Genomic DNA, 57,671 nt, shown 5'->3' with positions numbered 1-57,671 from the left:
AGAAACAAAAGTCCTGTCTATGAAAAATCGCTAAGGAGGATCGTCTATGAAGCGCAAGATTATTCACATTGACGAAGTGTTATGCACCGGTTGCGGCCGTTGCGCCGTTGCCTGCCATGAAAACGCCATCGCAATAGTGAACGGAAAGGCCCGTCTGCTGCGAGATGATTACTGTGACGGCCTCGGAAATTGTCTGCCCCACTGTCCGACAAACGCCATTACCGTTGAAGTCCGCGAAGCGGCAGCTTATGACGAAGCGGCCGTAAATGCCGGAAAGTTGACATCCTGTGCAGGCAGTCAGCCGCGAGCCCTGCCTCCTTCTCTCGCCAATAAAAACGCTGGCAAAAAAGAAGACGGCCCGCAGCCGTCTCAGTTGCGACAATGGCCGGTTCAACTGCGTCTCGTGCCTACAAATGCGCCGCATTTCCATAACGCCAATCTGCTCGTTGCCGCCGATTGTACAACATATGCTTACGCGTCCTTCCACCATGACTTTATCTGCGGCAAAGTCACACTGATAGGTTGTCCGAAATTGGATACCGTCGATTACAAAGAAAAGTTAACGGAAATTATCAGGGCAAACGCGATTCGTTCGCTGACTGTCGTTCGTATGGAAGTCCCTTGTTGCAGCGGCATTGCGCAGGCGGCAGCACAGGCATTACGGCAAAGCGGCAAGAATATCCCCTTCCAAATCGTAACGGTTTCTCTGGACGGAAAAGTACTTGCAGAAGCATAAACACACAAAAAAGACCGCAGCAGCGGTCTTTTTTGTGTTTACACGTTCCATTCTTCTTTCACTGTAGAAAGGCACATAAATGTCTGTGATGACGTAACCATCGGTATCTCGTTCAATTGCGCCATCAAAAACTGCTCCAACTCATCAGGCGTTTTAACCAGCACCTTCAATAAATAATCAAAAGCGCCGACAATGTGATGGCACTCCAGTACCTGCGGAAACGACAGTATTTTAGAACGAAATTCGTCGTCATTACCGTTCCGTTCAACATTCACCATAATAAACGCCGTCACATTGTAGCCTGTCTTACGCCGGCTGATCTTAGCGCCATATCCCTCGATAATCGAGTTGTGCTCCATCTTACGAATACGTTCGGCAACAGCAGGAATGGAAAGGCCGACTACTTTGCTGATTTCCGTAGCGGACGCTTTACCGTTCTTCTTTAAAATGCCTAAAATACTTTCATCAATATGATCCATCTTACCTACCATCCTCTATAATTTTTTGTTTCCACACTACTTATTATATTAAGATATTATAAAGGAAAAGTAAATATAAAAAATAATTAAAAAAATATTAATTTCTATCTTTTTTCTTTATTACCTTATTGTTCTAAATTAAAATCCCTATCCAAGTCCGAAAAATCTTTTTTGAACCCCTCTGTCATATAAACAGTCCCGTCCGTACCGGTGATCTCACATTCAACGCCTTCCATAGAGCGAATGAGCGCCATCCCTTTTTCCGGCCCGGCAATAAAGACGATCGTCGTCAACATGTCGCTGAGCATACCGGCATGAGGAATGTCGTTACGGACAATAATCGTGTCGCTCATGACACCGCTGCCGGCCGGACGGCCCGTTTGCGGGTCAAAAATATGATGGTAACGAATGCCGTCTTTTTCAAAAAAGCGTTCATAATCCCCGGAGGTGGACACATATGTATCCGAGACCGATACGATGCCCAGGTAGCGATCCGGTTCATCGGCGCGCGGATGCTTGATACCGATTTTCCAGGTTTTCCCCTTTGAGTTATGACCTGCGCCGTACATAGAACTGGCGCCTAAATTAATCAGCCCGTTCTTAATCTGATGTGCATCATATATTTTTCGAACTTCGTCAACGGCATATCCTTTGGCAATCCCGCCTAAATCAATGTACATGCCCTTTTTCGCCAGTTTTACACTGTTATCCTCGGGCCGGAGCAAGATATCGTGATAATTGACAAGGGCAAGAGCCGCTCGGATTTCCTCATCATCGGGAACACGCGCATGGTCGGTGCCAATTCCCCATAACTGCGAAATCGTTCCGATCGTAATATCCCAAGTTCCGTTCGTTTTTTCCAAATACGCTTTGGCAAAAGCAATCATCGTATATACAGCAGGATCAACCTGAACATAATCGAGTCCGGCATGCTGATTGATTTTGCTGACGTCGCTCTGCGGATTCTGGGCGCTGGCCAGACGATCTAATTCTTCTATCTTCGCATAACTTTCTTCCACAGCGTCCTTGGCTTCCTTACCGCTGGCCCGCAAGGAAATAGTCGTATCCATGGCAATCCCGCTTTTATCATAAGACTGCTCCGGACGCAAAGAGCATCCGGAGCAGTTTACGATAACCAGGAACGCTGCCATACCGATCAGTATAACGCGTCGCTTCCAGTTCATCTATTAACCTATTTTCTGTTCTGCCGTTTCAGATTTTGCAGCACTTACATAAGCGGCGATAGCACCTGTCGGACATTTAGGAACACACGTCGGCTCTTCACAAATGCGGCAAACTTCCGGATCGACGATAGCCAGATGATCGACGACCTTGACACCGCCTTCATGCGTGCAGTTGCGAACGCAGAGACCGCAGCCTATACAAGCGGCGGAACATGCTTTTTTAGCCACTGCGCCGGCATCTTTAGAGCTGCAGCTTACGCTGACTTTGGCACTAACAGGCAACAACTCAATGACATGATTCGGGCAGACACTGGCACATTTCCCACAGCCTGTGCAAAGTAACTTGTCGACCAGCGGAAGACCGTTTGTCCCCATGGTCATGGCATTGAACGGACAGCTGCGTACGCAGTTTCCGAACCCGAGGCAGCCGAATTTACAAGATTTGGGCCCCTGCTGAATCTGTTTGGCAGCGGCACAGTCATGAACACCTTTGTATTCATAAGCTAATTTGGCAATGCCGTTACCGCCGCGGCAACGAACATGGGCAAACTTTGCTTCCGAAGCTTCTGCAACCTTGCCCGTCAATTCGGCAACGATAGCGGCAACTTCCGCTTTGCCGGGCACACAAAGATTGGGCGCGACATCCGGATCATTGACTACAGCTTCCGCGTATTTGGCGCAACCGGCAAAACCGCAGGCCCCGCACTGCCCTTGCGGCAAGGCTTCCTTTACTTCACCGATAAGCGGATTTTCTTCCATAGCGAATTTCTTATCTGCCAAAGCGAGGACGAAGCCAAAAACGATACCGACGCCAACCATGATGACAACGGCCATGATCGAAATAAATAAAGTTTGATTCATAATATCTGTTCAGCTCCTTTACGCTTACAACATGCCTGAGAAGCCCAAAAATGCGAGGGATAACATACCGGCTACGATGAAAGCGATAGGGGTCCCTTTAAGGGCATCCGGTACATCTGCAAAGTCAAGTTTTTCACGAGCGCTGGCCATTAAAATCAGGGCCAAAGCAAACCCTATACCGGAACCGACGGCAAAAACGATATTTTCGATAAAGTTATAGTTATTCGTAACACTCAGTACAGGAACTGACAATACGATACAGTTGGTCGCAATCAGCATCAGGTAAATCCCCCACATATTATACAACGTAGGCGATTCCTTTTTGATGATAATTTCCAGAAGTTGTACGAAACTTGCGATCAAGACAACAAAAGTGATGGTACGCAAGAAAGTCAGATCAAAGGGAACTAAGATAAAGTTATAAACCAGCCAAGCAAGAATTGTGCTCAATGTAATGACAGAAGTTACGGCAAAGCCCATACCGATAGAAGCGTTGAGGTTCTTGGATACGCCGAAGAAAATACACAACCCTAAAAACTTGGTCAAGACGAAGTTGTTAATCAGTACTGCACCGATAAACAATGTAAAATAGGCGCCCATTATCCTTCACTTCCTTTCAGTTCTTTCAGCAGTTTTGCTTTTTCACGGGACTGGTTGTACATCTTGATACCGGCCATAAGGAAACCGATAAGCATAAAGGCTCCAGGCGGTAAGGCCATGATCAAAGCGGGCTGATAGGCAGGACCGAATAATTCAACGCCGGCAAAAGTGCCGTTGCCGATAATTTCGCGGATAACGGAAATAATAAACATGGCGATGGTAAACCCGACGCCCATGCCCATACCGTCAAGGAAGGAGACGACGATACCGTTTTTAGAAGCGATCGATTCTGCACGGGCAAGAATAATGGCGAAAACGACGACCAAATCGAGATATACGCCAAGGGCTTTATACAGATCAGGTGCAAAGGCCTGCAGGAACAATTGCACACAGGTAACAATCGTGGCAATACAGGTAATATATACAGGCACACGTACTTTTTTATTAATCGTCTTACGAATGATAGATACCACAACGTTATTGGAAGTAATAACGAACCATACGGTCAAGCCCATCGTCAAACCGTTGATAACGCTGGTAGTAACAGCCAAACCAGGACATAAGCTCAAGGCCAGAACGAAGTATGGGTTTTCTTCAATGACGCCTCTGCTGAATACTTTCCATAAGCTCATAATCAGTTACCTCCTAACTGTGCTGCTTTTTCGACAGCCTCTTTGACACCCAAAGTAACTGCACGGGAAGAAATCGTAGCACCCGTCATAGCCTGAATATGTTTCGTGTCGCTATGGTCTTTCGTAACTTCCAAGGCGTCGATTTTCTTTCCCTTGAACTGGCCGCGGAACGGATCTTTAGCCGCGCGGTCACCGAGACCCGGTGTTTCATTGGCTTCAAGCATCGTATAATCCATTACCGCACCGTCAGAGGAAACGGCCGTCAACATCTTGATCGGTCCGCCGTACCCTTTCGGTTCCGTCGGAATGATAAAAGCGACCTTCTGTCCGCCTTTTTGGGCAATGAACGTATCTTTTTCATTCGCTACCGGCACAAACGAATCAGCCGTCGGCACCAAAGCTTTCATCGACTCCTGTTTCATCTGTTCCGCTTTTACTTTCGCGATCGGCCCTGTAACAAAATATACGGCGCCGATGATACATCCTGATACCAAACAAGTCAGGATCAGGTTGAGAGCAATCTTGAAAATGCTGCTTCCTGTAGTTTCTGACATTTTAGTTCGCCCCCTTTGCCTTTACTGAACCAAAGATGCGTGGTTTTACCAAACGGTCAATCAACGGTGTAACGGCATTCATCAACAAGATGGAGTAGCAGACACCTTCAGGATAACCGCCGAGAAGACGAATAAGGACCGTGATCAGTCCTGCGCCGAGAGCAAAAATTATCTGGCCTTTCAAAGTAATGGGAGCCGTAACCATATCAGTCGACATAAAGAATGCACCGATGATCAGACCGCCGGCCATCATATGAAAAAGGGGATCGCCGGAGAAAAGGCCCGTGCCTAAGGTTACGCCGCCGAAAATCCACATCATAATACCGACGGTGGCAATCATGACAACGGGAGCCTGCCATTTGACATAGCCTTTATAAATGAGGAAAAGCCCGCCAAGTACCAAGAGAACAGTTGAAGTTTCCCCCATCGAACCGTTGCGGAATCCGAAGAATAAGCTTTGGTACATAGTAGCCGGATCGCCGCCGAACAATTGGAGCAGCGCATCGTGACCGCCATGTTTCAAAACATTGAGCGGCGTAGCGCCGGCAACGCCGTCCACGACAGTTCCGTTCACCTGTGTCCACGTCGTCATGGCAACAGGCCAGGAAACCATCAAGCCGGCACGGCCGACATGCGCCGGATTAAACAGGTTATACCCCAATCCGCCCATCGACTGTTTACAGACCACAATAGCCAGGAAAGAGCCGACGATGCACATCCACCACGGCAGAAGCGGCGATACGCACATGGCCAAAAGAAGGCCGGTAATAACGGCACTGCCGTCTTTGATCGTAATTTTTTTGTGCAATAATTTTTCCCACAAATATTCAAAGACAACAGCCGATACAATGGAAACAATGATATTGATTAAAGCGTTCATTCCAAAATAATATACGCCAAACGCGGCAGCCGGTACCAAAGCCGCTACAACGCTCCACATGATTTTGGAAATCGATTCATTACAACGGACATGCGGTGAAGATGATACAGTAAGTCTGACTTCCTGTGTGCCGCTCGCGCCCGCTCCGTTTGTCTGTCCTTTAATTTCTGGACTCATCTATTATCCCTTCTTCCGTTTATGACTTAGGCCTTGGCTTCCGCTTTGGCTTTTTCTGCTTGCTGCATAGCTTTCACTTGCGATTTCGCATTGCGGATATACTGTACGATGTTCCGTTTAGCCGGACAAGTAAATACGCAACTGCCGCATTCCACGCAATTCATGACACCGTATTCCATACATTTGTCCCACGCCTGGCAAGCAGAGAAGATACTTAATTGGCTGGGAATCAGCCCCATCGGACAGGCATCGACGCAACGTCCGCAACGAATGCAGGGATCTTCGACGCCAACCTGACATTTTTCAGGAGACAAAGCAACGATACCGGAAGCGCCTTTAGTGATGGGAACATCAAGCTGATATTGCGCCAATCCCATCATCGGGCCGCCGCCGATAACGCGATCCGGTTGCTTGGAAAAGCCGCCGCAGTAATCTAACGCATATTGGAACGGGGTCCCGATGCGAAGGAGCAGATTCTTCGGTTCGGCAATGCAATCTCCAGTCACCGTCGTAACACGTTCAATAAAGGGAATGCCATGACAAACGGCATCGGTAATAGCACAGACCGTGCCGACATTACTGACGACGCAGCCGACATTCATCGGCAAACCGCCCGGTTCGACTTCTCTTCCCGTAACGGCTTTAATCAGCATTTTTTCCGCGCCTTGCGGATATTTCGTCGGCAAAGCTTCAACGCTGACTTCAGGAATATCTTTAAAGGCTTCTTCCATAACCTTTACGGCGTCCATTTTATTATCTTCAATGCCGATGAACCCCTTGGTAACTCCTAACGCCTTCATGCAGATCTGCACGCCTGTAGCCAATTTATCCGCCCATTCGAGCATGGCACGATAATCGGCAGTTAAATACGGTTCACATTCGGCAGCGTTGACGATAAAGGTGTCAACAGGCTTATTCGGTGTCAATTTAACGTGCGCCGGGAACGTCGCACCGCCGCAACCAACAACACCGGCAGCCTTAATCAAGTCAATAATTTCCTTGCCGTCAAGCTGTTTCCAGTCATGTTCAGCAGGAAGACCTTCGACCCATTCGTCTTTTCCATCCGCTTTAATGACGACCGCCATACATGTAACCATCATGTTATGCGGCATAGGGGCTACCTTGACAACGTCACCGGAAGTCGAAGCGTGAATATCAGCGTGCAAAAATGCATCGCTGGTCCCTATGAGCTGCCCTTTCTTAACGTGGTCGCCAACCTTGACTGTCGGAGTACAAGGTGCACCAAAGTGCTGACTCATCGGGATGACTACTTGTTCCGGTACTGCCGGGGCTTCTATTGCTTTGTCCTTTGCATAGATTTTCCCATCGTCAGGATGGACCCCACCGATAAAGCTTTTCATCATCAAAAATCACCTCATTAATCTATTTAATGAAAATAATAAAAACAGTAAGCAATAACTCTGACGGAACTTACAACATGAGTCCGCTATAAAAAGCGTCCATCTCTGAAACGAATCCGACACCTACGTTTCTTCCATTGTATCCCGTCAAGCGCTTATCCATCTGCCGGCGAAGACACGCCCCTTGCTTTTCAGGTTTTTGGATAAGAAAAAAGTTTTTTCGCTTATCCAAGCTGTCTTCTTCCATTCAATGTATACGCAAAAAGGGCCGATATGTACATAAAGGCACCCTTTCAGTCGTACCCATTATATCATTATATGTTTCAATATTCAATGTGAAAATTATCGCAAGCTAATCGTTTTAGCATAATTGATTCGCATTGTTTTTCAAGGATAATCAAAAAGCATACGCCGATCATATATAAATAATAATACACTCTTTCAGTATAAGTTTCTTCTTGCAAAGCACCGGCATATCCTCATCAATTGTGTTTCTTTCATGCTTATTTATTTGCAGGCAAACTTTAAGTTACCTCTGTAAAAAGAGAATTTTCTTTATAATTTAATATTCTGAGAGTTGCTGTTATTTTTTTCACATAATATCGTCAAAAATCATAAAAAGGAGGCATTCTGTATACAGAATGCCTCCTTTTGCGAGTATCAGCTGTATTTACCGGCGTTCTTCTTTTCCCTTCAAAGCCGCATTGATCAAGCCGCGGAAAAGCGGATGCGCCTTTGTCGGACGCGACTTAAATTCAGGATGAAACTGACAGCCCACAAACCAGGGATGATCGGGAATTTCAATAATTTCCACCAACCGATCATCCGGCGACGTACCGGAAAGAACCAATCCGGCAGCCGTTAATTCCGGACGGTATTTATTATTAAATTCCCAACGGTGACGATGACGTTCATAAATCAGCTTATCGCCATACACTTCATATGTCTTTGTTCCTTCCGAAAGCTTACAGGGATACACACCTAAACGCATTGTGCCGCCCTTATCGGAAATATCCACCTGATCGGGCATCAAATCAATGACCGGATAGGCGGCCGTTTCATTGAATTCCGAAGAGGTAGCGCCGTCCATACCGCACACGTGACGGGCAAATTCCATAACGGCACACTGCATGCCGAGACAAAGGCCCAAAAACGGCAGCTTATGCTCACGAGCGTATTGAATCGCGCGGACTTTGCCTTCAATACCGCGATTACCGAAACCGCCGGGAACAACGATCCCGTCAATATCCTTAAAGACATCTGCCATGGAAAGCGCCGGATTTTCCAAATATTCCGAATCAATCCAATGAATATTGACCTTTGCCTTATAAGCGATTCCCGCATGGCTCAACGCTTCGGCTACGCTCAAATAGGCGTCATGCAGAGCCACGTATTTTCCGACCAGCGCAATATCTACTTCTTTTTCCGTGTGGTAAATATCGTAAACCATCTTTTTCCAGTCATCCATGTCGCACGGCTTATCAGGCAGCGCCAGTTTATCCAGAACGATCTTATCCATGCCTTCTTCGGCCAACAACAGGGGAACCTCATAAATACTGTCAAGCGTCTTGTTTTGAATAACCGCATCTTTGTCAATATCACAGAAAAGAGCTAATTTTTCTTTCATCTCTTCTGAAAGCGGTTTCTCCGTACGGCAGACAATAATATCCGGTTGAATTCCAATGCTGCGCAGCTCTTTGACACTATGCTGCGTCGGTTTCGTTTTCAATTCTCCGGCCGCACCGATATAAGGAACAAGGGTGACGTGAATATACAGGACATCGTTACGTCCTACATCTTTGCGGATCTGCCGAATGGCCTCGAGAAAGGGCAGACTTTCAATATCACCGACGGTTCCTCCTATTTCGGTAATGACGACGTCGGCATTGTCTTCATCTCCTACACGGTAAACACGGTTTTTAATCTCATTGGTAATATGGGGAATAACCTGGACGGTATGTCCCAAATAATCGCCGCGACGCTCCTTTTGCAGCACGGACCAGTATATCTTCCCCGTTGTGACATTGGAATTCTTGCCTAAATTGATATCGATAAACCGTTCATAATGCCCCAAATCCAGATCCGTTTCCGTGCCGTCATCGGTGACGAAGACTTCGCCATGCTGATACGGACTCATCGTTCCCGGGTCCACATTGATATAAGGATCGAATTTCTGAATCGTCACTTTAAACCCGCGGTTTTTCAGCAGCCGTCCTAACGCGGCCGCCGTAATCCCCTTGCCTAGTGAAGAGACAACGCCACCTGTTACAAATATATATTTAGCCATTTTTCCTCCCTGTCGAGCCGCCGCTCACAAAAAACATTACTTCATCCGGTCATTGCCTTGTTCCGCTACATTTCCTTCGGCGCGGAAATGCCGAGAACCGCCAGACTGTTAGCGATCGTAATCCGGACTGCCGTAATCAGTGCTAACCTCGCCTTTTCCAGTTCTTTGTCGGATTGAATGATATGACACTGGTTATAGAAGGTGTGAAACAGTCCTGCCAGTTCATGAACAAAATGAGCAATACGATGCGGTTCTCTGTTGACAGCGGCCTTTTGGATCTCTTCGGGGAACGCCGTCATTTTCTTAATCAGCGCCAATTCCGGTTCTTCACAGAGCCGGCTCCAATCGACATCATCCCATGTATCCGGTACGGTGCCGCCTTTTTCCTCGATTTGCCTATACACGCTGTATATCCGGGCATGTGCGTACTGAATATAGTAAACGGGGTTTTCATTACTCCGCGACGTCGCCAGGTCAAGATCAAAATCAAGTTGCGTGTCGAGGGAGCGCATGATAAAGAAATACCGAGCCGCATCGGTGCCGACTTCTTCAATCAATTCGTTCAAGGTGATTGCCTGTCCCGTCCGTTTCGACATCTTAACGACTTCACCGTTGCGGAAAAGGCTCACCATTTGCAACAGCAAAATTTCCAACCGCTGCGGATCATACCCGAGCGCCGCCATGGCAGCCTTGACGCGCGCCACATAGCCGTGATGATCGGCCCCCCAAATATTGATCAATGAATGAAAGCCGCGATCATATTTATTCTTGTGATAAGCGATGTCGGCAGCCAAATATGTCGGTACACCGTTATCGCGGATGACGACGCGATCCTTGTCATCACCGTAAGCAGTCGAACGCAACCATAACGCACCGTCTTGTTCATAGACCTTACCGTCCCGCTTTAAAACGGCACATGCCGCTTCAATCGCCTGCGGATGCAGCGTCCGTTCGCTGAACCAACGGTCATAGTGCACATTAAAATGTTCCAAGTCACGTTTCAAGGCCTTCAGCTTTTCAGCATAAGCCCGATCTTTGAACAGTTCCAGCCTTGTCGCCTCATCCATCTCGAGATAAGCGGCGCCGTCCTGATCAATAATCGCCTGTGCCGTATCAATAATATCCTGCCCATGATAGCCGTTCTCGGGAATTTCCGCTTCTTTGCCGAACAGTTGCAAATACCGGGCGTTGACGGATGCAGCCAGATTATCCATTTGATTGCCGGCGTCATTGATGTAGTATTCCGCTTCAACCCGGTAGCCGGCGGCGCGCAATAAATTTACCAACGCACTGCCGTATGCGGCACCGCGGCCGTGACCGACATGGAGAGGCCCCGTCGGATTCGCGCTGACATATTCCACCTGCACCGTATCGTCAGCGCGCAGCGGCGCTTGACCATAGGCCGATCCGGACGCCAGAATGCCTTTCAACGCGTCGTATAAAACCGTATGATTCAGAAAAAAATTAATAAAACCGGCACCGGCCACTTCCGCTTTATTCAGCCAAGAATACTCCATATGGGAAATAATCGTGTTTGCAATATCGCGCGGCGACCGTCTCGCAATGCGCGCCGACTGCATGGCAATGTTGCTGGCAAAATCCCCGAATTCCTTCTGCGGCGGAACTTCCAGCAAAACAGCAGGATAATCGCCGTCCGGCAATTCCCCGTTCCGGACAGCTTCTTGCAAAGCCGTCTGAATTCCCCGCGTCAACAGTTCTTTCAATTCCATTACGATTTATCCTCCCGCACTGTAATCGTTACCTGATTATAATTCGCCCCGACACCTTCAATCGTGACATCAAAACCGAGACGGATCGTGCCGACTCCGTCCCGCAAAGCGACATCACATTCATACGTTTTCATCGTCACACCCATGATACCGACCGGAGTCTCATAAGTAGAACGGCTCTCCCTGCCGACAGCATACTCCTGCCGCTGCTTGAGACTTCCCAAGCGCAGCAGACAAACCGTACCGTCTTCAGGAATTTTGATAACCGTCGTAACGCCGGCCATGCCGGTAATTTCACTCTCTTCGTAAACAATATATTGCGCCCGGTCTTTAGCATAGAATTTCCCTTCCGAAACAAGCTCTAACGTGATCTCTTCGCCGTTCTCATTTCGTTGAATGCTCTCTACCGTCACCAAAACAGGTTTCACGCTATTCTACCTTTCCTCATAACAATCTAATGGTACTATTATATAACAACTGATAGGAAAAATAAACCGAAAAAAATCACTTCATTTCAATCAGATCGGGCCAATATTTATAAGGCATAAAAGAGCGCCGCAACAATTCATTGCGGCGTTCTTCAATCGCCGCGGTACGGTAATACCGTTGCCACAAGCTTTGCCAGCAAAGTTCTTCCGCCGCCAGATCAGGAGACCGTGAGCAGGGAATTTCAACGATAGCCGTTTCATGTTGTTCATACAACACGCCAACGCCGCGACGGCGATCGTGGATAATCCAACGCTCTTCGGGAAAACGGCGTATGAAATGCGGCGCCAAAAGAGGGACGACGGCGGCAGTCGGCGCAACAGGTCCATAGAGCATCCCGTCCGACAATTTCTGAAAACGAAGAAGTCCCAAAAGTTTATGTCGTTCATTCCCCGTCTTTTGCGCCCACAACCGCGTCTGCCAAATCAGCTCGTCACTCAAGTGCCGTCGCCAGGTCTGCCGCCAAGTAAAGAGCCGGCGGATATAATACAATAATACGGCCTCCCGTTCAGCCGTTTCCGCCAAAAAAGCGTAGTACAGAAAGTGCACCGCCTCCTTACCGCAAGACGCCTTCAGCCCCTGCAGAACGCGAACCGCTTTACCCGCATCGGTGCCGACTTCCTTCTCCTGCCCGAATAAAGGGCGCTCTGCATCGCTATGGATATGGCCGACATGCCGTATCCCGTCATGATAAGCATCAAAAACAGCGGTGAGAAAGCCGAAAAAAGTTCCGTCATAATGATAATTCACGAGGCACCTCCCGTTTCATCGAAAAGACTCACGGCTTCGTAAGCCCGAGAGGCTTCTTGCAGCAATAAGCGTTGGCGAACGGTCTCGAGGCGGTAAACGCCGCCATAATACTTACCTCGGCAGGTAATAAAATATTTTGCACGCTTAAAAATGATTCCGAACCGGCGCAGCGAATCATAAGAAAGCCATGCCGAACGGCGCGCCGCACAAATGCGGCGCGCCGAGAGAACGCCGATACCGGGCACGCGAAGCAGCATGTGATAAGACGCTTTATTGATCTCTACAGGAAAGCATTCGGGGTGCCGCAAAGCCCAGCAGGTCTTCGGATCAAGGCGAGTGTCAAAATCGGGTAACGCTTCCGATAATATTTCATCGGCACGAAACTGATAGAAACGCAGTAGCCAATCAGCCTGATAAAGACGGTATTCCCGTAAGAGGGGCGGCCGGGACGGAGCCGGTAACCGCGGATCCGTTACAGCCGGCACATAAGCGGAATAGTAGACCCGCTTCAACGACATCCGCCTATATAGGGCTTCAGACAACTGCAGAATCGTGCGATCACTGTCCGCCGTCGCGCCGACGATAAGCTGCGTCGTCTGTCCCGCCGGCACAAATGCCGGAACCTTTTTACTATGCTTTCGTTCCTCAGCCCGTTCCGCCGATCGCCGCTTCACTTCCCGCATCGGCACTAAGATCGTCTCTTTTGTCTTTTGCGGGGCAAGAAGCTTCAATCCGGCGGCAGAAGGCAATTCGATATTAATGCTCAGGCGATCAACGTACGAGCCGAGCCTGCTGATCAATTCCGGCGCCGTACCGGGAATTCCCTTCATGTGAATATAGCCGTTAAAACTATATTCATCTCGTAAGATACGCGCCGTTTCAATCAGCAATTCCGTTGTATAATCGGGCGAACGCCAGACGCCGGAGCTGAGAAACAGCCCTTCAATATAATTACGGCGATAAAACTGAATCGTCAACATCGCAATTTCGGCCGGCGAAAAAGCGGTCCGTTCCGTATCGCGACTGCAACGATTCACACAATAAACGCAATCATATATACAATGATTGGTCATTAATACCTTTAATAAGGAAATGCACCTGCCATCTGCCGACCACGAATGACAAATTCCGGATATGGCCCCATTCCCGATGCCGCCTGTCGTATTTTTTCGGGAACTGCCACTGGACGAACAGGAGGCATCATATTTTGCGGCATCGCTGAGCAACGCCAACTTCTTCTGCATCGTATCCCAGTCCATGATTCTACCTCTCTTTTTTTCTATCATAGCACAGCGTCGCGCCTCTTTCAAACATTTGTTCGCCCTTAGCACCCAAAAAACACCCTGCAGCAAGCTGCAGGGCATTTCTTCTTCATAAGTCGTTTTACCTTCAAAGGACGTGTTTCGAAACAACGCCGTTCACGATAACTGCAACGTCTCTCCTGTTTCCTACCGCTACAGTCCGAGGCCTTCTTTCAACTTGGCAAAAATTTTTTCTTCCTCTTCCGTCATGGGGCGTCCTAAGTCCAGATTCAATTCTTCTCCTGTATTCCTGACTTCACTTTCCTTATGAGCATCGCCGCTCTTGGCCGTATTATCACGGATGATCATCATATCGCCTCCTCAACATTCCGTTTCCTTATTATAACATTGCCGGCAACAATCGAAAAGGCTGTCCGTAATATAGAAAGACTGCCCTAAAGGGCAGTCTTTCTATATTATACCAAGGTATCCGGGTCGGGATATGCTTTGTAATCTTCGGAAATTTCATCAGCCATAGACTCAATAACACATTCTTCATTGTCCTGGAGCGACGACCTCATATCAATCGTTGTCGGGAAAAGTTCACAATTCTTGAAAACGTTTTCGACATAGTTTATCATTTCCTTATGCGCCACAGAACGCCAGCTATGACAACCCAATACTGCGATTTTTCGATTCTGGAAGAGAAGCGTGCTCATATCATGCAGCAAATTTTCCATAGGCAGGTACAGGTTCAAATTATATGTCGGCGCAGCCAGCACCAGATGACTGTATTCCCACGCCTTGGCCGAAATAAAAGACGGATGGGTTTTAGATACGTCATAGAGATGAATGTTCCGCACGCCCCGTTCGCTCAATTTCTGCGCCAAGACATTCACGGCACGGGCCGTATTTCCGTAAATTGACGCAAAAGCAATGAGAACGCCTTTTTTCTCCGGCTGATACTGAGCCCAATGAAGGTATTTATCAATAATATACTTAATCGTTTCAGGAGTGCGGAAAACGAGTCCGTGAATAGGGCAAAGGCAATCAATTTGCAAAGCCGCAGCTTTTTTCAGCACATTCATGACCTGAACGCCATATTTTCCGACAATATTTACATAGTAACGGCGGGCCGGATCAAGGTAATATTCATCAAAATCGACTTGATCGGCAAAGATGTTGCCGACAGTACCGAACATACCGAAAGCATCGGCCGTAAACAAAAATTTATCTGTCAGATCATAGGACATGAACACTTCAGGCCAATGAACCATCGGCGCCTTGATAAATTGAAGAACATGCTTACCCAGCTTTAATTGGTCGCCGTCTTTGATCGGTATGTAGTTATCCGGCATAGGATGACGATAGAACTGTTCAAAGAGTTGAAAAGTCTGGGCTTGACCGATGATCTTGACATCGGGATATTTTTCAATCAACGCCAGCGCAGAACTCGCATGATCCGGCTCCATGTGTTGAATGACAAAATAGTCCAACTTTCTCCCGTGCAGCAAGTATTCCACATTTTCCAAAAACTCGTCGCGGCAGCTTTTATCCATTGAATCGAGAAGACAAGTCTTCTCATCGTCGATAAAATACGTAATATAGGAAACACCTTCCGGAATCGGCAGAACCCGTTCAAACATTTGGGTGCCGAAATCGTTGCAGCCTACCCAATAAATACCGTTTTTAATTTCTTGTACACAATGCATGCTTCCAAATACCTCCTCTGTAATATCTACACGACATCTGCTACGTTACCTGATACCCGCTTTTTTTATTATATCATCTTTTTTTAATTCGTTAATATGAAACCAACGTTACGCCAGACTATTTTTCTTTTCCCTTTGCCGGCTGCGTTGTGTCATTGCCGCTCGAGTTGTCATCGGTATCACGGCTGCCGCTCTGATCATTCGAACCGGCGGACTTGCTGCGATTCGTCACCTTCGGCTGTACCTTCTTTTCCACTTTCTTGACGTCCTTTGAAGCGATCGTATTCGCCTCATCCACAATACGCTGCACCAATTCTTCCAGCGCCCCGCTGTCTGCTTCGGAAATCTTACCTTGATTATCCTGTAAAAGAGCTCGCGCCTGATCGGCCAACGAAGCCGCTTCGTTCCGCGCTTCGGCACGACTGAGCTTCCCCGCTTCATAGCGCCGATTCAGCTCCCGCAACGACGCCGACAGTTCCAGTGACTTACTCCGTACCTTGGACATGGTGATTTCCTTTTCGCGCTGCCGCTGTGATTCTTCTTCCTTCGCTTTTCGTTCTTCCTCCTGCTGCAATCGTTTCTCTTCTTCCTGTTGCTGTGCCACTGACTGCAAAGTCGACGACGTAATATGCGTACCGGCATAATAATCATACGCCATGTACCCTAAAATGAATACCGGCACCAAGAGCAAAAAGATCTCCACCGTCCGCATGCGCGACGCCTGCTTCCAGCTGATCATGTTCCGACGGCGGTGTTCCATCACCAATACGATACAAACAAACAATATAATGAAAAATAAAAGGCCGTAAATCGTTAACTTATGCCAAACCGTTGCCTGCAACTGAAGCCGGGCATTTTGAGTATTACTAAGTTTCCACGTATAGGTACTGCTCTGCTGATCACTAGTCGTACTGTTACTCTTTACCTGCGCACCGGAAGGAAAAGAAACGCTGTATTCCAGATCGCTGCCGTCTTCCGCCGTCGGCCGTCCCAGTTGGAGCCGACTCATGCTGCTATCGGTATACAGATAATCAATGTAATACATCGTACAAATCAAACCGTCGTGCGTTCTGTGAACGATTTTGTCTATAGAGCTGCGGTTCGCATTTTCCGTCGTAATCGTTTTCATGGCGCGAAAGCCTTCTCCGTTGCTGTTGCTGTAATCCATGATCATATAATCACGTTTTTGAAAATCATCAGCATCATCGCGCAGCGCTTTCTGCCCGCTGTCGCTGTCGGAAACTTTCAAAATATCCTGCGTTTCACTGCCGTCATCATGGATAATCGTCTGTGCCCGAAAGCCGGACAACAGCAGAAAAGCCAGGATTAATACAAACGACACCGCTATCTGCCAAGATCTCTTCATATACGCTATCACCTCCTCACCAGTTAAGATTCGTCCTGCGGCGGTACCATGCCGGGTTCGACAATGCGAATCTGCTGCCCTTTACTCTGAGCCGGCTGCTTACCGCGCCGCGTCGCTTCGACGGCTGCTCCGCTGCTGCATGATTCCAACGGCACACCGTTGACATACACCCCTTCGACAACGCCTTTGCCGCGCTTGATGCGGATGCTGGCAATAACACTGTCGGACGCGTTAATATCATAGATGCCGTCGCGCTTATCTGCAGCTATGCGATAGCGATCGAAAGGAACTTGAAACTGAACCGTGCTGCCGTCAAAGGCAACAGCCGTCGCTTCCATATAATCAGCATTACGTTGAGACGGTTTAGACGCGGAAGCGCCTTGTATCTCCATCAAGCCAGCCGCATCCCGGGAAATGGTGACATAAATCGTCTGCCCTTCTGCCGGCGGCACGTCGTCAAGCCATGCCGTCGTATCCTCAGGAAAGATGACATGAATATAGTCGGTACCGAACGGTCCCGTTTCCAGGCGCGGTAAGCACCGCCACTGATAGGGAATTCCGTCAACGGAAATATTATAATAACGCCAACTGAAATAAAAAAGCATTCCCATTTGCACGATGACGACGAAAAGGCAGAGCCCCAGCATGACCGTGCGATTGAAGAATTCCGTTACTCCTTTCATTATCGTCGCTCTCCTTCCTGCGACCACGGTGAATGACTGAACACCTTTTCCCGCTTCGGCGCAGCGCCGCTATTCGTCCAAGGCGACGTTGCACCGCCAGCCGGTGTTGCCGCGGAAGATGCGCTCCATGGCGATGGTTCGGCCTTTTTCCGTTCATCCCGTGAGCTGCTTTGCGAAAAAACACCTGAACCGCCTGCGGGAATATCTTCGGGAGAATGAAATACGGGTTCTACAAAAAGCGAACTTTCTGTTTTTCTCGGTATTACCGTGTCGACAGCCGTCATGCTTACCGAAGCCCCATCATCCAACTGCATCCAAGACGGCGCTTCCTCTTGCGTCGCTGACACGCCCGTTTCTCCATCCCGCTCATGTACGGCAGCCCGTTTCTTTTCTTTTCGCACAGACGTAACCGTTTTCGTCACATTCAACGAACGCCCGCTCTTTCCTTTTTTCCGCATCAGCCGTCTTCCTTGAATAAACAAAAGAAATAATACGGCCGCCGTTACAACAAGTACGGCCGGTGAAAATACACCGCCTGCCGAAATTGCGCAGACTAAAAGGACCAATACGATGATGCCGAAGCGAAGATGCCCCAGATGGCCCGGTTTCAAACCTTGAAGAAGCTCATATCCTCCGATAAAAATCGCATATACCGCGGACAGCAACAACGGCAGCGACGAATAAATGCCGCTGCGCACCAATAGTGTCTCGCCGCCTAAAAGCAGCGGAATCACGACATATAACAGCGGGCTCCAAAGAACCTTTTTCACCTCTTTGGCCAACAACCCGATCATTACGGCAAAAAGAGCCAACACCATTGCCGTCATTGTCCAATGAAACCCTTCAATGGCGGCAATGCCGTTCCAAACAGGGGGCAAACAAGAAAGCAGCAACGATCCGGCAGCGGCAAAGCGCCCGAACCAACGAAACGGCACCCCGTACGCTTTGTGAATATCGATAGAATATCCAATAAGCATCATAGTCACAGCCAGCGACGCTAACAGCAAAAAGGGAATATACTCTTCCGTTATCATCGCTATGCCGAATGACGTATACAGTGTAATAGTCATGAGCCAAGAGAAAACGGAAAGACGCAACTCATCCCCTTGCTTCATAAAAACGCCATAAAGCGGCAGCGGCAAAAGCAACAGAAACCACATAAACCCGACGCCGCCAGGTGCATCGACAAAGCCACTTAGAGAAACCCGCGCCAATACGGACAGACAATACACCAATACCCCCGCCGCCGCGCGAAGCAAATACACGGCAGGCAGTCCCAAAACAGCGCAAAGGGCTATGTATGACGGCGCATCCCAACCTACATAAAACGTTTGCTTAACGATTGCAAAGGCTACAAAAAGAAACAGGTAATGGACGACGGAACCGATTTCTCCCCGCAGAGACCCCTGTTGTCCCTGCAGCAGCAGAACCGCCGCTCCGACCTGCGATAACGCCAAAAGAACGGCCGCCAGTACCAAGCGGATGCCCGGTGTGAAATGAGCCCAAAACTCGGCAATGGCCCATGCCCCGATCACGCCGGCCAAAAGAATGCTGATGATCCCGATGATAACATGTAAAGAAAGAGCCATGCCAACCATCGGTTGAATCTCTTCCATCATTTGATGGCGAAGCTGCTTTTCTCCTTCAGATGTAAGCCAGCCACGGGAAGCCCATTCCTCAATGCGGCGTTCCGATCGTGCTTTCTGTTTATTCGTCATGATGCCATACCCTCCAGGCAAATAAACCGTCTCCATAATTTCCAAAAATTTATACAAATTTGCTTATATCAGTATATCATAAAACCGGCAAATCCCATACTAAAAAGGTCTCTCCTCTATCGGGAGAGACCTTTTTATAAGCTTAAATTATTTAACGATCATGGCAGGACATAAGGAATGAGTGACAACAAAACTGCTGACAGAGCCCATAAACAGTCCCTTTAACGGCCCCAAACCGCGACTGCCCATAACGATCAGATCGGCATTATACTTTTTGGCAACAGATAAAATTGCCGGCCCCGGAGATCCTACTTCAAAAACGGTCTTTACTTCTATATTCTGCCGAATCGCTTTGGCGCAGTCATCCAAAACATTCTTTCCTTCTTCCTCCATGTCCAGCGCTACCTGTTCGGTTACATAACCGCTGGCATTCGGTATTTGATCAAAATTGGAAATAACGGAAACAATATTCGCAACATAAACCAACGTAATCGTCGCTCCCAAAACGGATGCAATCGTTACGGCATGTTCCAATGCCCGTCTGGAATTTTCGGAACCGTCAGTCGGCACAATGATATTTTTATATTGTTTCATAATGAATCCCTCCTCGTGCACCTTTTTCGTGATATTAATAATATTCTATACTGAAGTTGAAATATCCTTCTTTATACTGCCGGTAATTTATCCGATTTTACAAATTTACAGTTTTTACAAAAAATGATACCGTTATTTCAACAGGATAACAGGCCCCTGAAACGGTCATCCCTCTTTTTACCGCCTGTCTTCCTTTTAAGGATAATTGCAAACTGACAGTGTAATCTTTACGCTCACTGTGATATACTGTTCTTGATTATTCAATATAAACAAAGCAACAATGCATTTTACATATCGACCGGTTATTCTCATTTCTGCCAACGCGGCTTTTCACCGGATTCCGGCTCCGTTCTCTTTACAACCGGATCAGTTCCTTCTATAATTTCCCTAGTGTTACAAGAAAGGTGGTTTTCATGAAGAACAACATTCGCACACTCATTTGTACCTTAACGGTCCTTCTCTGCTGTATCCCCGCAGTGTTCGCCGATGAAGGTACGCATCATCTGGTCAACCAGACCCTGCCTCTCTGGAGCATCATCCCCTTTGTCGGTATGTTGCTTTCTATTGCCATTATTCCTCTCGTAAAACCGGACTGGTGGGGAAAAAACATGCTTCTGGTCGCTCTGGGCTGGTCCCTCGTCTTCCTTGTCCCTTTTGCCATCGCTTACGGACTCAGCGAAGCCTGGTTCCGGCTCCTGGAATCGGTGCTGTTGGACTACATTCCCTTCATCGTACTTCTTTTCGGCCTCTTTGCCGCTGCCGGCGGCATTGCCGTCAAAGGAACGCTGGCCGGAACGACCAGGGTCAACGCAGCGCTGCTCTTTATCGGTACAATTTTAGCCAGCTGGATCGGCACGACCGGCGCCGCAATGGTCATGATCCGTCCATTGATCCGTGCCAACGAATGGCGAAAATATAAAGTGCATATAGTCGTTTTCTTCATCTTCCTGGTCGCCAACATCGGCGGCTGTTTAACGCCTCTTGGCGATCCGCCTCTTTTCATGGGCTTCCAGCGCGGCGTTCCGTTCACCTGGACATTTAACCTTTTCCCCATTTTAGTCTTTAATATGATCCTGCTTTTCGCCCTTTTCTATTTTATTGACAGGCACTACTACAAAAAAGAATTGGCCGAAGGTCGTTATCCCATTGACGAGTTGGCGGAAGAAGTAAGAGAACCGATCCGCATTGAAGGCTTGTACAACTTCATCTTCATCTTTATGATCATCATCGGTGTCGTTGCCAACGGTGTCTTACCGAAAATGATTCCGGCCTTCGCTGACGGCGCCGGTATTCCCGTTTTTGACGAAATCATTTTCCCCTACGCAACATTGGTCGAAATTATCATTATCCTTGCAGCATCCTTCTTATCGTTAAAAATGACGAAACAATCCACGCGGGAACTAAACAGTTTCTCTCATGCGCCGATCCTTGAAGTCGCCAAACTATTCATCGGTATTTTCATCACCATGATTCCGGCTTTGATCTTCTTGAAGACGCACGGAGCGGAGCTCGGTCTCAATCAGCCGTGGCAAATGTTTTGGGCCGCCGGCGCGTTATCATCCTTTTTGGATAATACGCCGACATATTTGGTATTTCTGCAGACTGCCGGCGCTTTGGGAGCAACATCGGGCATTGCGACCACAGTCGGTACCGTCGCCGTGCCGATGCTGGAAGCGATTTCTGCCGGCGCCGTTTTCATGGGAGCCAATACGTACATCGGCAATGCACCGAACTTCATGGTAAAATCAATTGCTGAAGAAAACGGCATTAAGATGCCCAGCTTTTTCGGTTACATGGGTTGGTCCTGTGCAATTCTGATTCCAACGTTTATCATTGACATGCTCGTCTTTTTCTTATGAAAATAAAAAACAACAGGCTGTGCCGTCGGCACAGCCTGTTGTTCTTTCGTATCGAAAACGGGGCAGAAAAGCAAAAGAAGAGAACGCCGTCATCACGGTCATCCTCTTCCCGTATTGGTGATCCACCCGAGATTCGAACTCGGGACACCCTGATTAAAAGTCAGGTGCTCTGCCAACTGAGCTAGTGGATCATACCTGGCAGGGGTAGCTGGATTCGAACCAGCGCATAGCGGAGTCAAAGTCCGGTGCCTTACCACTTGGCTATACCCCTGTATGGGGCGAGTATAGGGACTCGAACCCTAGCGTAACGGAGCCACAATCCGCCGTGTTAACCACTTCACCATACCCGCCATATACCTACATTCCGATGCGCAAGACAAAACCTTACAGACTATCGGTAACGTAGGTAATTCTATCATCATTCAAATACTCTGTCAAGGGTATTTTTACCGTGCCTTGGCACCATACAACAAGTCTTTAACAAAGTTCGGCAAGACAAACGCGCTGCGTTGAATGCCTTCATTATAATATCTGGTCGCAAACGACCGCCGCCGACTTGGCGTCCATTGCAAGGGATCATAGTGCTTCGATCCCAGCGTAAAGCAGTGCATGCCGCTCGGATACAGAGGAATAAAGGCGGTATAAAGACGGGTTACGGGGAAAATATCGGATACGCAAGAAAAAACGTCTTTGACCAGTTTCTGATGCATAAACGGAGATTCCGTCTGCTGCACAAAAATACCGTCTGCCGTCAACGCACTGTACGTGTCTTTATAGAAATCATAGGTGAAGAGGCCTTCACCGGGACCGACAGGATCGGAACAGTCGACGATAATGACATCATAATAATTTTTCGACTGTTTCATATAAGCGATGCCGTCTCCTACCTTGACTGTCAACTTCGGATCGTCTTCCAGCATGGCCCGAGAGATTTCCGGCAAAAATTCTTTTGCCAGTTCAATGACCTTGCCGTCGATATCGACCATCGTCACCGTTTCCACTTCAGGATGCCGTACTGCTTCACGGGCAGCGCCGCCGTCACCGCCGCCGATGATAAGGACGTGTTTCGGATTGGGATGCAAAAATAGAGGAATATGGACGATACTTTCATGATATATGAACTCATCCTTAATTGATGTCTGAAATACGCCGTCCAAGACCAGCATTCTGCCGAACTCCTTCGTATCGGCAACGAGAATATCCTGAAAATCGGACTTACCCCGATATAAAATTTCCGTCACTTCTGCCGACAGATCCAGATACGGCGATTGATGTTCCGTCACAAACTCTTTCATTGCAGTTCCTCCTTCAAATCGTAATGAATGGTTCTTGTTCATTGTACCATACTTTATTCTGGGATAATACCAAAAATATTTTCATCAAAAGCCTGTCCTTTCGACAGATTTTTTATTTTAAACCGTATCTATTTCTCCTCTTCACGAATTAGCTTCATATGGTATAATGTAAGATAGACTATTTCAGTATTCTATAGTCTAAAAAGTCTACAGAAAGACCGGTTATCCGGCATGGTGAATACAATGAAAAATTTACTTCATATCGGCATCGATATCGGTTCGACAACAGTAAAAATTGCCGTTCTCAACGACCTGAAGCAGTGCCTTCATGCCTGCTATGTACGCCATTATACGGACATCCGCCAAAAAGTATGGGATCTATTGGAAAATGCTTATGAAATTTTCGGCGATCAGCAGATCACCGTCGCTATTACGGGGTCCGGCGGTATCGCGCTGGCAGATTATCTGCACATCCCTTTCGTCCAGGAAGTAATTGCCGGCACCAAAGCGGTCCGCACGTACCACCCGCAGTCGGATGTAATCATTGAGCTGGGCGGAGAAGACGCCAAGATCACCTATCTGACAGGCGGCAATGAACACCGCATGAACGGCAATTGTGCCGGCGGCACCGGCGCATTTATCGATCAAATGGCCACCTTGCTCCACACCGATGCGCTCGGACTGAATGCCCTAGCGGAAAAATCGGACACGCTCTATCCCATTGCCGCGCGCTGTGGCGTCTTCGCCAAAACAGATGTGCAGGCGCTGTTAAATGACGGCGCCAGCAAAGAAAACGTCTCCGCTTCCGTACTGCAATCCATCGTTTTGCAGACGATTACCGGGCTGGCCTGCGGCCGGCCGATCCGTGGCACCGTTTGCTTTTTAGGCGGCCCGCTGACATTTCTGCCGCAGCTGCGGCAACAGTTTGCCGACACACTGCACCTCGATGCGGAGCATGTCGTCACCCCTGAAAACGCACAGGTCTACGTGGCTATCGGCGCAGCCCTCGGCAGCTTTGACGCCGCCCCCATATCCTTCATGAACCTCATGGGACAATTGCGCAGCGTTGACGAATCGACATTGGCCAAATCGGATCGTATTGAACCGCTGTTCGTCTCGCCGGAAGAACTGGCTGAATTCAGAAAACGCCACGGTTCACATACCGTAGCCCGCGGTAATCTTGCCGCATACAGCGGCTCCTGCTATCTCGGCATCGATGCCGGGTCAACGACGATCAAAGCCGTGCTGCTCAGCGAAGACAATAAGATTCTCTATTCTCATTATCAAAACAACGAAGGCAGTCCTTTACAGGCGGCAAAAGATATCATTGCGGCTATTTACAGGAAAATGCCGTCTACCGCTTTTATCGCCAAAACAGGCATTACCGGCTACGGTGAATTTCTTTTGAAAGAAGCCCTTCATATCGACTTGGGCGAAGTGGAAACAATCGCACACTACCAAGCTGCCGCTCATTTTTGCCCTGACGTTGACTTCATTTTGGATATTGGCGGACAAGATATGAAGTGCAGCCGCCTCAAAGACGGCCATATTGAAGACATTTTGCTCAATGAGGCTTGCTCTGCAGGCTGCGGTTCCTTTTTGGATACGTTCGCAAAATCACTGAACATGTCGATAGAAGATTTTTCCAAGGCGGCGCTAACCGCCTCAGCGCCTATTGATCTGGGCTCGCGCTGCACCGTTTTCATGAATTCCAAGGTAAAACAGGCGCAAAAAGAAGGCGCCACCATGGCCGATATTTCTTCCGGCCTGTCTTATTCCGTTATTAAGAACGCCTTATATAAGGTAATAAAGGTCAAAGACCCTGCCAAATTAGGCAACCATATCGTCGTGCAGGGCGGTACCTTTTACAATGACGCCGTGCTCCGCGCTTTTGAAAAGCTGCTGGGCCGCCACGTTATCCGGCCATCCATAGCCGGACTCATGGGAGCCTTCGGAATGGGATTGATCTGCCGTTCCGCTTATCATGCCGATCACGTCAAGACGACGCTCCTGGACGCTGCCGGTCTGGAGGCTTTGCGCGTCGATACGTCCATCAGGCATTGCGGTCAATGCACCAATAATTGTCTCCTGACGGTCAACACATTTAACGACGGCCGTTCCTTTATCACCGGCAACCGTTGTGAACGCGGCGCTGCCGGCTCCGTCAACGCGGCCAGAAAAGTACTCCCCAATCTTTACAAAACTAAATATGCCCGCCTGTTCGCACATTACAACCCACTTGCCGATGCGCCGCGCGGTACGGTCGGCTTGCCGCGGGTATTGAACATGTATGAAGATTACCCCTTCTGGTTTACCTTCTTTACGAAGCTCGGCTATACCGTAGTCCTTTCCGACACATCGTCAAAAGCGCTGTTTCAGAAAGCGATGGATACGATCCCTTCAGATTCGGCCTGTTATCCGGCAAAACTCGTCCACGGCCATATTGAAAACCTGCTCGAAAAAGGTGTCGACCGTATTTTTTATCCCTGCATCCAGAACGGCCCTTCCGAAGAATCGAAAGACAATACGTTCAACTGCCCGATGGTCATGAGTTATCCCGAAGTGATCCGACACAACATGTCGGAACGGCTCGCAGACAGCAACACCGTATACCTTTGTCCGTTCCTGCCGCTCCATGATAAAAAGCGCATTATTCCCCGTCTTCAGGAAGAACTTCAAGTCTGGAATCTCGGTAAGGAGGAGATCCGAATTGCAGCGACAGCTGCTTGGGACGAAGAAGAACGGTATAAAAAAGAATACTGCGACGTGACGGAAAAAACGCTGGCCATGCTTGATAAAAACGGCGAACGGGCCATCGTCCTCAGCGGCAGGCCTTACCATGTCGATCCGGAAATCAATCACGGTATTCCGGAATTGATCAACAGCCTCGGCCTTGCCGTCCTGACGGAAGACGGCGTTGCGCCTCTCGGCCGCTTTCCCGGGCATCTGCGCGTCGTCGATCAGTGGTCATATCATTCACGGCTCTATCGAGCGGCTCAATATGTCGCCGCGCACGGTAATCTGGAGCTCGTCGAACTGAACTCTTTCGGCTGCGGACTGGACGCCATCATTGCCGATCAGGTGCAGGAAATACTGACACACGGTCATAAAATCCACACGCTGCTAAAGATTGACGAAGGCTCTAATCTCGGCGCAATCCGCATCCGTCTCCGCTCGCTGCTTTTCGTCATGAACCATCGTCAACGAAGCGAAGAGATTACGGAACCTTATTCCTATGAAAAAGCGATCTTTACAAAAGCGGATAAGAAAACGCATGTCATTTTGGCGCCGGAAATGACGCCGATCCACTTTCCCCTGTTTCAGGCCGCTTTCGCCCATGCGGGATTTCATATGGAATTATTGCCTCATCAGGGTCAGGAGGCCATTGATACGGGGTTGGCCTATATCCATAATGACGCCTGCTATCCGGCCATCATGTCGCTCGGCCAGATCATCACGGCCTTAAAATCCGGCAAATACGATTTGGACAACACTTCGGTTATCATCTCGCAAACCGGCGGCTGCTGCCGCGCGACAAACTACATCGGCATGATCCGCAAAGCCCTGGCTGACGCCAACATGCCGAATATCCCCATCATCTCATTGAATACGAAAGGCTTGAACCGCCAGCCCGGCTTCGATCCGAAAATCGGTTTCTGGCATCGCCTATTACAGGGGATGATTTACGGCGATGCCCTCCAGCAGGTCCTGTATCGCACCAGGCCTTACGAAAAAGTCAAAGGGACTGCGGAAGCGCTCTTCAAAAAATGGCAGAAAAAGTGCGCCGCCGATTTGATCAAAGCCGATATCGCCACATTCAGGAAAAACATTCACAATCTCATTGAAGAGTTTGACAACATCGGCATGACCGGCGAAAAGAAACCGCGCATCGGTTTGGTCGGCGAGATCTATGTCAAATTCCATCCTATCGCCAACAATCAAATCGTCCGCATGATTGAAGAGGAAGGCGGCGAAATCATCGTCTCCGGACTGGCCGACTTCTTTTACTACGGTCTTTTGGACAGCCAGTTCCGCCATAAATATCTTTCCGGCACGTGGCTCTCTTCGGCAGCCAGTAAGATTTCCGTCAAACTGCTCGACTGGTATCGCAAGCCCTATGCCGATGCCGTCAAAAAGAGCCGTCATTTCGACAGCATTACGTCCATTTACGATATTGCCGCCGAAGCGAAAGAATTCCTCTCCCTCGGTCACGTTGCCGGCGAAGGCTGGTTTCTTACGGGCGACATGATCGACCTCATCAAACGTGGAGCCAAAAATATCGTCTGCCTCCAGCCTTGGGCCTGCCTGCCGAATCATGTAACGGGCAAGGGCATGATCAAGACCTTGAAGGCCGCTTTCCCCGATACGAACATTGTTGCCATCGACTACGATCCCAGCGCCAGTTCCGTCAATCAGACGAACCGACTGAAACTGATGCTGACGACGACCTTTGAAAGCATTCGGGAACCTCTGGCCGAAACGGAAAAGCCGACGATTCCTTTCTTGAAAGATGTCCGCATCAACAGCACGTTAAAAAAATAACGGGCCTAATACGCCTTGCCGTTCAAACACTTTGGCGTGACCCGTTCTCTCCCGGTAGGGCACTGCAACTGCAGTGCCCTATTTTCGCGTAGTCATTTCAACCCTTGCGTTCAAGGCAGCTATTCTTTATAACGGATAGCTGCCTTGAACGCAAGGGTTGTAAAATTTACGGTCCTTCCTTTTTCTATTCTCCCACTTCCGGATCAATATACCCCCGATTCGCCGCCTCGACGGCAAGACCGACAATGTTCTTGTGACCCGTTTTCGTCAGCATATTGTTAATATGGAAATTGACAGTACTCCCTGCGATCCCCAACGCCTGCGCCACTTCCTTCCGGCTCATATTTCGACACAACAGAGACAAAATTTCCATTTCACGCCGCGTCAGCCGGGCGTCATAAAAACCGAAGCCGAAAGACTCCTTGCCGTCCGGAAGAGGATAGACATGTTCGCCTTCCATCGTTCGCCGTATGCAGGAAATAAAATCATCTGCCGAGCCGTCTTTGTAAATAAAACTGTCGGCACCGGCTTCACGGGCTTTCTGAATAAAATTCCATTCGGGAAACCCTGTCATCAAAACAACTTTAAGATTCGGAAACTTTTTCTTCAGCCGTTTCGTCACAAAAAAACCTGTCGTTTTGCTCTCCATGCAAATATCCATCAAAACCAGATCGGGGGCTTTCCGGCTGCAGTAAATCTCCACCAGATCAGGCAAAGTGATGCTGCCGACGACGGTCACCAGATCACTGCCGTGAAACAACTCGGCAATACCGTCAAGCAATATTTTTTGGTCATCTACGATCAATACCTTAATCATCGCTATTCCTCCCTTCCGTTTCACGCTCTTTCCGGAAAACCGCGACCAACATAAAATGGGGCTGTCCTTCAAGCCGCAACGTACCGCCCGCCCCTTCGACGGCCTGGCGTATGCTGCGCAGCCCTTGTCCGGGAACGATTGCGGCGCAACCTTCACCGTTATCGGCAATCACGATCCGATACATCTCTTCCGATTCTTCAAGTTGCACCGTAATAGCCGTCGCCTTGCCGTGAAGAACGGCGTTTGTAAAAGCTTCCCGCATCGTACGGACAAAAATGCCGGCATATCGTTCGTCTTGCGGTAACTGGCCGTCAATAGCGATGTGAATACCGATACCGCAATAGGTCTGCAACAACTGCTTCAATAATTGCTTGGCAGAAATCGTAATTTCCCTGCGAAGATCCGTCATGACGCTGCCGACAAGGGGAATAATGCTTTGGTAGTCACTGAGTCTTCTGTTTTTGAGAAACTGTTGGAATATGGTAATACGTTGTCCCATGAGATCGTGAATATTGCTGGCGACTTCTGTATACGCCCTGCCTTGCTGTACTTTTTCCAAATTTTTGAGCGAATTTCTCAAAGCGTGGCTGTTCTGCTCAAAAAGGTCATTTTGCACTTCCAATGTCTGATTCAGCGAGTCGAGCAATGTCACATCAATGGCGGTTATCTGTATGGCTTGCTCCTTACCCCAATGCAGAACGGTTCGGGAAAATAACTTGCTTTTCCCGTCAGGGAAACGAAACAAGATCTTATCTCCGTAGTATTCCTTAGTGATCCCATAGGAGCCGGCAAAGCCGAGAAGGCGACGCCATAATTCATGGGCATTGCGAAAATGCTGGTTAAACAGCATCCTCATCAAATAAAACATCGCTTCGTTGATCAGCAGCCCCTTGCCGTCTATCGTCGCCAGCATGATGCCCATAGGCATACTGTCGATAGCCTGCTGGATGGAATAGGCCGATAGGCTGTCTGCCTGTATTTTCCTGATATGTCGCCATTGCCGCCAACTGTAGCAGAGGGAAAAAAAGAGGGCTCCTAACAGCGGATAAGGCATGAAGTGATCCCAAACGGGCAGCGACGCGACTGCGGCGGCAGGAATCCAACGGATACCGGGGCACTGGTTCCACCAATAAACACATTGCAGCAGGCAGAGGATGACAACGGCACTGCGAAAGGTATCGCAAAAATCAATAAGCAAAAAATTTCCCTGAATGCTGGAATAGGAGAAAACAAAGACAACAAGTGTCGAAAAGGGCAGCCCCATGACGGACATATCCCAACAAAACCGTCTTGCATTCCGATAAGAGGAAAGGGACCACCCTTCCTGCCAGGTCAAAAACTGCAGCAACAACACGACCATGGCGGCCACTACCAAACAGGCGCGCCACGAAGAAGGATATAGAAAAATTTCCGTCATATACCTCCCTCCTCCTGCACCACATCAATTCCGCACAGTCCGTCTTCATCGTGCACACAAATCCGCACGTTGCTGTCCGGACCGTTTTTCTTGACATACAGCGACTGCTGTTGCAACCACGGTTCCGCAGCTGCGAAGCGAAAGGTCATGCAGATGCTCTCTTTTTTGTAAAAAGTGATCATCAGCGGCGCCGACCGATGCAGTATCGCCTGTTCCAAAACATTCTCCATAATATCATAAAAGCGCAGCGCCGTTTCTGTCGGCACCTCACCTGACAGATCATAAAGGACGGCGCAGGAGATTCCCGCTTCATTGGCATACTTTTTACTCTCTTCTACGGCAAGATGCAATTCCCGAGCCGCCAAAACCTGCCGCTCCTTCCCCCGCAGCAACATGACACAACGTTTTTTCAAAAAACAAGCCAACAAATTAAGCCGACGAATAGCCTGAAAGAACTCGGCAGAATCATCATCTCGTTCCAAAACAGCCAGATACTTCATGAGTTCTCTTTTCTTTTCGGCAAAAACGGCTTCTATTTCATCGTAAAGCCGTTCTTTGGCCCTGAATACGCCTGATTCGAGCTGCAGTTCCCGTTCCTGCCCAAGAAGGCGGTAAGATTGTTGCAGCGCTTGCCCGATATGAAGAAGCTTTTCCTGTTTTTCCTGAAGCTCACTGATATCCTCTTCCCAGCGTATCAGACCGCCGCGAATGGGCAGTTCCGACTGGCGTACGATACGGCCTTCCGTACCGGCAAAACGTGACGAAAAAGCGATTTCTCCGTCTTTATGCATAAGCTTCATAGATAAATCGGAATGGACGAAGAGGTTGATATAGCCCTGATTGGAAGGAATAATGCCGCTCCACAAGGCGCCTTTCAAAAAGAGCAGCAAGAAAAAAACGATGACCGAAACGACCTGCGTGCGCCTGAAAGGCGTAATTCCCTCAATATACGCATAAAGGTACAGCGCCAGCAGCACGATCAGCACGATCAGGACAATGACTTTTTTCTTCAGCACTCGCTGCCTGTGAGCCTTATACATCATCCAACCGACGGCGCCGAAGGCCTGCGCCGCAATGAGCAGCAGGAAGAGCGGATGCAAGGCGCCGTAGCCGTAATTATGCTGATAATGCAGAAAATCGTCTGCAAAGGTAAAAACCAGTTGATGATAGTCATTCGTCAGATAAACGAGCGATACAACCCCGTCGACACCGGCCAGATATTTCAACCAGCGCGGCGGCAGCGAATCATCGACATCACGATCTATGCTATAGGCGATCCAAAGCAAAAAAAGGGTGATAAGCAGTTCAAAAGGGCCATACGTATACCAGAGCAGCCGCAGCAAGGCCCCTGCAGAATCGTTCAGCAAATATTTCAGGATGCGAATACCGATGAACAGGGCCAGAACCGTTCCCAATCTCAGTACGGCCTTGCGCACACCGCGCTGCATGATCCGACGTTCCATGTGGCGGGTCAGAAACAACGCAAAAAACGCTAAGGGAAAGCAAAAGAAAATACTTTCTCCTACGATGCCGATCTTTACATATTGAGAATGGCTGATAAGCGCTTGCTCCTCATCGTCCAAACGCAAACTTTCCTGTAAAATCAGTTGTTTATCCTGTGCCGACAGCGGTTGCACCTGCGCCGGGCGATGCTGGCCGTCGTACCGTTCCGGCCATTCGTTTCGCAGAACTTCCCGCAAAACAGCTTCATTAATAGGCAGTTCGCTCCGTGCCAACAACCCCTTGGTAAATACGAGAGTTCCTTCAGCCGGCACGATGACCTCCAACAAAGCGCCCTGGCTGCGAAACCGCTCCGCCTGATGATCGAAAAGAATATACGCCTCCGCCGCACCGTCGGCAACGGGACTGAAATATTGCAGTCCCGACGTCCCGTATTCCCAGTGAATCAGTCCGGCTTCATCCATTTGCCGTAAAAAATCGAATCCTTCATCGCCGGACAGCTGGTGCGTCAGACCGTAGGTCACCGCCATGATAATGGTCGATAACTCCAACTTCTGCACTGGCAGCTGTACGTAGATTTTTTTCTTCAGCAAATCATTCCAACCGGTAATTTCCTCTTTACAAAGATTTCTGTCGACAGCGATGACGACTGTCGTTTCATAGTGAGGATACCAGTATAAAGGGGTTCGGGCCTTGCCGTACGCAGCAGCCTGAAAGTCGAAAACCTCGATAGCCGTAACAGCGGACAGTTGATCGGCCAACTGCATCTCTGCACCTTCCACGCGATACTCCGTGCCGGTCAATGAAGCCGCCAGCGCCGTGCCATAGCCGTCATCAGCTGTATTGTCATACAGCACAATCTCCTGCCCCGCCGCCGTCAAGACGGCGGCAAAAAGGAATACCCATACGAAACTCGTCAAGATACGATAGAACCGAGCCATAGATATCCCTCCTTTGCCTTTATTATACGTGAATTTAAAAAAGTTATCTATAACATGTATTTCCGATCGGCACGGCCGAAATCCGTATCGCCTATATTGACTCGCAGCGGCACGGTTCCGACGGCTGAATGCGGCTTTCATTCCCTATATGGCGATGCACAAATAAAGAGCGCCGAAAATTTGGCGCTCTTTATTTGTGTGTCGCAAAACCGTCATCATATCTGCAAAGCGCTTTTTGTCTGATACCTGTTCCCTGCAACGCCTGCCGCCAGAAATAGCCGATTACAATAGCGTAATACGGCCCTGGGGCGAACCGTAGCGGCTGTCAATCCGGCCATTTAACGCCTCGGTCAGATAATGCTCTACAGCGTCCGTATCCACGTAGCCAATGATGCTGCTCGTTCCTTTTCCGGGAATCGTCAAAGCTCCGTAAGCGTCACCGCCGCGGCAGATGAATTCAAACGTTGCCAATCTGTACGTCGCCTTGAGGTCAAACGGCTTGCCCCCTACTTCATGGATCGTAACCCGCGCGCCGGGACGACGCGGCGCATAGGCAGTAGAATGTTCGTATGCCGGCCCTCGCTCGTACGGAACCTTCGTATTGACGGTCATCGTCAATCCCGCGATCTGCGGAAAAGCCCCCATCGGTTCCGGTATTTCAGCCGTCGCCGCTTCCATGATCTCTAAAAGAGTTTCTCCTGTAAGGCTGAGCGTACAGATTTGGTTGCCGTACGGCAACACGGCATGAATATCGCCGACAGTAATATTGCCGCTTTTGAGGGAATCGCGCAAACCGCCGCCGTTGACCAAGGCCGCGTCGACCGGCGTCCCGAAGGGATCTGCCATGCGGGCCTGCCAAAGAACGGCGTCGGCAACAAAGTCGCCCAAGTTCGTTTCCATCGTTCGCACGCCTGGTACCCGGTTGCCGTTCAACAGGACTTCACTCCTGCCCAATTCACGCGCCAAGGCTGCCGCCACGGCGGCGGCTTCGGCATCGATGACGGCCTTCGTCGCTTTATCTTGACGCCTGCCGGCACTGTACGGCAGTAACTCTTCCCGCCACAACCCGCCGTCGTGGCTGATCTTGCCGATATTCTCCGTGTGGCAGCCCGCTTCCGCCAACAGCGTACCGTTGACATAGGCGTTTTTGATTTTATGATCGTGGCCGTCAATAAAAATATCAATACCGTTGACGTGCTGCAACAGATCTTCGGACCGATGGCCGCTGCTGCCGGGGTCGCTGCCCAAATGCCCCAGAGCAATAACGACATCGCAATTATCTTTTCTCAGCAGATCCACTTCATGCTGTGCATTTTCATACAGCGCCCGGTCATTCAAAATCGTCAAACCGTAAACGTTCTTCGGATTCGTCGAAACCACGGTATCCGGTGTCGTCAAGCCGAAAATCCCGACTTTGACGTCGCCTTTGTGAATCATCATCCGCGGCTGCACCAGGGTCCTCCCTGTTGCCGCGACGAACACATTGGCCGAGATGACGGGAAACGAAGCTTCACGGACACGCTGCAACAGGACGTCCTGTCCGTAATCGAATTCGTGATTGCCCAAGGTCATGGCATCATAACCGGCCTTGTTCATAATAGCGATGGCCGATCTGCCTTTGCTGAGATTGACGAGATTATTATCCTGAATGGCGTCGCCTCCGTCGACAAGCAAGACGTCACATCCCTGGTTCTCATACTCCTTCTTCAAAGCCGCCACGACGGCCATCCCTTGTTCTGTTTCCGTCATCTGATCAAAACCGTGACTGTCATTCGTATGAAGAATGACGAGATTCGACAAGTCCGCGGCCATGGCCGGCCCCCACGCCAGCAGCACGAATGCAGCCAACGCCGCTAATTTTCCTTTCATCACATCGACTCCTTATAATTCGTCGCAAACCCGATATATCATCTGCCAAAGTCTTTTTTCGTCTACCGTCTTGATAATGCGCGCCGCTTGCGTTCCTGCCGGCGCTGCGCCTCTGTATGCCAGCGACTGGCCGTACGACGGCGAATACGTGTCATTAATATCGACAAAGCATTTCTCTTCTTCCAAAATCAGCGACGGATCGATAACGATAGCGGCGGCAATCACGTCCCAGACGTAATTATTGAAAGCCGCACCGTCCCGCAGGAGCGGATACATCCAGTGATGTTGCCACATGTCGGCAAAAACCGGATTATGCAGCCGCGCCGATATCTCCCGGAACTGGGTCTGCGTAATATGAACTTTTTCGCAAACATCCAACGGCACGATCACCTGTTCCCCAAAAGGAGCACGCAATGCCGTCCGTGCCGCTTCCGGATCAAGCCAGAAATTAAATTCCGCTGCCGGCATAACATTGCCGCCGACAAAGAAGGCGCCGCCCATGTAGCACACCTGTTTGACAAGAGGGGCTATTTCCGGGGCCTTCTGCAAAGCTGCCGCCAAATTGGCCGCCGTTCCGATAGCGACGACGGTCACGTCGTGAGGCCGGGCTTTGACGGTACGAATAATAAAATCAACGGCGTCATCCGCCGCCGGAACCGATTGCGGCCGACGATGGAATTTGGCCGCATAGGCGTCCTGCCAACTTGCCGGCTGCGCATATCCCGCAGCGCCGAGGTGACTGTCTGCGCCTCGCCCGAAAAGCATCTGCTCCGCTTGCAGAGCGGCAAAACGGCCGCTTCGCGTCGTTCTGTTTCGTCCCATATAAACGGGTATTTCTTTTTCTTTGCCGATTCCTTCAAGCTGCCGCAAGGCGCTGGCCGTTCCGTCTTCTACCCAAGTATTGCCGATAACGACGGTGACGCCGAGAAGCTCGACCTCTTCAGAGCGAGCCAGCATCAGCATGGCCATACCGTCATCAAAAAGTTCGACCATATCGGCATCAAGAATGACCGGTTTCTTGTCTTGCGCAAAAACTGCCGATGTCAGAAAACAGAACATCATGCCAACTAAAATTGCCGTGAGAAAACGGTTCTTCATCATATGTCTCCTCCATTCGGTTACGAAAGTGCGATAAGGCAGAGATGAAGTCCTTCATAATCGGTGACCAGCGCGATGGTATTCTTTTCCAACGCGTAAATACCGTAAGCACCGCCCTTCATCTTAATATCGTTTTTCGTCAGCGAGCCGACGAAAGAGCCGTCACGCAACCGATACACACGCACCCCGTCTTCCCCTCTGCTATAAATGCACAGATAGTCTTTCGTTACAGCGTAGTAAAGGGCGCTTTCTTTATAGGGCCCGTACGTATTAAGTACCTTTCCTTCCAAGTCCATCTGCGTGATATTCTCGAACTTCCGATCTGCGCCTTTCTCCCTGCCGTCCGTATAGATCGTATTGTCTTTGATCGCACACCAAGTAGCGCCGGAGAAGGGAGGATCCGGAACCAACGGTTCCTTCGCCGGCGACACTTTACCGTTGTCGACGCCGACGATATAAATCTGTCCCGAATTGAACCAAACAACGCCGTGCTTGCCGTCTTCCGCCGGAACAAACCAGCCGTAATCTTTAAAGCCCGTTTCATATTCCTTGCCGTCTTCAATATATTTCAACGCTTGATCTTTTGTCTTGAAATATAGTCTCTTGCCGTCCGTTCCGCTCAAGGCGCGGACATTTTGGGCTATAACACCGTTGTTCTCTCCAGTTACCAGTTTTTTATCCTTAATCGTAAATTTCAACAGTTCGTTTTGTTTGGAAAGAAAATACATGGCATTATCCTGCCAAATAAGGGTACTGTTGGAAAACTGCACCTTAACATCCGGCCCTTCCATCGCCATGACGTGAGCGTTTTGATCACCGCAGTTGAGGGCCGTGCCGTCTTTCGAGACCATGCCGGTAATACTGTTGTCGCCACATCCGGACAGCATCACCGCCGCCGCTGCCAGCGCACTGCACAACACCGTCTTAAGCCACATTTTCATCTGTTTCACCTCTTTCGGCCGGCTTAAAATTTACCGCCTCCGCCGCCATGTTCGCTGTCGGCAGCAGAGTATCTGCCTCCTCCGCCGCCCTTCTTTTGTATCGTTTTGACATGAACATCTGTATACAAATAAATATCATCGGAATCTGTCAAATTGAAGCTGCCGTCTTTAATATATGCGTCTGCTGATACCTGTTCCTTAACATTACTCATGGATCCGACCAGCCACTTCCGCAAACCGAAAGTCAACAACCCGGCGCCGCCTAGGGCTATAACCAAAGGAAGCCACCAAACTTCGTCGTTCCATGCCATGGCCCGCCCATTTTTCTGATAGAAACTCATCAGCGTATCTGCTGTACCGGCATATTCCGTAAACGCTTTTTCATACTTTCCTTTCGATAATTCCGACACGATGTTTTCTTCCATTTTATCGATGCCGAAGGCATCGGTAATTGCCTGCCGTGCCGTATTATCGGTAGAGATATACCAGTCTCGTGTACTCATAACGATCAGCAGCACCATCGCGCCGCCTTTGGCACCGCGATACCGTTTATCCAGGATTTCGTTGGCTAGCTTCCCGACTTTCTTATCACCTGCCGACTTCATCGTCACAACGGCAACGTTCATCCCATATTTGTCGCTCACCTGATCAAGGACTGCCGTCACGCGTTTTTGTGCCGACGCATCCAGCAGATTCGCTTCGTCCACCAATCGGGGCGCCGCCGCAAACGAAGCCAGACTCAACAGAAAGATAAAACACACCGAAAAGAATAACGTTGTTATTTTTCTCATCTACGTCCGCCTCCTTCGTCATATGATCAGCGACGTAATGCCGTAAATAGCGATAAAAGAAGCGATGAAACCGATGATGGAATAGTTTCGCAGCTTACCTTTGTCAATGGGCAGACTGCCTACAAGCCTGCCGGTCTGTCCGTTCATCATAAAAGTATACGGTTTATTCTCATACCGCGTCGTCAGGATCCAAACAGGTACTACGGCATACGAAACATTGCCGCCGACTTTGACAATGTTGCAGGATTCGCGCCGTACGGCATCATATCCGTTAACGGTCCTTTTCAACTCCTCCGTCATACTGTTCGTTACCCGTTCATCAGCTCTGCCAACGGAAGCAGCGGCATCGACATCATACTTGTCGGCAATATAGCCGGTAAAATAGGCCTGGGAAAAGGGCTGCATTTCCTGATAATCGAAAGGCTCAATACTTTCCATAAACGTATCATCCATTTTAGTACTGCCGTCGACGGGAATCCTTTCAAAATCGGCGCTGCCTTTTCGGCGACAGCGGTAGACTTGGGTTTCCGTAATTTCTTTATCATCTGTCGTGGAAACGGAAATACGTTCGGCCGAAAAGGTCATCGTTCCCGACACGGTCGAATCAAAGAGCCAGAAAGGCACGTAGAGTCCCTGTATCTCTTTCATGCGATTGTTACTCTTGAAATTGGACGGCAAGAGGCGTTTCTTCCCGTAAAATGCTTTAAGAGCCGCAACGGCGTCTTCCTTCGTCTTCTTGAAAGGAATGACGTAATCAGGCTTCAGCATGCCCGCGAAACGGTTCGGCAACATCGTCGGATTGCCGCAGTAACAGCATTCCGTTGCCATCGTCGATCCGTCCGTAACCAATTCGGCGCCGCAAGACGAGCAGGTGAACACCTGAAAAGCGTCAGTCTCGCCGCTGTCCCATTCAGACCCGGCCTCCTCGGGCTTCCATTTCGTTTCTTCTGCCGCTGCATTCTGCGCGGCAATCTCTTCCTGCTGGGAAAATAAGGTTTCAATCGTCTTTACATCGAACTCGGAACTGCAGTATTCACAGCTTACTTTTTCCGCTCCTGCCTGAAAGTTGAGGGGTCCGCCGCATTTAGGGCATTTATAACTTACAGAGGTATCGGCCATCACGCTCACACCCTTTCACATACATCATCAGCTATGCTTTATCGTTATCGTCAAAAGGATCGCCGCATTCCGGACAGAATTTCGGTGGATGATGGGGATCATCGGGCTGCCAGCCGCATTTATCGCAGCGGTAAAGAGGAGCCCCTGCAGGCCGCTTCGCACCGCAAGCGGAACAAAAATTGCCTTTGTTCATCTGTCCGCACGCGCAGGTCCAGCCTTCAACCGTCTTCGGCGGCGGTTGCGGCGAACCGCAATTGCTGCAGAACTTTCCTTGATTGCCGCCTTGCCCGCACGTACAAGTCCAGCCTCCGGCAGGCTGCTGCGCCGCTCCCGCTTGTCCCATCGGGGCAACACCGCCGCCTTGCTGTTGCGCCATTTGCTGTTGCGCCATTTGCTGTTGTTGACCCATAGCATACAAATTTCCCGGATTCATGCCGCCTGCCATACCGGCCATGTTCATGCCCATAAACGCAAGGGCCGGACTGCCGCCGCCTTCGTTGGACGCTGCCAACGTCATCGCTTCCGCTTGCGCTCCGACGAGCTGCGCAGCTGCCAACGTGGGATTGGTAAAAGCCGCACGCTGCTGCATGGACAGAATCCGTTCCTCCGCCTTCTCATCGGCCTTGACGCTGGAAATACCGAAAGAAACGATTTCTATGCCGCGCAAATCCCGCCATTTACCGCTCAAGACCTCGTTCAATATCTTCACAAGTTCGTCTGTATGCCCCGGCAAAGCACTGTAACGGATACCAGCTTCAGAAATCTTCGCAAAAGCGGACTGCAGCGATGTGAGCAATTCCGTTTTCAGCTGTCCGTCAATCGTTTCCCGTTCATAAACGTCGTCGACATTGCCGCACACATTCGTATAAAAAAGAAGCGGATTCGTCAGCTTATAGCTATATTCGCCGAAACACCGGATGGTGATGTCGAAATCGATGCCCGCCCGTTCGTCAACTACGCGGAACGGAATGGGCGAAGGCGTACCGTACTTGTTCCCCATGATTTCCTTCGTATTGAAGTAATAAACGCGTTGGTCTTTACCGGCACCGCCGCCGAAAGTAAAACGTTTGCCGATATTTTTAAAGACGGAAACGACAGTTTCCTTCAATTCACCGGCGAAAATAGACGGCTCCGTCGACGAGTCATAGACGAATTCTCCCGGCTCCGCCGAAACTTCCACGATCTTGCCTTGTTCAACGATCATCATGCATTGTCCTTCATTGACGGCTACGACGGAACCGTTTGTAATGATGTTGTCTTCGGCGCTGGTATTGGAACTGCGGCCGCTCGTCCGTTTTTTCCCTTTGCTGACGAGAATTTCCGGCGGCATTTCTTCACCGTAAATGTACTCTTTCCATTGATCGGCCAAGACGCCGCCCGTCGCGCCCATTACTGCTTTGATAAGTCCCATAAAGGCTCCTCCTTTCAAAACGATACCGGTGTTGACAATAACTGTACGAAAAACACGTTTCCTGTTTATAGCATACCATACATGTCCAAAAAAGTCCCCCATATTTCCAACAGGAGAACAACTGTTTTTTTGCAATGGAAAGCCGATTCCGTTGTCGAAGCTGACCGGCAAAAAACAAACACCATTTCCAACATACAGCATTGTTGAAAATGGTGTTTGTTTTTAGTCTCTTCGCGCTGCGCCGCCGTTAGGGTAAAAGCAGGGTTCCGCCCGGTTCCACAACCAGTCCCCGCCGTCCGTATTGCGTTGTCAAAGCCTCGACAAAGGCCTGCGGATCCTGCTCAATGACCGGCCACGTACCGTAATGAATGGGGATCGTCACGTTTGCCTTGACCCAGTCTGCCGCCAAGAGAGCATCTTCCGGCCCCATCGTGAAGTTGTCGCCAATCGGCAATAAGGCGCAGTCGATATCGCCAAAACGATTCAAAAGCTTCATATCGCTGTATAACGCCGTGTCGCCGGCAAAATAAACCGTCTTGCCGAAGAAGGTGATCAAAGCGCCTGCCGCATGACCGCCGGGAACGCCGGCTCCATGAAAAGCAGGCACGAGTCGCAGGGAGCCGAAAGGAAAATCGCTCTTGCCGCCCAGGTGCATGGCATGTGTGCGCAAGCCGGCTGCCGCACCTTTGGCGGCCACTTCGGCGGAAGCGATCAGCAGCGCATCATTTCTGCCGCCAATACTGTCCGCATCGCCATAATGATCGTGATGTCCGTGACTGACAAAAATATAGTGACAAGAAATATCTTCGGCTGCGGCCTTACGCCATGTATTGCCCGTAAAAAAGGGATCGGCAATCAAGGTTACCGCATTGCACGATAATGAAAAACAGGCATGTCCGTAATACGTCAAACGTACATCCAATGGTATCCGCTCCTTTCACGTGACATCATTAAAACAAGGGTTTTCCGCCTTTTCCAACATCACGTCTACAGCGACGCGCGCCATGGCTTTCGCTCCGGTGACGGCCTGCATGAGGCCTAAGTCGCTGATCGCCGCGGCGGCAAACTCCGGCGCATGCGCGCCGATGTGATAGCCGATACAGATCTCCGGCTGACTGGCCCGCGTCGCCTGACTGACATTGCCGACATCAGTCGCCCCTTCGGCAAAGTCATCATCCAAAACGGTAAACTCTTCATATAACTCGCTGAAGGCTTCAGCAAAATAGACATCCAGGCGCGGATCACTGCGCATTTCCTTATACAGCGGTTCATAATGGACCATCTCGACAGAAGCGCCGTGCCGTGCCGCCGTTTCCTCCGCCAGGTCGCGGATCTGCGGCAGCATTGTCTCTTCCAAATACGCCGCCTGCAGGGCGCGGATCGTCGCCTTCATGACCGCTTTATCAGGCACGATATTCGGCGCTGTGCCGCCATCGGTAATGATTGCGCCAAGCAGATGTTCTTCCGTAAACTGAGCGGATAATGCTTGTAATGCGCCGTAAAAATCGACTAAGGCATCCAACGCATTGACGCCGTGATACGTTTTATCAGCAATATGCGCCGCTTTGCCCGTAAAGGTGAACTGCAGCGGATGTGTCGCATAAGAAGTGCCGCCTATAGCCGTACGATCCGTTGCCGGATGAATCAGCAGCGCCGCGTCCATCTCGTCGAAAAGACCCCGTTCGCTCATGTATACTTTGCTGCCTGCCGTCTCTTCGGCAGGACAGCCGAAAACATGCACCGTCGCTTCCTCTGCCGCAACGGCAGCAAAAGCTAAAGCGGCACCGACGCTCATGGCGGCAATCAAGTTGTGTCCGCAGCCGTGTCCGATTTCCGGCAGAGCGTCGTACTCGGCCAAAAAGGCGATCTGTTTGGCGCCGTTGCCGTAAACGGCGTGGAACGCCGTAGGAAATACATCGGCAATCGGATTATCGACGGCAAAGCCTGCTGTTGTTAAAATTTTCCGTAAATAGGCCGCCGCCAATTCCTCCTGGCCGCCCAATTCAGGATGCTCATGGATGTAGACGGCAATGCCGCGGATCAGATCTTCCAACTCATCGACGCGACGGCAAGCGGCGTCTTTCCTTTCTTTTTTATTCATGCCTTTGCTCCTTTACCTTTTCTATTGTAAGCACCGCTTCCGAGACGCCTACCTCCATGCGTGCCGGCACGCCGAATGGCAGCCAGGCATTGTCTTTCTCATGCCCTGCCGGCACGCCCCAAAGCGCCGGTTTTCCCCATCGCTCGGCATAATACGCAGCCACTTCTCTGACAGTGAACTCGCCGTCCCTGCTTTCTGTCGGCATACAATCATGAAAGGTCCCGAACAGAATGCCCGCTGCTCTCGCGATCAGCCCCGACTGCTCGAACTGACGCAACATGCGGTCGAGAGCATAGGCATCTTCCCCAATTTCCTCCAACAACAGCAAGCCGTCAGTGCCGTCCAACGCGTACGGCGTACCGGTCGTCACGGAAAGCAGCATCATATTGCCGCCGCATAACGTACCGGACGCCGTCCCCGGAACCAACGGCTCCAACTGCCGGCCCGGCGGTAATTGCAGGGGGCCTGCCGGCACCGGCTCCTGCAATCCGGCGGCAAACTGTCCCAGCGTATAGGCCGTCGGCTCCCTGCCGAGAGACAAGGCCATGGGACCGTGAATAGTCGCCATGGCGCAGCGTTGGCGAAAAACCGTGTGCAGAGCCGTAATGTCGCTGAAGCCGATAAAAAGCTTCGGATTGGCGCGGATCCTGTCGTAGTCAAGCAAATCCAAAAATCGTGTCGTGCCGTAACCGCCGCGCAGACAGAGGATCGCCTGCACAGCCGGATCGGCAAAGGCCCATTCCAGATCGCGAGCCCGCAATTCGTCACTGCCGGCAAGATAGCCCCAGCTTTCTTCGACAGTACGCCCCAGAACCGAAACATAGCCGAGATCGCGCAGCACCTGTTCCGCTCCCGTCACCGTCTCGGCGGCCAAGGGGGCCGCCGGCGCCACGATTGCAACCGTATCGCCCTGCCGCAGGCCTCGTCCCAGTCTATACGATTCCATAATCTTTATCCTTCTTTCTGCCTTTTATTTTTCTATGTAAGCGCGCTTAAAGTCGACCAGTCCCAGAGACGACCAGTGATATCCTTTTACATAGGGCTGAGCGACAAAGGGTTGTGTCGTATAGTAAATGGGAATGATGACGCAATCATCAAAAAGGATATTCTCCGCTTCGTGCATCAGCTTCATGCGCAGCACCGCGTCATTCGTCTGCTGGGCCGCGTGAATCACTTCGGTATACCGTTCATTGTGGTACTGCGCGTCGTTTTCGGCATCGGCGAAAACGGACAAAAACGTCATCGGGTCGGCATAATCGGCGACCCATGAAGCCCTGGCAATTTGAAAATCGCCGCTGCTGCGGCTGGCCATAAAAACCTTTGCCTCCTGATTGACGAGCCCGACGGTAACCCCCAGTTCATCGTGCCACATGGCCTGCAGCGCTTCGGCGATCGCCTTATGCATTTCACTCGTATTAAAGAGAATACGAATATCCGGCAGCTTACTGCCGTCGTCATAACCGGCCTGTTGCAGCAGCGCTTTCGCCGCCGCGTCTTCCGGCTGCAGCACCGTGCCGCCGGCAGTACGAAAATCGACGCCCGTCGCCGGATCGACCAGGCCCGGCGGTACCCAGGCATAGGCCGGCTGTTTACGACTGCGCACGACATTGGCAATCAGCGCGCGGCGCCTGACGGCCAGCGCGAAAGCTTTGCGGACTCGTACATCGTCAAAGGGCTTGGCCGTCACGTTGAAAACGTAATAATAAGAGCCTAAATACGGCGCGACATGATAGAGCCCGGCTTCCTCCAGCCGCGTTTCGTCGGCAGGCGGCGGTTCGACCATCATATCGGCCTGCCCGCTTTCGACCAGCGTCAGCCGCGTCGCTTGCAAATCGCTGATAGGAAACTCCAACTGCGGCAACGTAACGGAAGCGGCATCCCAATACGTTTCGTTTTTTACAAAATCGATCTCACTGGCATGGATCCATTTGCTGATTGTATACGGTCCGCTGCCGACGATGGGCATATTGCCCGAAGCCCACGTCTGCGGCGCTTTTTCGACAACATGCCGGGGTACGGCATAGTAGCTGTGGAAAGCCGTCAAACTGAGAAAATACGCTGTCGGCGCTGCCAATTTGACGATCAGCGTCCGATCATCGACGGCATGAACCCCGACGGCGGCGGCGTCAACCTGGCGGTTGAAGTACGCTTCTCCGTTCACCAGAGGAAACATCATATACGCATTCTCCGAAGCCACGTCAGGATCAAGAGCACGCTTCCAGGCATATTCAAAATCACTTGCCGTCAGAGGAACCCCATCGCTCCAGTGGAGACCGGGCCGCAAATAAAAGGTATACGTCAGTCCATCTGCCGAAACGTCCCACCGCTCCGCCAGTGCCGGCTGCGGCACATCCTGATCGTCCAGCCGCGTCAGCCCTTCAAACAGCTGCAATTCCACTATATTTTCAGGCAGCGCCGTCGTCATGGCCGGATCCAGACTGGCCGGTTCCGCTTCCAGCACATATCGCACCGTATCGGTACGTTCGGCGGGACCACACCCGCCGAACGCAAAAACGGCAACGGCGCAAAGGAGTATAAGAACCAATTTTCTCATGATCTTCCCCTTCCTGCAAAATGGCAGGCGGCGAAATGACCGGCACCGACTTCACGCCAGCTCGGGATCTCGCAACGGCAACGCGCTGTTGCCGCAGTACAGCGCGGATGAAATACGCACCCTTCGGGCACGGCGAAAGGGCTGGGGACTTCTCCGACAGGAACGACTCTGCGCGTTTGCCGCGGATCGGCCTTGGCCATAGATGACAGCAGGAGCTGCGTATAGGGATGCATCGGTGTCTTGTAAACGGCATCACTCGTGCCTAATTCCACCAGCCGCCCCAGATACATGACGCCAATGCGGTGACTCAGATGGTGGACCATCGCCAAATCGTGCGCAATAAAAAGATACGCCAGTCCCTTTTCCTGTTGCAGTCGCTGCAGCATGTTCACAATCTGCACCTGTACCGACACATCCAAAGCCGATATCGGTTCATCACAGAAAATACAGGCCGGTTCCAACGCCAGCGCCCGGGCGATGCCGACACGCTGCCGCTGGCCGCCGCTAAACTCGTACGGATAACGCTGCGCCGCTTCACGCGGCATATCGACCTGCTCCAGCAACGCGGCAACGCGCCGCTCCCGTTCCTCTCCGGTCGGATATACCCCGTAATTACGCAACGGTTCGGCAATACTTTCGCCGATTGTCAACCGCGGATCGAGAGACGCATACGGATCTTGAAAGATCATTTGTATCTTCCGCCTGAACGCCGCCTCACCCATCGACTCCCGCCTGACGCCGTCACAGAATATCTCGCCTGCCGTTTTCGGATACAGACCGAGAACGGTACGGGCAAAGGTCGATTTGCCGCAACCCGATTCGCCGACCAAGCCGACTGTTTCCCCCACCTCTATGGTCAGGGAAAGATCACAGACTGCCGTAACCGTTTTTTTTGCTCTGCCGAAAAAATCCCGTTCGGCAATGAATTCTTTTGTAAGATGACGAACGTCGAGAAACGCCATTATACTCCTCCCCGCTCCGGACAATACAACCAACAGCTCACCTTTTGTCCGTTCCCCAATTCATACGTCGGCGGCTCGCGACGCGAACAGATACACATCGCTTGGGGACAGCGCAGACAAAAACGACAGCCCCGGGAATAGTGGAACAAGTCAGGAGCCTGTCCGTCAATGCCGATCAGCTTCTTTTCCCTGTTCTCCGGATCCGGCAATGAAGCCAACAAACCTCGCGTATACGGATGAGCCGGCGCGACGAACAACGTCTCCGTCATCCCTTCCTCCACAACCGTACCGGCATACATCACGTAGACACGCCGACACAGCTGGGCAATGATGCCGAGGTTATGGGAAACGAGGACAACGGCCATCTGCAGCTCCCGCTGCAAGTTCTCCAACAGCGCCAATACCTGCGCCTCCGTCGTCACGTCAAGAGCCGTCGTCGGTTCATCGGCAAAAAGCAAGCGCGGCCGGCAAGCCAGAGCCAAGGCAATGAGACAACGCTGCCGCATGCCTCCTGAAAGTTCATGCGGATACTGCCGAAGACGTTTTTCCGGCGCCGTCAGCCCGACAGCCCGCAATAATTCCAGCGAAGCCGTTGCCGTTGCCGCGGGAGACAAGCGACGCTGCGTCCGAAGCGCCTCCCGCAACTGACTGCCGATGGACAGCACCGGATTCAGCGCCGTCATGGGATCTTGAAAAATCATCGTCAGCTCTTTGCCGCGCAGCCGGTTCATCGCCTGCTCGTCATATTGCATAATGTCCTTACCGTCCCAGGTAATCGTACCGCCTGTATAAACCGTCTCCTTACGCGGCAGCAATTTCATGACACTTTGCGTCGTAACCGATTTGCCGCATCCCGATTCGCCGACGATCCCGACAGTTTCCCCGGCATAAACCTGGAGAGACACACCGTGAACGGCCTCCAACAGCCCTCGATACGTACGGAACGAAACGGACAAGCCGGCAATTTCCAAAAGCGGCTTCATCGGCTTTCCCCCTTCCCATCGCGCGGATCCAGGGCATCGCGAAGCCCGTCGCCGAGAAACATAAAGCCGAGCATCGTGATACACAAGGCAAGGGCGGGGAAAAACAGCTGAAACGGAAAAGAACGGATACTGTTGATCCCTTCCGACGCCAATACTCCCCAGCTGGCCATAGGCGCCGCTACGCCGAGACCGATAAAGCTGAGAAAGGCTTCCGTAAAAATGGCGTCGGGAATAGATAAGGTCATGGTTACAATAATCGGCCCGACACAGTTCGGTATCATATGACGCCGCAGTATTTGCCACGCCGACGTGTTGCAGGACCGCGCCGCCAGAACATAATCCTGCCGTTTCAAGGTCAAAACCTGGCTGCGTACAATACGCGCCATATTCAGCCAGTACGCGATGCCCAAAGCAAGATAAATATTGAGCAGTCCCGGCTTAAAGACGACCATGAACAAAATCACATAAAGCAGCATGGGAATCGAATACAGGACATCAATAACATGCATCATGATCCGATCTGTTTTACCGCCGGCCAGACCGGCAATGCCGCCGTAAAGAACGCCGATGAACAGATTGATCAAGCTGGCGGCGATGCCGATAGACAACGAAATCCGCGCTCCGTAGAGAACGCGCGTAAAAAGATCGCGTCCTAACGTATCGGTTCCGAACCAATGCGCCGCAGACGGATACGCGTTGGCGGCGGCAAAGTTCTGTTCGCCGTACGTATAAGGAGAAAGCCAGGGGCCGACAAGCGCCGCTACGGACATGACACAAACAATGCCGATGCCCCAGAGAGCCAGTCGGTTCTGTCTCAGGCGCTGCCAACTGCGATCACGCAACGTTTGCGGCGGGATATACACTGGCCGTCGTGCAGACGGCGGCAGCGGCTGAAAATCAAGTCTGTCCATGCTCATCCCTCCCGTTCCGATGTCAGGGAAATCCGCGGATCTACGAGAGGATAGATGACATCAATCAGTAAATTCATGACAATAATCAAAAAACTGTAAAAAATCGTTATCCCGAGGATAACTGTATAATCGCGATTGTAAATGCTGGTGACAAAATACCGCCCCAAACCGGGGATGGCAAAGACGGTCTCAACGACAAAACTGCCGGTCAGCAACGACGCCGCCAGCGGGCCGATGTACGTGATGACCGGCAGCAAAGCATTGCGCAGACCGTGACGACAGAGCAGCGAAAAGGTCCCGACACCGCGGGCTCGCGCCGTACGCATGTAATCTTGCGACAAAACGTCAAGAAAGCTGGCCCGCGTCAGCCGCATGACGAAGGCCGTCGGATGCGCCGCCAAGGCAAAAACAGGCAAAACGGCATAAGACGGCCCTTTCCATAGTGCTGCCGGTAAAACAGGCCACGTAAACGCAAACAGCTGAACCAGCAACGCCGCCAAAATAAAACTCGGCACCGATACACCCAGCGTGGCGCCAAGCATCAGCGCGTAGTCAAGGGCGCCGTTTTTATGCCATGCCGCCGCCATGCCGGCCAAAACGCCGATGCCGAAAGCCAGACACAAAGCAATCGCCCCAAGTTCTGCCGAAACGGGTAACGTTTCGGCAATGATCTCGTTCACCGTCCGCCCCGGATATTTGAAGGAAGGGCCGAAATCGAATACCGCCGCATGTTCCAAATAATCGGCATATTGTTCGAGAAGCGGCTGGTCGAGACGATACCGTTCTTCCACGGCAGCCAAAACGACAGGCGGCAATTTCTTTTCTGCCGTAAACGGACCGCCCGGTATGGCATGCATCAGGGCAAAAGTGATCGTCACGACTGTCCACAAGACGAGATAAGCGCCGACCAAACGTTTCAAGCAGTAAAAAAACATCTTTTTTCCCCATTTCCATTGCTATACTATACTCATAATTATAAGCTTGCCGCTGCGAAAAAGGAAGTGCGCCTGCACAGCCCTCTTCTTAAAAAAACTTTGATAATTCGTATTGAAAAGAGAGAACAATCGTTTTATAATAAGGAAATTACACTGACAGTTGATTTTAGAAAGAGTGAACCTCCATGAATTGGAAATTTTGTTTAGCCATACTGACATGTAATGTCGTTTTTATGTCTGCCAGTTATACCATGCTGATCCCTTTCCTGCCGGTCTATTTGACCCATGAGCTCGGCGTGGATCCGTCATCGGTAAATATCTGGTCCGGCATTGTCTTTTCCTCAACTTTCGCCGTCAGCGCCATCATGGCCCCGATTTGGGGACGCATGGCCGATCGCCGGGGAAAACGGCTGATGGCGATTCGAGCCAGCTTTCTTCTGGCCATCAGTTATTTTTTCGGCGGCATCGTAACGACACCGCTGGAGTTAACGTTCATGCGGATGTTTCAAGGTTTTGCTGCCGGCTTGTGGCCGATGGAACTGGCAATTATGACCACCTATGCGCCGCCGAAAAAAATGGGCATCTGTCTCGGCATCATGCAAGGAGGCCTGACGGCAGGCGGTGTCATCGGGCCGCTTTTCGGGGGAATTTTAGCGGAAGTCTTCGGCATGCGCATGTCATTCTTTCTGGCCGCGGCAGCTCTTTTCCTCAATTTTCTGGTTCTTCTGTTCTTTGTCAAAGAACCGCCTGACAGTCTGGCTGCAGAGCCGACACCGGGGCATCCGGAAACCAGCGGTTCCGGCCTTTGGCGAAATCCGTTGATTCGCGATATGCTGCTTTTCGGCGTTTTCGTGCAAATGGTCATCCTCATCGTGCAGCCTGTCTTGACGACATATATTACGGAACTTGCCGGCAATTTGGACAACGTCATCTTCGTCGCCGGCCTCGTCTTCTCGCTCAGCGGCTTTGCCAGCGCCATATCGGCGCCGCTCTGGGGACGCTTCGGACAGCACCAGGGATTCCATAAGTCGCTGACCTATGCCTTGACTTTGGCCGGAATCTTCAGCATTATCCAATCGCTGCCTCGCGACCTGTATCTGTTTGCGGCATCGCAATTTTGCGTCGGACTGTTCTTTTCCGGCATCTATCCTTCGATCAATGCCATTCTGGCTCAAAACACCGACTCCCACACCAAGGGACGCGTATTCGGCCTCCTCTTTTCGGCGCAGCAGATCGGCTCCATGGCCGGGCCTCTCCTGGGCGGGATGATCGCTACCTTCTGCGGCATGCATTACGTCTTCATCGCCGCCGGCCTGATTTTGCTCTCCATCAGCATCATCGTGCGCCGTCATACGGGACGCATAACGACGCCGCATCCCGGCACAACATAATAATTATAAAAACGTCTCTCACTAAAACTAGTAAAAGTTTTAGTGAGAGACGTTTAGCTTTTTGAATGTAATTATTCCAATATCTTACAACCGGTTGTTTTATCCGCTTTAAAATCTTTATTGGTTTTACACTAGTATATAAAGCATTTTACTCCTTATATCGCAGGTAAGTTTATGCCCAATTATTTCTAACTTTTGACCCCATTTTTTCTATTAAAAATAATATTACTTCACCTGTTGTCCAGAAGAGCCGTTTCATCATTGACTTACATATCATATATATTAGCCATGATTCGGATGACACCGCCTATTATGAAGTAACACATTCATTTTATTAGAAAACCCCGATAAAATTCACCTGAATACTCAACAGGCAGAACAACTACTTTTATTATTTTTCTTTAGATACCATCCCATAGCTTAACAATTCTCCTAAGTAAATATTCGGCACGCAAAACATGCCAGTAGGGAATCTTAATAAATTAACGATACTATCATTCCAAACATTATATATCTAAGCATCACTTCTAATCTACATATAGATAATGCCTGATTTCTCCATTTCAAGATAAAACTGTAAAAACTTTAAAAAGTCCATCCCCTTCACGACAATAATGAGCATTAATTTTCACATTTTTTAAGTCCGTTTCTGAATTTTTATATCTCTCAAATTATCTATTTATGTACCTAATATTATCTATGCCTAATAAATAGGATATAACAATACTAATAAATTAACACTTCTTCTCGATTAATAGCTTCATCCAAAATCTTTTTGCACTTTTATATCTAAAAGTAATTGTACTAATTCCACAGATACAACAATAAACCTAGCCACTATAAAATATATGGTGGCTAGGTTTATATTCAATTTTCTATCTACCCCATATTCCCTGCAACTTTCTTATCATCTTTAAAAATCATACAGGCTATGATCAATGCAATTCCAGACCCCGCCAGTCCATAAATAGCATATGGAATAACAGTTTCCATTAACATTGCGCCAAAGCAAACGATAAAGCCCACTATCATACTAATAATTACTGACTTGGCCGTAATTAAATTTTTTCTACGCAGTAATACTCCCGCAAATATCGGGAACATAAGCCCCGCTGCTGAAAAAGCATAAGTTGCAACAATAACATTAAGTACACGCGGATATACTAGGGCTATAGCTACAGCTAAAAATGTAACTATAACTGAAATTATTTTAGATTTATGCTTCATATCATTTTCAGTCGCTCCAGGATTAAGTATCTTTTTATAAATATCATTTACCGCATTTAATGCCACAGATTGAATGCCACTAGCAACAGTTGACATAATAGCAGATACAATTAATCCTGCATATAAAGCTAGAAACCAAACTGGAATTTGTGTTAGAAACCAGCCAGTTGCCATTTCTCGTTCTAAGCCAGGATTCATTGCCCTAATCCCCATCCCAAATAAAGATGCCCAAATTTCAGAAATAATAATTACTACCCCGCTAAGAAATAAACTCATTTTAACATAATTTATATCTTTTGCAGCAAAAATACGCTGAAAATACATTTGATTTGTTAAACTACCAGGAATAACCGCCATAAACCAGAGTATAACTGTTCCCCAGCCTAGGCTTGCCATTCCACCAGGAAAAGACTTTAAATTATCCGGTACTTTAGCCATAACATTGCCAAATCCGCCTCCCATATCGTACAAGAAATATAATGTTGCCAAACAAATTAGTCCCATAAGACATCCAAAAAAGAAATCTGCCCAAGCAACTGATTTTAATCCAGCAGGTAATACCAATAATAAACTAATGACGGCAAATGCCAATACTAAGGTAGTAGTTGAAAGGCCAGTTAATCCGGAATAAAGCTTTCCAAAAGCAATCAGATTTCCAATAACCCATCCAAAGGGTACAACCATTGTTAAAAATGATGATATGACAGTTAATGTTTTATTTTTACCATACAATCTTTCCATAATATCCGGTATAGTTGAAAATTCCTGACTACGCATCTATTTTGCAATAAGGCAAATAACCCACATACCAATAGCTACAAATAATCCATATGTTAAAGCAGACCATCCTCCAGCATATCCATTTCCAACATGGGCGGTAAGAAATCCGCCACCTTGAGCTGTTACAAATTGGGTTCCAACAATAACATACAAAAGTAAGCTGCGACCGGCTACGGCCCAATCACTTCCAGTCGATTTTCTACCAACCCACCAAGAAATTAATACGGCAACTAATAGTACAGCTAAGGTGCTAAAAACAATAATAAATATACTTCCCGTAGACACACCCATGATAATTCCCTCCCTCGTACATTATTGTATAATTTTATAATTTTTTTCTCTTAAATTCTTGGCGGTGATGCGGCAAATAAAATACGAACTACATCATCACCGACATTAACCCATTGATGCGTTATTCCCGGCGGTATTCTTACACTATCATGAGTATTTAGATTGACTTCCTCATTATCAAGGACAAGATGCACATTCCCTTCCAATATATAGGCAATTTCTTCACCAGTATGTTTGGTTTTTTGGATACCTGAACTGCCATGTGCTTTTAACGTTAAAATCAGCATCGCCAATGAACTACTACGATTAGGCGTCAAAACCTCATATTCCAAGCCCGGGGACTCTGGAAATATAATTGAAGTTCTTTTATTGGAACGTACAATCAAATCATTAACGGTTTGTGTTTCAGAAAATAATCTCACAATGGGTACTTTTAACGCACACGAAATAGCTTCCAATGTCTTCAATGAAGGATTGGCATTACCATGCTCAATCTGAGAAAGCATAGATAAACTGATTTCCACTTTACTTGCCAATTCTTTCAGTGAATATCCCTCTAATAAACGTAATTGTGAAATGTTCTTCCCTAAGCAATAATTATTCATAAAATATTGTATTATCTCCTTAATTTATTACGCTTAATAATTTCCTCACACATTTTTATATCTGCTGAAACCATACCTTCACGTGCAATTTTTCCTAAAAGAGCAAGACTTTCATTTGCATTTTCTCCTACCAATCCTTCATCATTATTAATATAAGCGCCAGATTTTACGAGCATAACATTTTCAATTGCCACACCAATACTTGTTGAAAGCTTTATTGCACAACCATTTTTGGCTCCATCACACAATGTTCCTCCGATTGCTCCTATGATATTACTAATAGCATGTTCAATTTGTATGTTTTCCAAGTCACATAAAAAGCCACATCCAGCTGCAACACCTAATGAAGCTGCAATAGAACATGCACAAACAGGGGATAATCGCCCAATGTGACATTTCGCAAAAATCGTGACTAAAAAGCTCAATGCTACAGCACGAATAATTTTGTCATTAGAATATTCATAAAAATCTCCAAAAACCTTTACTGGGACAGAACTAGTAATACCTACATTTCCACTACTAGCACAACTCATAGCAGGAAGATTCTCCCCACACATTCTCGCGTCCCCTGCAGCCGCAACATAAGTTCTGGCTTTATATACAACATTATTTTGATCAAAAGTCCCCCATCCTACACCAAAACCTGATCCGGCTTTATTTGCTAATCCAGCATTGGCAAGTGCAAAATTTAATTCAATTGCTTTTTTTACAATTCCCAATTCATTTATATCAATGAGTTTTGCAAAATTAATAAAATCATTTATTTCATAATTACTAATAGGTGCATCAAGTTTATATGATGAATCCTCTGCTGCATCTATCGAACCCTTAATTATTTTATTATTTGATTCAAGATAAACAATATTGGTATGTGTCCCATAAATAATAGCCCGTCCATACCCTTTATTGGTGTATACAGTGGCATCAATAAACAAATTCATACCAGTACGATTCCAAGCCACATCAACGATAACTTTTCCTTCTTTAATTTTATCCAAAGCATCTTTTTCTTTACTCGGAGTAACACCAGCCAAAACTTCTAATCCTTTCTTTGCATTTCCTGCTATCGCCCCTAAGGAAGCGGCAACATCTAAGCCTTTATGACTTGTTCCAGGAATGCCTACTGAAATAGAATTTTTATAGGTATCGCGATCCATAAGTACATGAATTTTTTCGATTTCCCCTCCTATAACATCATAAGCCTTCGCTGCTGCTAGAGAAACGGAAGTTGGTCCCGTACATCCCAAGGCAGGTGATACCTCTTTATTAAGTATCTCTAATAAATTTTTAATTTTTGTATCCATATTTCCTTCCCTCCATTCTATATTCATGATTGAACTTTTTCATTCCACTTCTTTTTTAATTCTTGAGCTATGTCTGTAGATGCTAATCCACCAATTTGACTACATCGCAGTTCATTAGGTATTCGTCTTGCTGTATCTACCAAGGCATCAATTACTTGATCCGCTGGAATGGCACTTTCTACCCCTGCTAAAGCCAATTCTGCCCCCATAAGTCCAACTGCAACACCCATGGCATTTCTTTTTATGCAAGGTATTTCAACTGGACTAACTGGTTGATCACAAGTGAGTCCTAATATGTTCTTCATAGCAATTGCAAAAGCATTTTTAATTTGCTTGAATGATCCTCCAGCTAACCAAACGCTAGCAGCCGCTCCAATGGCAGCGCCAACACCTACTTCAACCTGACATCCCCCAATACTTCCAGAAAAACTGGATTTATTGGCAACTATAGTCCCTAATGCTGCCGCTACCAAAAAGGCTTTAGCCAGAGTCTCCCGATTAGCACCGTATCTTTCTCCTACGGAAAATATAATACCCGGTAATGTTCCCGCAGAACCACAAGTTGGAGCAGCAACAATAAGCCCTCCTCCAGCACTAATTTCCGAAATAGCAAGAGCTCTTGCCATCGCCATCGTAAACATTGGGCCGGTAATCGTTTTATCGGTTTTACTATACTCAGCCACTAATCTCCCATCGCTATCTCCAACAAAACCACCAATTAAGGAAATATTTCCCATTAATCCTTTCGCTATTGCTTGTTCTTCAACCTCCACTATTTTTATAGCTTCATTTAAAACCTGCTCTCGCGTAACCAAGCTTCGGGCACATTCATAGTCAATAGCTACTTCACAAATATCTTTCAATACGGTTAATTGTTCTAACTCACTGAATGTCCTAAATATAGGAGAGGCAGTACTCTTTTCCGAAAACAGATGAAGTGGCTCAACATATCGTTTAAGAACAATATTATTAACCCTTTTTTCTATTCTCATCAATACACTTTTTTCAATCGGAAATTTCGTTGATATATAAAAAAAATATCCTTGTTTACTTGCATAGCCATTGATATCTTGAGCATCTATAAATTCTGAAATTTCTTTTAAATCTATTGCATCTTTGAGTAAATAAAAATATAAATGAGTATCCCCTGTTATCTTCGTTTCTAATCCGTTTATTTTATCAATAACGATATTACCCCCACCCACGGAAATTCCATGTATATCCCAATCAATGCCTTCATATACTGCACATATTTCCATAAGATTTCTATCTGGATTAACTTTATGAGTAGGTTGAAAGATTATGTCAACACCTTTTTCTTGCATATTATGAAGTGCGTGATTGACATTGGGATCGTCCTCTCTCATCCCTAATAGGCCTGCCATAAGAGCTCGGTGCGTCCCATGGCCTTTATAAAATTTCATTAAGAACGGATGAAATAAAAAGATAATTTTTTTAGGTAATCCTCCAATAATTTTTTGATAATAAAACCCTAATCGTACAGCTCCCCCGTATGATTACTTGATGGGCCATGCATAATAGGGCCTACCGAATCAAACAAACTATAACTCCTCATATAAAATCATTCTCCTTTCAATACAGGAATAGCCAGTTAAATATAATTTAATTTATTAAATGTAATTGTATTATGTCTCATTATACATTTATTTTTCAATAAAATCAACATTATATTTTATATCTTTATTGAAATATTTTAATTTTATTTTGTTTTTTTAATAAAAGCAGTGGTTTTATAATTTTAGTCTTATTACAATGTAAATATTATCTTCAAATTAGTTATTAAAGAAATAGTGTACTTCTCTCACCACTAATTATAATTTAATATCCATTCTGTATTCTCACATAATTAATAAATATAACATACCATTACACTAGATTATTCGCATTCTACATCGAAGTTACCTAAATAGTTCTTTTCATACTTTCATCTATTCAATCTTGAAATATTCTCTTTATTCAGCTTTCTTCTTGTAATCGTATTAATTTTCAATTATCTAGATTTACAGTATTCTACCATAATAACGTTCTTGTTTCTCTATACTATTCCTCCATATCTAGATACAATAATCCCCCTTATATAACACTTTCAATAATAAAACCATCTTTGAGATATCGATAAATTTTTACCATAGTTATAAACGTTTTTCCGCCATTGTAATACAAGACAAACAGTTTTCTGCAACAGCATGCGAATTGAATAGATTTACTGATAAACTATATGAAAAAATATATAAAATCCCTCCAGCTGAGCTAGAGGGACACTTATAAAAAAACGCTATATAAGGAAGTTCCAAAAAGATCTCCTACGATACCTACATTAAAGGCATACTCATAATTTTTTAAGTGGATATTCTTTATATCAGTGTCAACGACAATTCTTGCAAAGCAGAAACAACGTAAATAAAAACGAGCAAAATAACGAATGCCGCTCCATTAGACTACAATCTGCCCACCTTGCGGCGAACGACCCCTGCCGATACGACTGCCTTCTGCTGCCGTAAGGGAAACGCAGTTCAGCCTCCTGCCATAGCGATTAGGCGCTTCGTCCCCTGCGCGTACGAGAAACCAGATATAGACGAAAGGGCCTACATAAGGAATTGCGTTGCTGAATAGCCACCAACCGCTTTTGTTGAGGTCATGAAAACGACGAATCGAGAGGCACACGCAGGGAAGAGCCGTCAGCAGCGCAAACGAAACGACGGCGGCCCAAAACACAGTGGCGGAAAGGAACCAAAGACAGCCCAAGATATCGAGGCAGCCGAAATAAACGGCATGGAATTTCCAATACTCGCCGCGCGAAGCGCGACCTGCACAAACGACATACTTCTCTTTCAAGACATATTGAAAATTTTCGATAAATCCTTTCGCCCCCATATGGGCCAAAAGCTCGTCGTTCATCGCGTCGGCGGGAACGGTTACGCCGCAGTATGCGCAATATTGCTGCCCCGCTTCCAATGCTGCTCCGCACTGGCGGCAATAAAGGATTTTTTCTTGTCTTGCTGACATCTGGGCTCCTTTGCTGAAAAAAAGGACGGAAGCCCTTCGGTTTCCGTCCTTGCTGTTTCTTTATTCTCCGATTTCCACCAGGCAGTCGCCGCTGATAATCGGCTGTCCCTTGGAAACGAAAATATCTTTGACAACGCCGTCGATCGGCGACGTAATCGTCGTTTCCATCTTCATCGCTTCTGTAACAACCAACGGTTCGCCTTTCTTCACTTTCTGATCCTTTGAAACGAGCACATTGACAACAGATCCGGATAAGGTGGCTCCGATATCGCCGATCTTGTCGGGATTGGCTTTCCGCCGCGTTACCGTCTTCATGTCCACGCTCTTGTCCTGCACCGTGATTTCCCGTTCGGCGCCGTTGAACATAAAGGTAATATTGCGCATGCCGCTTTCATCGGGATCGCTGATATTAACCAGCGTAATAACCAGATCTTTCCCCGGTTCGATTTCGACATGATTTTCCTCATTCTTCCGCATGCCGAAGAAGAAGGTCGGCGTGTCAAGAACACTGACGTCACCGTATTTTTTGACATTTTCATTGTAGTCGACAAAGACTTTGGCATACTGACAGTATGCGTTTACATCTTCATCTTCATGCTTATAACCCGCATCGGCCAACTTTTTCCGCGTTGCTTCCAAATCAACGGGAGCCAGGGATTTGCCGGGACGTTCGGTCAACGGCTGGAGCCCTTTAAGAATGATCTTCTGCAATTCTTGCGGGAATCCCTGATACGGAATCCCGATGCGCCCTTCAAAGAACTCGACGACAGACTGCGGAAAGTCCAAAATATCGCCTTTTTTCAGAATATCTTCTTCGGTCAGGTCATTTTGAATCATAAAGAGCGTCATATCACCGACGACTTTGGACGACGGCGTGACCTTAATGATATCGCCGAACATCATATTGACGGCATGGTACATTTTCTTGACGTCATTCCAGCGTTCGCCCAATCCGACGGCCTTCGCCTGCTGACGCAAGTTGGAAAATTGTCCGCCAGGCATTTCATG

Annotated in this window: 49 protein-coding genes and 3 tRNA genes (1 of these 52 only partly in view); 5 read left to right on the top strand and 47 right to left on the bottom strand. The window is 48.7% G+C overall.

What is annotated here, in order from left to right; genetic code table 11:
* Window positions 1–46: 46 nt before the first annotated feature.
* On the top strand, window positions 47–736 hold the full coding sequence (locus tag HMPREF1250_RS10655; RefSeq protein WP_023054709.1) for an ATP-binding protein: 690 nt from the start codon (window positions 47–49) through the stop codon (window positions 734–736).
* 38 nt (window positions 737–774) lie between these two features.
* Here the strand turns inward: HMPREF1250_RS10655 and HMPREF1250_RS10650 are convergent, their stop codons facing one another.
* From HMPREF1250_RS10650 to HMPREF1250_RS10565, 19 genes are all read right to left on the bottom strand, one after another.
* The gene (locus tag HMPREF1250_RS10650; RefSeq protein ID WP_036243349.1) at window positions 775–1,215 is read right to left on the bottom strand and encodes an Lrp/AsnC family transcriptional regulator; all 441 of its coding nucleotides are present in this window, start codon (window positions 1,213–1,215) and stop codon (window positions 775–777) included.
* Between the two features lie 125 nt (window positions 1,216–1,340).
* Window positions 1,341–2,399, bottom strand: coding sequence for an FAD:protein FMN transferase (locus HMPREF1250_RS10645; protein ID WP_023054710.1), 1,059 nt, complete (start codon window positions 2,397–2,399; stop codon window positions 1,341–1,343).
* Between the two features lie 3 nt (window positions 2,400–2,402).
* Window positions 2,403–3,260 carry an RnfABCDGE type electron transport complex subunit B gene (gene rnfB, locus HMPREF1250_RS10640; protein WP_023054681.1) on the bottom strand — a complete coding sequence of 286 codons (858 nt, stop codon included), beginning with the start codon at window positions 3,258–3,260 and terminating at the stop codon, window positions 2,403–2,405.
* Between the two features lie 24 nt (window positions 3,261–3,284).
* Window positions 3,285–3,860: an electron transport complex protein RnfA gene (locus HMPREF1250_RS10635; protein ID WP_023054603.1), complete on the bottom strand. Its 576-nt coding sequence runs from the start codon at window positions 3,858–3,860 to the stop codon at window positions 3,285–3,287.
* Window positions 3,860–4,492: an electron transport complex subunit RsxE gene (gene rsxE / locus HMPREF1250_RS10630; RefSeq protein ID WP_023054707.1), complete on the bottom strand. Its 633-nt coding sequence runs from the start codon at window positions 4,490–4,492 to the stop codon at window positions 3,860–3,862. Before rsxE ends, HMPREF1250_RS10635 begins: the two co-directional genes overlap by 1 nt.
* 2 nt (window positions 4,493–4,494) lie before the next feature.
* Window positions 4,495–5,046, bottom strand: coding sequence for an RnfABCDGE type electron transport complex subunit G (locus HMPREF1250_RS10625; RefSeq protein WP_023054666.1), 552 nt, complete (start codon window positions 5,044–5,046; stop codon window positions 4,495–4,497).
* Between the two features lies 1 nt (window position 5,047).
* Window positions 5,048–6,103 carry an RnfABCDGE type electron transport complex subunit D gene (locus tag HMPREF1250_RS10620; RefSeq protein ID WP_023054622.1) on the bottom strand — a complete coding sequence of 352 codons (1,056 nt, stop codon included), beginning with the start codon at window positions 6,101–6,103 and terminating at the stop codon, window positions 5,048–5,050.
* A 26-nt stretch (window positions 6,104–6,129) separates the two neighbouring features.
* The gene (rsxC, locus tag HMPREF1250_RS10615) at window positions 6,130–7,467 is read right to left on the bottom strand and encodes an electron transport complex subunit RsxC (protein ID WP_023054661.1); all 1,338 of its coding nucleotides are present in this window, start codon (window positions 7,465–7,467) and stop codon (window positions 6,130–6,132) included.
* Window positions 7,468–8,134: 667 nt separating this feature from the next.
* Window positions 8,135–9,751 (bottom strand): CTP synthase, encoded by a 1,617-nt coding sequence (locus HMPREF1250_RS10610; RefSeq protein WP_023054621.1) that lies wholly within the window; start codon window positions 9,749–9,751, stop codon window positions 8,135–8,137.
* A gap of 65 nt (window positions 9,752–9,816) precedes the next feature.
* On the bottom strand, window positions 9,817–11,481 hold the full coding sequence (gene argS / locus HMPREF1250_RS10605; protein ID WP_023054703.1) for an arginine--tRNA ligase: 1,665 nt from the start codon (window positions 11,479–11,481) through the stop codon (window positions 9,817–9,819).
* Entirely contained in the window at window positions 11,481–11,909 is a 429-nt protein-coding gene (locus HMPREF1250_RS10600) for a DUF1934 domain-containing protein (protein ID WP_023054595.1), read from the bottom strand. Before HMPREF1250_RS10600 ends, argS begins: the two co-directional genes overlap by 1 nt.
* A gap of 76 nt (window positions 11,910–11,985) precedes the next feature.
* Window positions 11,986–12,717 (bottom strand): TIGR03915 family putative DNA repair protein, encoded by a 732-nt coding sequence (locus HMPREF1250_RS10595; RefSeq protein ID WP_023054624.1) that lies wholly within the window; start codon window positions 12,715–12,717, stop codon window positions 11,986–11,988.
* On the bottom strand, window positions 12,714–13,976 hold the full coding sequence (locus HMPREF1250_RS10590) for a putative DNA modification/repair radical SAM protein (protein ID WP_023054700.1): 1,263 nt from the start codon (window positions 13,974–13,976) through the stop codon (window positions 12,714–12,716). The genes HMPREF1250_RS10595 and HMPREF1250_RS10590 overlap by 4 nt, the downstream gene beginning before the upstream one ends.
* A 195-nt stretch (window positions 13,977–14,171) precedes the next feature.
* Window positions 14,172–14,330 carry a hypothetical protein gene (locus tag HMPREF1250_RS11680; RefSeq protein ID WP_023054647.1) on the bottom strand — a complete coding sequence of 53 codons (159 nt, stop codon included), beginning with the start codon at window positions 14,328–14,330 and terminating at the stop codon, window positions 14,172–14,174.
* 104 nt (window positions 14,331–14,434) lie between these two features.
* Entirely contained in the window at window positions 14,435–15,670 is a 1,236-nt protein-coding gene (locus HMPREF1250_RS10585) for an FprA family A-type flavoprotein (protein ID WP_023054600.1), read from the bottom strand.
* A 118-nt stretch (window positions 15,671–15,788) separates the two neighbouring features.
* Complete coding sequence (locus tag HMPREF1250_RS10580) at window positions 15,789–17,036, bottom strand: hypothetical protein (protein WP_023054610.1); 1,248 nt, start codon at window positions 17,034–17,036, stop codon at window positions 15,789–15,791.
* Between the two features lie 23 nt (window positions 17,037–17,059).
* Window positions 17,060–17,719 carry a hypothetical protein gene (locus tag HMPREF1250_RS10575; RefSeq protein WP_023054667.1) on the bottom strand — a complete coding sequence of 220 codons (660 nt, stop codon included), beginning with the start codon at window positions 17,717–17,719 and terminating at the stop codon, window positions 17,060–17,062.
* Window positions 17,719–19,437, bottom strand: a complete 1,719-nt coding sequence (locus HMPREF1250_RS10570; RefSeq protein ID WP_023054612.1) for a DUF2157 domain-containing protein — start codon at window positions 19,435–19,437, stop codon at window positions 17,719–17,721. Before HMPREF1250_RS10570 ends, HMPREF1250_RS10575 begins: the two co-directional genes overlap by 1 nt.
* A gap of 147 nt (window positions 19,438–19,584) precedes the next feature.
* The gene (locus HMPREF1250_RS10565; RefSeq protein ID WP_023054655.1) at window positions 19,585–20,031 is read right to left on the bottom strand and encodes a universal stress protein; all 447 of its coding nucleotides are present in this window, start codon (window positions 20,029–20,031) and stop codon (window positions 19,585–19,587) included.
* A gap of 413 nt (window positions 20,032–20,444) precedes the next feature.
* Between HMPREF1250_RS10565 and HMPREF1250_RS10560 the strand changes: the two genes are divergently transcribed.
* Entirely contained in the window at window positions 20,445–21,890 is a 1,446-nt protein-coding gene (locus tag HMPREF1250_RS10560) for a sodium:proton antiporter (protein ID WP_023054611.1), read from the top strand.
* A 115-nt stretch (window positions 21,891–22,005) separates the two neighbouring features.
* Here the strand turns inward: HMPREF1250_RS10560 and HMPREF1250_RS10555 are convergent.
* The 4 genes from HMPREF1250_RS10555 to speE all read right to left on the bottom strand — a co-directional run bounded on the left by HMPREF1250_RS10555 (window position 22,006) and on the right by speE (window position 23,185).
* Window positions 22,006–22,081 (bottom strand) — tRNA-Lys (locus tag HMPREF1250_RS10555).
* Window positions 22,082–22,086: 5 nt separating this feature from the next.
* Window positions 22,087–22,161, bottom strand: a tRNA-Gln gene (locus HMPREF1250_RS10550).
* 3 nt (window positions 22,162–22,164) lie between these two features.
* Window positions 22,165–22,240: transfer RNA gene (locus tag HMPREF1250_RS10545), tRNA-His, on the bottom strand.
* Between the two features lie 96 nt (window positions 22,241–22,336).
* Window positions 22,337–23,185, bottom strand: coding sequence for a polyamine aminopropyltransferase (gene speE / locus HMPREF1250_RS10540; protein WP_023054605.1), 849 nt, complete (start codon window positions 23,183–23,185; stop codon window positions 22,337–22,339).
* Window positions 23,186–23,428: 243 nt separating this feature from the next.
* Between speE and HMPREF1250_RS10535 the strand changes: the two genes are divergently transcribed.
* Window positions 23,429–27,727 (top strand): 2-hydroxyacyl-CoA dehydratase, encoded by a 4,299-nt coding sequence (locus tag HMPREF1250_RS10535; RefSeq protein WP_036243346.1) that lies wholly within the window; start codon window positions 23,429–23,431, stop codon window positions 27,725–27,727.
* A gap of 184 nt (window positions 27,728–27,911) precedes the next feature.
* Here the strand turns inward: HMPREF1250_RS10535 and HMPREF1250_RS10530 are convergent, their stop codons facing one another.
* From HMPREF1250_RS10530 to HMPREF1250_RS10520, 3 genes are read right to left on the bottom strand one after another with little or no spacing between them, the layout of a single operon-like run.
* On the bottom strand, window positions 27,912–28,544 hold the full coding sequence (locus tag HMPREF1250_RS10530) for a response regulator (protein ID WP_023054665.1): 633 nt from the start codon (window positions 28,542–28,544) through the stop codon (window positions 27,912–27,914).
* Window positions 28,537–29,961, bottom strand: a complete 1,425-nt coding sequence (locus HMPREF1250_RS10525; RefSeq protein WP_023054668.1) for an ATP-binding protein — start codon at window positions 29,959–29,961, stop codon at window positions 28,537–28,539. The genes HMPREF1250_RS10530 and HMPREF1250_RS10525 overlap by 8 nt, the downstream gene beginning before the upstream one ends.
* Window positions 29,958–32,363 carry an ABC transporter substrate-binding protein gene (locus HMPREF1250_RS10520; RefSeq protein ID WP_023054697.1) on the bottom strand — a complete coding sequence of 802 codons (2,406 nt, stop codon included), beginning with the start codon at window positions 32,361–32,363 and terminating at the stop codon, window positions 29,958–29,960. The genes HMPREF1250_RS10525 and HMPREF1250_RS10520 overlap by 4 nt, the downstream gene beginning before the upstream one ends.
* Before the next feature lie 54 nt (window positions 32,364–32,417).
* Here HMPREF1250_RS10520 and HMPREF1250_RS11930 point away from each other — a divergent pair, with 54 nt between their 5' ends.
* Entirely contained in the window at window positions 32,418–32,606 is a 189-nt protein-coding gene (locus HMPREF1250_RS11930; RefSeq protein ID WP_036243343.1) for a hypothetical protein, read from the top strand.
* Between the two features lie 39 nt (window positions 32,607–32,645).
* Here the strand turns inward: HMPREF1250_RS11930 and HMPREF1250_RS10510 are convergent, their stop codons facing one another.
* The 14 genes from HMPREF1250_RS10510 to HMPREF1250_RS10445 form a co-directional block, all read right to left on the bottom strand.
* Window positions 32,646–34,232 (bottom strand): bifunctional metallophosphatase/5'-nucleotidase, encoded by a 1,587-nt coding sequence (locus HMPREF1250_RS10510; RefSeq protein WP_023054694.1) that lies wholly within the window; start codon window positions 34,230–34,232, stop codon window positions 32,646–32,648.
* A gap of 12 nt (window positions 34,233–34,244) precedes the next feature.
* Window positions 34,245–35,333: a nucleoside hydrolase gene (locus tag HMPREF1250_RS10505; RefSeq protein WP_036243342.1), complete on the bottom strand. Its 1,089-nt coding sequence runs from the start codon at window positions 35,331–35,333 to the stop codon at window positions 34,245–34,247.
* Between the two features lie 17 nt (window positions 35,334–35,350).
* Complete coding sequence (locus tag HMPREF1250_RS10500; protein ID WP_023054625.1) at window positions 35,351–36,271, bottom strand: hypothetical protein; 921 nt, start codon at window positions 36,269–36,271, stop codon at window positions 35,351–35,353.
* Between the two features lie 23 nt (window positions 36,272–36,294).
* Window positions 36,295–37,062 (bottom strand): TPM domain-containing protein, encoded by a 768-nt coding sequence (locus HMPREF1250_RS10495; RefSeq protein WP_023054662.1) that lies wholly within the window; start codon window positions 37,060–37,062, stop codon window positions 36,295–36,297.
* 18 nt (window positions 37,063–37,080) lie between these two features.
* Window positions 37,081–38,181: a hypothetical protein gene (locus HMPREF1250_RS10490; protein WP_023054679.1), complete on the bottom strand. Its 1,101-nt coding sequence runs from the start codon at window positions 38,179–38,181 to the stop codon at window positions 37,081–37,083.
* Window positions 38,182–38,212: 31 nt separating this feature from the next.
* Window positions 38,213–39,592, bottom strand: coding sequence for an SPFH domain-containing protein (locus HMPREF1250_RS10485; RefSeq protein ID WP_023054712.1), 1,380 nt, complete (start codon window positions 39,590–39,592; stop codon window positions 38,213–38,215).
* Window positions 39,593–39,839: 247 nt separating this feature from the next.
* The gene (locus HMPREF1250_RS10480; RefSeq protein ID WP_023054640.1) at window positions 39,840–40,514 is read right to left on the bottom strand and encodes a metal-dependent hydrolase; all 675 of its coding nucleotides are present in this window, start codon (window positions 40,512–40,514) and stop codon (window positions 39,840–39,842) included.
* Window positions 40,515–40,529: 15 nt separating this feature from the next.
* A complete protein-coding gene (locus HMPREF1250_RS10475; RefSeq protein WP_023054669.1) occupies window positions 40,530–41,693 on the bottom strand; it encodes an amidohydrolase in 1,164 nt (387 codons plus the stop codon).
* On the bottom strand, window positions 41,686–42,639 hold the full coding sequence (locus tag HMPREF1250_RS10470) for a S66 peptidase family protein (RefSeq protein ID WP_023054631.1): 954 nt from the start codon (window positions 42,637–42,639) through the stop codon (window positions 41,686–41,688). The genes HMPREF1250_RS10475 and HMPREF1250_RS10470 overlap by 8 nt, the downstream gene beginning before the upstream one ends.
* 24 nt (window positions 42,640–42,663) lie before the next feature.
* Window positions 42,664–44,247, bottom strand: coding sequence for a peptide ABC transporter substrate-binding protein (locus tag HMPREF1250_RS10465; RefSeq protein WP_023054704.1), 1,584 nt, complete (start codon window positions 44,245–44,247; stop codon window positions 42,664–42,666).
* On the bottom strand, window positions 44,244–45,209 hold the full coding sequence (locus HMPREF1250_RS10460; RefSeq protein WP_023054606.1) for an ABC transporter ATP-binding protein: 966 nt from the start codon (window positions 45,207–45,209) through the stop codon (window positions 44,244–44,246). The genes HMPREF1250_RS10465 and HMPREF1250_RS10460 overlap by 4 nt, the downstream gene beginning before the upstream one ends.
* A complete protein-coding gene (locus tag HMPREF1250_RS10455; RefSeq protein WP_023054609.1) occupies window positions 45,209–46,192 on the bottom strand; it encodes an ABC transporter ATP-binding protein in 984 nt (327 codons plus the stop codon). The genes HMPREF1250_RS10460 and HMPREF1250_RS10455 overlap by 1 nt, the downstream gene beginning before the upstream one ends.
* A complete protein-coding gene (locus HMPREF1250_RS10450; protein WP_023054685.1) occupies window positions 46,189–47,103 on the bottom strand; it encodes an ABC transporter permease in 915 nt (304 codons plus the stop codon). Before HMPREF1250_RS10450 ends, HMPREF1250_RS10455 begins: the two co-directional genes overlap by 4 nt.
* 2 nt (window positions 47,104–47,105) lie before the next feature.
* A complete protein-coding gene (locus HMPREF1250_RS10445; RefSeq protein ID WP_023054695.1) occupies window positions 47,106–48,038 on the bottom strand; it encodes an ABC transporter permease in 933 nt (310 codons plus the stop codon).
* A gap of 185 nt (window positions 48,039–48,223) precedes the next feature.
* Here HMPREF1250_RS10445 and HMPREF1250_RS10440 point away from each other — a divergent pair, with 185 nt between their 5' ends.
* Window positions 48,224–49,429, top strand: a complete 1,206-nt coding sequence (locus HMPREF1250_RS10440; protein WP_023054618.1) for an MFS transporter — start codon at window positions 48,224–48,226, stop codon at window positions 49,427–49,429.
* Window positions 49,430–50,308: 879 nt separating this feature from the next.
* On the opposite strand, the gene HMPREF1250_RS10435 is transcribed toward HMPREF1250_RS10440, so the two are convergent.
* From HMPREF1250_RS10435 to HMPREF1250_RS10410, 7 genes are all read right to left on the bottom strand, one after another.
* Complete coding sequence (locus tag HMPREF1250_RS10435; protein WP_023054659.1) at window positions 50,309–51,433, bottom strand: sodium:solute symporter family protein; 1,125 nt, start codon at window positions 51,431–51,433, stop codon at window positions 50,309–50,311.
* A complete protein-coding gene (locus HMPREF1250_RS11460; RefSeq protein WP_051356113.1) occupies window positions 51,434–51,727 on the bottom strand; it encodes a hypothetical protein in 294 nt (97 codons plus the stop codon).
* A 50-nt stretch (window positions 51,728–51,777) separates the two neighbouring features.
* A complete protein-coding gene (locus HMPREF1250_RS10430; RefSeq protein ID WP_023054689.1) occupies window positions 51,778–52,332 on the bottom strand; it encodes a helix-turn-helix domain-containing protein in 555 nt (184 codons plus the stop codon).
* A gap of 11 nt (window positions 52,333–52,343) precedes the next feature.
* Window positions 52,344–53,636: a serine dehydratase subunit alpha family protein gene (locus tag HMPREF1250_RS10425; protein WP_023054613.1), complete on the bottom strand. Its 1,293-nt coding sequence runs from the start codon at window positions 53,634–53,636 to the stop codon at window positions 52,344–52,346.
* 23 nt (window positions 53,637–53,659) lie between these two features.
* Window positions 53,660–55,003 carry an L-serine ammonia-lyase, iron-sulfur-dependent, subunit alpha gene (locus HMPREF1250_RS11455; protein WP_023054686.1) on the bottom strand — a complete coding sequence of 448 codons (1,344 nt, stop codon included), beginning with the start codon at window positions 55,001–55,003 and terminating at the stop codon, window positions 53,660–53,662.
* A 1,087-nt stretch (window positions 55,004–56,090) separates the two neighbouring features.
* On the bottom strand, window positions 56,091–56,663 hold the full coding sequence (locus HMPREF1250_RS10985) for a DUF805 domain-containing protein (protein WP_023054649.1): 573 nt from the start codon (window positions 56,661–56,663) through the stop codon (window positions 56,091–56,093).
* Window positions 56,664–56,723: 60 nt separating this feature from the next.
* Window positions 56,724–57,671, bottom strand: the end of a protein-coding gene (locus tag HMPREF1250_RS10410; RefSeq protein ID WP_023054664.1) for a pyruvate carboxylase. 2,487 nt of this gene lie beyond the right edge of the window; the window shows 948 of its 3,435 coding nt (coding positions 2,488–3,435); its start codon lies beyond the right edge, outside the window — the gene reads right to left on this strand; the stop codon is at window positions 56,724–56,726.

This window comes from Megasphaera vaginalis (ex Srinivasan et al. 2021) (genome assembly GCF_000478965.1).
GTDB lineage: Bacteria > Bacillota > Negativicutes > Veillonellales > Megasphaeraceae > Megasphaera > Megasphaera vaginalis.
Note: the sequence above shows the minus strand (reverse complement) of the source record. Positions and strands in the feature narration are given on the sequence as shown.

Excerpts from the sequence above, each read along its gene's own strand:
- HMPREF1250_RS10655 (WP_023054709.1), top strand. The coding sequence starts at position 47 with ATGAAGCGCAAGATTATTCACATTGACGAAGTGTTATGCACCGGTTGC.
- HMPREF1250_RS10650 (WP_036243349.1), bottom strand. The coding sequence starts at position 1,215 with ATGGATCATATTGATGAAAGTATTTTAGGCATTTTAAAGAAGAACGGT.
- HMPREF1250_RS10645 (WP_023054710.1), bottom strand. The coding sequence starts at position 2,399 with ATGAACTGGAAGCGACGCGTTATACTGATCGGTATGGCAGCGTTCCTG.
- rnfB (WP_023054681.1), bottom strand. The coding sequence starts at position 3,260 with ATGAATCAAACTTTATTTATTTCGATCATGGCCGTTGTCATCATGGTT.
- HMPREF1250_RS10635 (WP_023054603.1), bottom strand. The coding sequence starts at position 3,860 with ATGGGCGCCTATTTTACATTGTTTATCGGTGCAGTACTGATTAACAAC.
- rsxE (WP_023054707.1), bottom strand. The coding sequence starts at position 4,492 with ATGAGCTTATGGAAAGTATTCAGCAGAGGCGTCATTGAAGAAAACCCA.
- HMPREF1250_RS10625 (WP_023054666.1), bottom strand. The coding sequence starts at position 5,046 with ATGTCAGAAACTACAGGAAGCAGCATTTTCAAGATTGCTCTCAACCTG.
- HMPREF1250_RS10620 (WP_023054622.1), bottom strand. The coding sequence starts at position 6,103 with ATGAGTCCAGAAATTAAAGGACAGACAAACGGAGCGGGCGCGAGCGGC.
- rsxC (WP_023054661.1), bottom strand. The coding sequence starts at position 7,467 with ATGATGAAAAGCTTTATCGGTGGGGTCCATCCTGACGATGGGAAAATC.
- HMPREF1250_RS10610 (WP_023054621.1), bottom strand. The coding sequence starts at position 9,751 with ATGGCTAAATATATATTTGTAACAGGTGGCGTTGTCTCTTCACTAGGC.
- argS (WP_023054703.1), bottom strand. The coding sequence starts at position 11,481 with ATGGAATTGAAAGAACTGTTGACGCGGGGAATTCAGACGGCTTTGCAA.
- HMPREF1250_RS10590 (WP_023054700.1), bottom strand. The coding sequence starts at position 13,976 with ATGGACTGGGATACGATGCAGAAGAAGTTGGCGTTGCTCAGCGATGCC.
- HMPREF1250_RS11680 (WP_023054647.1), bottom strand. The coding sequence starts at position 14,330 with ATGATGATCATCCGTGATAATACGGCCAAGAGCGGCGATGCTCATAAG.
- HMPREF1250_RS10585 (WP_023054600.1), bottom strand. The coding sequence starts at position 15,670 with ATGCATTGTGTACAAGAAATTAAAAACGGTATTTATTGGGTAGGCTGC.
- HMPREF1250_RS10580 (WP_023054610.1), bottom strand. The coding sequence starts at position 17,036 with ATGAAGAGATCTTGGCAGATAGCGGTGTCGTTTGTATTAATCCTGGCT.
- HMPREF1250_RS10575 (WP_023054667.1), bottom strand. The coding sequence starts at position 17,719 with ATGAAAGGAGTAACGGAATTCTTCAATCGCACGGTCATGCTGGGGCTC.
- HMPREF1250_RS10570 (WP_023054612.1), bottom strand. The coding sequence starts at position 19,437 with ATGACGAATAAACAGAAAGCACGATCGGAACGCCGCATTGAGGAATGG.
- HMPREF1250_RS10565 (WP_023054655.1), bottom strand. The coding sequence starts at position 20,031 with ATGAAACAATATAAAAATATCATTGTGCCGACTGACGGTTCCGAAAAT.
- HMPREF1250_RS10560 (WP_023054611.1), top strand. The coding sequence starts at position 20,445 with ATGAAGAACAACATTCGCACACTCATTTGTACCTTAACGGTCCTTCTC.
- speE (WP_023054605.1), bottom strand. The coding sequence starts at position 23,185 with ATGAAAGAGTTTGTGACGGAACATCAATCGCCGTATCTGGATCTGTCG.
- HMPREF1250_RS10535 (WP_036243346.1), top strand. The coding sequence starts at position 23,429 with ATGAAAAATTTACTTCATATCGGCATCGATATCGGTTCGACAACAGTA.
- HMPREF1250_RS10530 (WP_023054665.1), bottom strand. The coding sequence starts at position 28,544 with ATGATTAAGGTATTGATCGTAGATGACCAAAAAATATTGCTTGACGGT.
- HMPREF1250_RS10525 (WP_023054668.1), bottom strand. The coding sequence starts at position 29,961 with ATGACGGAAATTTTTCTATATCCTTCTTCGTGGCGCGCCTGTTTGGTA.
- HMPREF1250_RS10520 (WP_023054697.1), bottom strand. The coding sequence starts at position 32,363 with ATGGCTCGGTTCTATCGTATCTTGACGAGTTTCGTATGGGTATTCCTT.
- HMPREF1250_RS11930 (WP_036243343.1), top strand. The coding sequence starts at position 32,418 with ATGTATTTCCGATCGGCACGGCCGAAATCCGTATCGCCTATATTGACT.
- HMPREF1250_RS10510 (WP_023054694.1), bottom strand. The coding sequence starts at position 34,232 with ATGAAAGGAAAATTAGCGGCGTTGGCTGCATTCGTGCTGCTGGCGTGG.
- HMPREF1250_RS10505 (WP_036243342.1), bottom strand. The coding sequence starts at position 35,333 with ATGATGAAGAACCGTTTTCTCACGGCAATTTTAGTTGGCATGATGTTC.
- HMPREF1250_RS10500 (WP_023054625.1), bottom strand. The coding sequence starts at position 36,271 with ATGAAAATGTGGCTTAAGACGGTGTTGTGCAGTGCGCTGGCAGCGGCG.
- HMPREF1250_RS10495 (WP_023054662.1), bottom strand. The coding sequence starts at position 37,062 with ATGAGAAAAATAACAACGTTATTCTTTTCGGTGTGTTTTATCTTTCTG.
- HMPREF1250_RS10490 (WP_023054679.1), bottom strand. The coding sequence starts at position 38,181 with ATGGCCGATACCTCTGTAAGTTATAAATGCCCTAAATGCGGCGGACCC.
- HMPREF1250_RS10485 (WP_023054712.1), bottom strand. The coding sequence starts at position 39,592 with ATGGGACTTATCAAAGCAGTAATGGGCGCGACGGGCGGCGTCTTGGCC.
- HMPREF1250_RS10475 (WP_023054669.1), bottom strand. The coding sequence starts at position 41,693 with ATGAATAAAAAAGAAAGGAAAGACGCCGCTTGCCGTCGCGTCGATGAG.
- HMPREF1250_RS10470 (WP_023054631.1), bottom strand. The coding sequence starts at position 42,639 with ATGGAATCGTATAGACTGGGACGAGGCCTGCGGCAGGGCGATACGGTT.
- HMPREF1250_RS10465 (WP_023054704.1), bottom strand. The coding sequence starts at position 44,247 with ATGAGAAAATTGGTTCTTATACTCCTTTGCGCCGTTGCCGTTTTTGCG.
- HMPREF1250_RS10460 (WP_023054606.1), bottom strand. The coding sequence starts at position 45,209 with ATGGCGTTTCTCGACGTTCGTCATCTTACAAAAGAATTCATTGCCGAA.
- HMPREF1250_RS10455 (WP_023054609.1), bottom strand. The coding sequence starts at position 46,192 with ATGAAGCCGCTTTTGGAAATTGCCGGCTTGTCCGTTTCGTTCCGTACG.
- HMPREF1250_RS10450 (WP_023054685.1), bottom strand. The coding sequence starts at position 47,103 with ATGGACAGACTTGATTTTCAGCCGCTGCCGCCGTCTGCACGACGGCCA.
- HMPREF1250_RS10445 (WP_023054695.1), bottom strand. The coding sequence starts at position 48,038 with ATGTTTTTTTACTGCTTGAAACGTTTGGTCGGCGCTTATCTCGTCTTG.
- HMPREF1250_RS10440 (WP_023054618.1), top strand. The coding sequence starts at position 48,224 with ATGAATTGGAAATTTTGTTTAGCCATACTGACATGTAATGTCGTTTTT.
- HMPREF1250_RS10435 (WP_023054659.1), bottom strand. The coding sequence starts at position 51,433 with ATGCGTAGTCAGGAATTTTCAACTATACCGGATATTATGGAAAGATTG.
- HMPREF1250_RS11460 (WP_051356113.1), bottom strand. The coding sequence starts at position 51,727 with ATGGGTGTGTCTACGGGAAGTATATTTATTATTGTTTTTAGCACCTTA.
- HMPREF1250_RS10430 (WP_023054689.1), bottom strand. The coding sequence starts at position 52,332 with ATGAATAATTATTGCTTAGGGAAGAACATTTCACAATTACGTTTATTA.
- HMPREF1250_RS10425 (WP_023054613.1), bottom strand. The coding sequence starts at position 53,636 with ATGGATACAAAAATTAAAAATTTATTAGAGATACTTAATAAAGAGGTA.
- HMPREF1250_RS11455 (WP_023054686.1), bottom strand. The coding sequence starts at position 55,003 with ATGAGAGAGGACGATCCCAATGTCAATCACGCACTTCATAATATGCAA.
- HMPREF1250_RS10985 (WP_023054649.1), bottom strand. The coding sequence starts at position 56,663 with ATGTCAGCAAGACAAGAAAAAATCCTTTATTGCCGCCAGTGCGGAGCA.